The following is a 49,909-nucleotide window of genomic DNA, read 5'->3' on the forward strand; positions in this document are numbered from 1 at the left end:
AGCGTCAGCACGGGCGAGCACAACAAATCCTGCTCGTCGAGCCGCGCCAGCCAATAGGCGGTCGTGTTCGACGCAAAGCGTTCGCGGAATTTGCCCTGCAGCTCGGCCTTGTGCTCGACCTGGCCCTGGAACGTTGCGTAACGCGGATCGGCCGAGAGATCGGGCAGTTCCAGCGCCTTGCAGATATCCTGCAGCGGGTTGGCCTTGAAGGCGCCGACCAGAACGACGGCGCCGTCGGTGGTCGCAAAGCAACCGGTGAGGGGATACGATCCCCAGCTGAGGTCCTTGCCACGCTGCAGCCACATCGCGGCTTCCTGCATTTGCATGGCCAGCATCGACTCGAACAACGAGACCGCGACCTGCTGCCCTCGGCCGGTTTTCTCGCGCTGCAGAAGGGCGAGCAGGATCGCCTGCACCAGATGCATGCCGGCGGTGTAGTCGCACAGCGCCGTCGCGTAGACCGTGAGCGGCTCGTCGTCATTGCACTTGCGACGCATCACACCGGACAGCGCCTGTGCGAGAATGTCCTGGCCGCCCTTGTGGGACAACGGCCCGGCCTGGCCGAAGCCGGAGCCGAATGCGCAAATGATCCGCGGGTTGATCCTGGACAGCTGCTCGTAGCCGAAGCCCATGCGTTCCATGACGCCTGCGCGGAAGTTGTTCACCACCACGTCGGCGGTGCGGACGAGATCATAGATGATCTCTCTGCCTTCCGCCTTGCGCAGATCGAGCGCGATCGAGCGCTTGTTGCGATTGAGGCTGCGAAACACCGGATTGTCGAGACCGTCGGGATCGTCGGGAATCGAGGAACGCGACAAATCGCCGGCTCCCGGCCGTTCGATCTTGATCACGTCGGCGCCGTAATCGGCAAGCACCTGCGTCGCGCTCGGCCCCAGCATCACCTGGGTGAAATCGATGACACGCACGCCCGACAGCGGCTGCGCGGAAGAGCTATCCATTCCTGATGTTCCTATTCTGCGGCAACGGTCACGAGCGCGTTGGCGGCGGGCTGGTCGCCCGGATCGGCTCCCTGCGCCCGCAATCGCGCCTGAACCTTCCTGATATCGACACGATCGACCGCAACGTTGGCATCGATGGCGAGCGCGGCGGCCACGCCGGCCGCTTCGCCCATCGCCATGCACGGCGGAATTTCGCGCGAGGTGCGTTGCGCCGACGAGGTCGCGGAATAGTGCCGGCCGGCGACCAGCAACTGGCCGACGTTTCGCGGCAGCAGCGTGCGATACGGGTAGTAATAGTCGCGGCCGCGCGCGATGCTGTCGGCGAAATGGCGCCGATGCATTACATCGTCCTTGCTCATCACGTAGACGCCGTCGAGCAGTCGGGTCTGGCGCACGCCGATCTGCGGCGCGACGTCGACCACGAAGCACTTCTCGAAGCCCGGCAGCCTGGCGCGGACAAATTCGACCAGCGCGGCGATGCGCTCGCGCCCTTCGAAATCGGCCCGGGTCAAATCCTCGACCGTGATACCGTCGAAGCCGGTCATATGCGGGCAGTTGCACCAGACGATATCAGGCAGCGGCGTCTTCAACCACCACTTGGCCCAGGACCCACCCATGATCTTCTTGGCTTCGCGGTCGATGGCGCCGAACGCCTCCGGCTCTTCGTATTCGAAGCGTTCGGCGGCTTCGACATCGACGCCGCCGAGGCGGAACACGGTGGTCATGATGTAGGAGCCGTGGCTGAACGGCGCGCCGGCGGAGGCGGCGACATCGAGATCGCCGCTGGCGTCGATCACGGCGCTTCCCATGATGGCCTGTCGCCCGCTCTTGGTGTCGCAGATGACGCCGGTGATGCGACCGTCTTCGACAATCGCCCGCGAGAACCAGCTGTGCAGCCGCAAGTCGACCTTCGCCTCGCTGATCATCGCGTTCGCCGCGCGCTTGTAGCCGTCCGGATCGAACGCGGCAGCGTAGCAGATTGGCTGCGGCTTGGTATGGGAGTGAAAATCGAACACGCCCCACCGCGACCATTTGCGCCACAGCTCCGCGCTGGAGCGGCGTTCGGCCTCCGGCGGCACCACGCACAGACCCATATGCTCCATGCGCTCGATCATTTCGCTGCAAATCCCGCGAACACTGATCTCTTCGCCGTTGCACATGTCATCGAGTACCAGCACCATGCCGCCCGAGGCGAGGCCGCCGAGATAGGCATAGCGTTCGATCAATGTCACCGAGAGGCCGTTGCGGGCGCCGGCGACCGCTGCTGCGATGCCCGCAGGCCCGCCGCCAACCACCACGAGATCGGCGCGGCGCACGACGGGAATTTCAGCCGCAGGCTCGATGATCCGGTCAGGATTTGTCATAGGAGGCTCCTCGAAGGGCTCGGGTTCAAGCGGTCTGCGCCACGTTCCATTTCAGGAAGTGGCGCTCCAGCCAGGAGATCACAGCGAAAAACGCCGCGGAAAACGCCGAGCCGACCACGATGGTGGCGTACAGCAGCGGCGAGTCGAAATTGTAGGTCGCCTGAATGATCAGCGCGCCGATGCCCGTGGTCGCGCCGATCCACTCGCCGACGATCGCGCCGATCACCGAGGTTGCGGACGCGATCTTGAGCGCCGAAAACAGATACGGCAAAGAGCTCTTGAGCCGCAGCTTGAAGAAGATCTCGCTCGGCGTGGCCGACAGGATGCGCATCAGCTCCATCTGTTGCGAGCTGACCGAACGCAAGCCGCGTGTCATGTTGACCAGCGTCGGAAAGAAGCAAATCAGTGCGGCAATCGCCACCTTGGCTTCGAGGCCGTTGCCGAGCAGCAGCACCAGGATCGGCGCATAAGCCATCACCGGAATGGTGTGGAACATCACCGCGATCGGAAACAGCGCCTCTTCGGCGGTCCGCTGATAGACGAAAATCGTCGCGAGCAGGATCGCGGCGCTATTGCCGATCAGGAAGCCGGCGACCGCTTCGATCGCCGTCGGCAAGAGATTGCCGAGCAGCATGCCGAACTTGCCATAGAGCGTCATCGCCACCGCGGTCGGCGCGGGCGCGATAAACGGCCGGATCTTGAAAATCATCACGCCGAGCTCCCAAAGGACGAGCAGGGCAATGACTGCTGCCAGCGGGAGCAGGCGGCGTCGCCAGGCGGCGAGGCGGGCTGCGGCGGCGAAGCCGGCCTGTGCTTCGGCATCGGCGGAGGTGATTTCGCTGGCGTCGTGAGACGACAAGGCCGGCATGCTCATCAGCAAGCCTCCAGAACGGTTCGCAGGTGTGCAGCAAGCGCGATGAACTGCGGCGTCTCGCGCAAGGCGACGCGGCGCGGGCTCGGCAGATCGACGGGGACGATCTCGCGAACCCGCCCGGGACGTGCGGCCATCAGCATCACCTGCTGGCCGAGAAAGGCGGCCTCGTAGATCGAATGGGTGACGAACAGGATGGTCGCGCCGGTTTCCTCCCAGACCCGCAGCAATTCCTCGTTCAGCCGGTCGCGCTTGATTTCGTCGAGCGCACCGAACGGCTCGTCCATCAAAAGCAGCTTGGGATCGTTGATCAGCGCCCGCGCGATCGCGACACGCTGACGCATGCCGCCGGACAGCTCGTGTGGATAGGCATTCTCCCAGCCCGTGAGGCCGACCAGCGCCAGCAATTCGCGCGCGTCGCGCGCGCCGCCTCGCTTGCTCCGACCGCCGACTTCCAGCGGCAACTGCACATTCTCGAGCGCCGTACGCCAGGCCAGCAGCGAAGCGTCCTGGAAAACGAAGCCGATGTCGCGCCGCGCCCGCGCGGCGGCGGCCGTGGTGCCAAGCACCTCGACCTGGCCCGAGGTCGCCGGGATCAGATCGGAGACGACCCGGAGCAGCGTCGACTTCCCGCAGCCCGACGGGCCGAGCAGCGTCAGGAAGCCGCCGCTCGGAATGGTCAAACTCACCCGCTCCAGCGCCGTGACAACGCCGCGCTCGGTCGGGAAACGCACCGTGACATCTTGAAGGCGGACAGCCAGGCTCTCATCCCGAACCGGTGTACGGTCCAGGACGGTCGTTTGCGACATGATGCTCATGGTTTCAGCCGATCTTTCAGCCGATCTTGGGGCGGTCGTTGGCGGTCATATCCAGAATCCTGGTGGTCATGACTTGCTCGAGCTTGGGCTTGCCGGCAGCAAACTGCTTGAGCTCGTCGTGCAAATCGATTTGCTCCTGCCAGACGGCGGGATCGAAACTGCCCCAAGCGAAAGTCTTGGTCCGCTCCGTGAACTCGACGTTCAACATGATCGGGAGAGCTTCCAGTTCGTCCGCCCTCACGAGATTCGGATACTCCTGAACGAGAAGATCGACCGCCTTTTCGGGATTGGCCTTGGCGTAGGCCCAGCCACGGCCAGCGGCACGCAAGAAGCCGGCAAGCACGTCCGGCTTCGCCTTCAGGAAGTCCGTCGTCGTGTAGTAAGGCAGCGCATAGAGCCTGACGCCGTTGTCCCACAGTCGCATCGTGATAATTTCGGGCCCGAGCACCTTGAGCGCCGTCGTGTTGGTGCGCCATCCGGTGATGGCGTCGACCTGCCCGGTGAGCAGCGGCGTCATGTCGGAGCCGACGATCACTTTCTGCACCTTGTCTTCCGGGATACCGTTCCGGCGCAGCAGCGCCGTGAGCAGAACTTGCCCCGTCGCCTGTACCCCGACCTTGCGGCCGATCATGTCCTGCGGCTTGCGGATTGGCGTCTTGGGCAGCGAGAAGAAGGCGTAGGGATGCTCCTGGGCGCCGACAGCAAAGCAGGTGACCGGAATGCCCTGCGAGGCGGCCAGCATCAGCGAAGGACTCGACGAAAGCTGACCAATCTCGTACCGCCCCGAAGCCACGATCGCGACGCCATCGATATTGGGGCCGCCGGGCTGGATTGCGAAGTTGATGTTTTCCTGCTCGAAATAGCCGAGCCGTTTGGCGACCACCTCGCCGATCTGGTTGCCGCCGGTGATCCAGCCAAGTTGCATGTTGATGGTCTGCAAGCTCGCAGCCCGGCTGCGCCGACTGGTGATCGGGAACAATGCCGCGCCGACCGCGAGTGCGGCTCCGCTCCTAAGCAAGCTTCGCCGCGTCCCGATGATCCCGTTCGCCATGATCATGCCTCCCTTTGCCAGGCGCCGAAAACCTGCTCACCTCCGGCACCGGGTCACGCCCACCTCCGGGCGCAACGAAAGGCTAGTGGAGGCCGGGCGCTGTTGGGAAGGATAGAGTTTCGTGATAGGTGATGCCTTTTCGGCAGCACTCTAACCCGGGCTTGAATTGCGCCATGCACGCCGTTGTTCTGCGCTATCTGGACCAGGTCGCCAAGGTCGGCTCGATCCGCCGCGCGGCCGAACAGCTCAATGTCGCCTCGTCCGCGGTCAACCGCCAGATTCTCAAGCTCGAGGCCGAAATCGGCGTCGCGATTTTCGAGCGCCGGGGCAACGGGGTACGGCTGACACCGGCTGGAGAACAGTTGCTGCGCCACACGCGCAGCACCCTCGCCGAATGGCGTCGCACCCGGCTGGAGATCGCCTCCATTGCCGGCGATATCAGGGGCGAGGTCCGGATCACGGCGATCCCCTCACTTCTGGTGCGGGTCGTGCCCAGAGCGATCAGGACGATCGCTGCCCGCCACCCCAATATCTCGTTTCGCGTCATCGACGCCGATCCCGCCGAGCACGGCGAGGAGATGCGTGCCGCGAGGCCCGATATCGCGCTGCATTTCATCGACAAGCGCTATCGCCACTACGACATCGCGGCCCGCCTGCACACGGTGCTCGGAGCCCTCATGTGCGCCGACCACCCGCTGGCGGACCGCAAGCATGTGACTCTCACCGAGTGCGCCGCCTATCCGGTCGTCATGCTCGCCGATGCGTGGCAGCTCGACGCCGCATCGGAGGCCGAATTCATTCACAGCGGCGCCCAGTTTTCGCCGCGCATCACCTCCAACTCGCTCATCCTCATGAAAGAGACGATGAAGGCCGGGCTCGGCATCGGCTTCTTTACTCCGGCCGGCTTTGTCGACGAGATTGCCCGCGGCGAGCTGGTTCATGTGCCCCTCTCGGAAGCGGGCCTTGCGGCGAGCGAAATCGGCTTGTTCGTGCACCGGATCCGCGCCGGCGCTCATCACATCAGCGTCGTCGCCGACGAACTGAAGCGGGAATTCAATCTGCTGGAGCAGGATTTTCGCGCAATTCCGCGGCGGTAGCAGAGTCCAATGTTTCGTATTCCCATTCCAGCCTGCTCATCATCAGTCCTTCGATCAGGAGATCGCTTTGGCTCACGAGTCCCCATCTCGCCATCGCCCGGTGCCCCTGGGTGCCTACATGCCGTCGGCGGTTCGTGCTGCAACCGATAGCCCCAACCGCATACGCAAGGTCGGCGCCGTGCTGGTTGCGCAAGACGGTACCGAAATCGCGAGCTGCAACACGTTTCCACCAGGGGTGCGCGATCTCGACGAGCGCCACGAGGGCGACGGCCGCTTTGTGTGGATGGAGCACGCCGAGCGCCACGCCATCTTCAACGCCGCCAGGGCGGGGGTGGCGACGGCCGGTGCTCATATCACGTCGACGTTTTTTCCGTGCATCGATTGCGCGCGCGCCATCGTCGATGCGGGCATCGTCTGCCTCGACACGCCGGCCCCCGCCTTCGACGATCCGGTCTGGGGCGCTTCGTTCGAGCGCTCGCAGATCATCCTTGAGGAGGGCGGCGTGGAAATTCGTGTGGTCGACGCCGGCAGCGGCGCGTGAGAGGCCGCGTCATCAGGCCCGGTGTGAGGGGCATGATTGATCCTGTCGCTGCTGAATATGGTTCGTAATATTGTTGCGTTTGGCGAGCGTTGGAGAGATTGTCGCCATGAATGCGAGGATGTCGTGGAGAATGGGGGATCTTAGCGGAGTCCCGTAGAGCTTCCCTTTTGGGCACCTCGCGATGATGACATCTTACCCCTGTTTTGCCCGACGCTGCAAGTTATTTTCGCAAAAGCCGAAACGCGCGGTCCCGCCGTCCCCGGCTACTGTGCATGGGGTTGTTTTCGAGATTTGCGTTGCGCTAGATCGAGAAGCTGGTGCCGCAGCCGCAGGATGCCGTCGCGTTGGGATTGTTGACGCGGAAGGAGGCGCCGATCAGGTCATCGACGAAGTCGACCTGCGAGCCCGCCAGGAAGGGCTGCGAGGCGGAATCGACCAGCACCACCGCGTTGTCCTGCTGGATGACGAGATCGTCGTCGGTGCGGTCGCGGTCGATGTCGAACTTGTACTGGAAGCCGGAGCAGCCGCCGCCTTCGACCGAAATGCGCAGCATCGCGCCTGTGCCTTCGCCCTTGAGGATCTCCCCGATCCGGCGGGCGGCGCGGTCACTGATGGTCACGGCAGTCGTCATTGCATGTCTCCGATAGGCCCGCGGTCATACCAGGTTCACTTGCCCAATTCATTTGGTATCCCGCGTCCGACATAGTTAAGTGCCACCATACGCAGAATCAAATGGATAGGGACTAAATTCGCCGTGTCCGTCGGAATGGCAGCCCCCCGCGCGCCCTATGCCTGCGACCCCGATCGCAGCCGCGGCCGGCTGGTCGCCGAGCCGCCGAGCCGGACCCGCAGCCCGTTCCGGCGGGATTGCGACCGGGTGATCCATTCGACCGCGTTCCGGCGCCTGAAGTACAAGACCCAGGTGTTCGTGTTCCATGAGGGCGACCATTACCGGACCCGGCTGACCCATTCGCTGGAGGTGGCCCAGATCGCCCGTGCGCTGGCGCGGCAGCTCGGGCTGGACGAGGACCTCACCGAAACCCTGGCGCTCGCCCATGATCTCGGCCATCCGCCGTTCGGCCATGCCGGCGAGCGGGCGCTGGATGCCTGCCTGAAGGACTATGGCGGCTTCGACCACAATGCCCAGGCGCTCCGCGTCGTCGGCACGCTGGAGCACCGCTACCCTGAATTCGACGGGCTGAACCTGACCTGGGAATCGCTCGAGGGCATCGTCAAGCACAACGGCCCGCTGACCGATCGCAGCGGCGCGCCCATCGGCCGCTATCGCGAGCATGGCATTCCCGTCGGCATCGCCGACTACGTCAAGACCTACGACCTCGAGCTCTGGAGCTTTGCTTCGCTCGAAGCCCAGGTCGCCGCGATTGCCGACGACATCGCCTACGACGCCCACGACATCGACGACGGCCTGCGCGCCGGCCTGTTCCATCTCGACGACCTCAGGGTCATGCCGCTCACGGCCGAGATCATCGCCGAGACCTCGGCGCACTACCCCGATCTCGAAGAGGTCAGGCGCGGGGCCGAACTGGTGCGCGAGCTGATCTCGCACCTGATCGGCGCGGTGTTCGCGCAGGCGCAAAAGAACATTGCCGCTGTCCGCCCCCAGTCGGCCCAGGACGTCCGCCAGCAGGGCCGGGCGCTGATCACGTTCCCGCCCGACGTGGCTGAGGAGGAGGCTGCCATCAAGAGCTTCCTCTATGGGCACATGTACCGCCACAACCGGGTGGTGCGGGTAATGGGGGAGGCCGAACAGATCCTGTTCGACCTGTTCGCGAAGTATCTGAAATCGCCGGCCGACCTGCCGCCGGAATGGCTGGTCGGGGCAGACGCGGACGACGAGGGCGAACGGGCCCGGCGGATCGGCAATTTCATTGCCGGAATGACCGACCGTTTCGCCCTGACCGAGCACCAGCGGCTCTTTGACTCGACCCCGGATTTGCGTTAGGCGGCGGCCATGCCCGACACATCCTCAAGCCCGCATCTGTTCGCCGACGTGCTCGCACGCGTGCACGCCGCCTGCCGCGCGCTCGCGGCGGAAGCCAACTGGCCCGAGGGCATCGATCTTTCGCGCGTGGTGGTCGAGCCGCCGCGCGATGCCTCCCACGGCGATATGGCGACCAACGCTGCGATGGTGCTTGCGAAAGAGGCAAAGGCAAAGCCGCGTGACCTCGCCGAGCAGATCGCCGGGAAGCTCCGCGCTGACGCGCTGATCGCCAGGGTCGATGTCGCCGGTCCCGGCTTCATCAATCTGACCCTCAAGCCCTCTGCCTGGGCCGAGGCGCTGCGCACGGTGCTGCGCGAGGGGGCTGACTACGGCCGCGTCCGCGGCGGCTCCAAAGTCAACGTCGAATACGTTTCGGCCAATCCAACCGGACCGATGCATGTCGGCCATTGCCGCGGCGCCGTGTTCGGCGATGCGCTGGCGAGCCTGCTCCAGTTCGGCGGCCACGACGTCACCCGCGAATATTACATCAACGACGCCGGCGCCCAGGTCGACGTGCTCGCACGCTCTGCGTTTCTCCGGTACCGCGAGGCGCTCGGCGAGGACATCGGGGCGATCCCGGAAGGGCTCTATCCCGGCGACTATCTAAAGCCTGTGGGCGCTGCGCTCGCGAAGGAACACGGCGACAAGCTGCTCGCGAAGAGCGAAACCGAGTGGCTGCCGACGGTGCGGGCCAAGGCGATCGCGATGATGATGGACGAGATCAAGGACGATCTCGCCGCCCTCAACATCCGCCACGACGTGTTCTTCTCGGAGCGCTCCCTGATCGAGACGGGCAACAACAAGGTTGCCCAGACCATCGATTTCCTGAAGGCCAAGGGCGACATCTATGAGGGCCGCCTGCCGCCGCCGAAGGGCGCGCCGGTCGAGGATTGGGAAGACCGCGAGCAGTTGCTGTTCAAGGCGACCGCCTATGGCGACGACGTCGATCGGCCGCTGATCAAGTCGGACAATTCCTACACCTACTTCGCCTCCGACATCGCCTACCACAAGAACAAGTTCGACCGTGGTTTTGCGGAGATGATCGACGTCTGGGGCGCCGATCACGGCGGCTACATCAAGCGCATGCAGGCGGCGGTGAGGGCGACGACGTCGGGCAAGGGATCGCTCGACGTCAAGATCGTCCAGCTCGTGAAGTTGCTGCGCAACGGCGAGCCGGTGAAAATGTCCAAGCGGAGCGGGGACTTCGTCACCTTGCGTGAGGTGGTGGATGAAGTCGGCCAGGACGCCGTCCGCTTCATGATGCTCTACCGCAAGAACGACGCGGTGCTCGACTTCGACCTCGCCAAGGTCATGGAACAGTCGCGCGACAACCCGGTGTTCTACGTGCAGTACGGCCACGCCCGCGGCCACTCGATCTTCCGCAACGCCCGGGCGGAGCTGTTCCCGGACCTGCCAGAGGATACCGACAAGCGCATTGCCTGGCTCAGTGAGTCGGCCGTCGAACGGCTGTCCGACCCCGTCGAGCTCGATCTTCTTAAGCGCCTCGCAATTTATCCGCGGATGCTGGAAGCTGCCGCCGCGGCCCACGAGCCGCACCGTATTGCCTTTTATCTCTATGACTTAGCGAGCGAATTTCACGCACTTTGGACGAAAGGGCGGGATTTGCCCTATTTACGCTTCATTATCAATAATGATGCAGATCTTACAAAGGCGCGACTGGCCATGGTCCAGGGCGTCGTCTCTGTCCTGGCATCGGGCCTCGCCATCCTCGGCGTCCATGCTCCGGACGAGATGCGGTAGTTTGGGGCGAACTACTTAAGGGAAATATTGGGGGTACCGGCAGAAGCCGGATCGCTTAGACTTGGTTGAAAGCCTTGTGGGTCGAAAGCTGCGCCTTGGTCGAGGGGCGCGCAGCTTTCCCGAAGGGACGCATCATCACGATGGCCGATCGATATCACGACAGACCGTTTCCTTCCGATGACTATGGTCGCGGCGCCGATCAGCATGGGAAAGCGGACAGCGATCCCTTGGCCGAGCTTGCGCGCCTGATCGGGCAGACCGATCCGTTCGCAGCGCAGGGCCGTCCGGGTGCGCGGCCGGCAGCCGCACCTGCGCCGACGCAGAGCTATCAGGACGACGATTACCAGCAGGACGATTATCAGCAGGACCATGCCGAGCCCGCGCCGCCGGCTCAGTCTGGGCCGCCCTCATGGATGCGCCGCGCCAATGTGCAACCGCAGCCGGCGCCCGAGCCCGACCATCCTGTTGCCGTGAATCCGATTCATCCGCTGCATCGCTATTCGGCCCATCCAGCCGCGCCCGAGCCGCAGTTTCATCAGCCGCAGCAGTCCTATCAGGATCAGGCTTACCATGAGCAAGCCTACCGTCAGGAGCCGGCCCAGCATCAAACCTATGAAGGGCCCTACGAGCAGCCTGATCCGGCGCGCTACGACGACGCTCTCTACGGGCGGCTCGAATCGGGCGAGCAGGATTTTCAGCGCGAGCCCGCCTATCCTGATGATCCCTACGCATTCCAGAGCGACTATCCCGAGGCTGATCTCGATGAGCCCAGGAAATCGCGCGGCGGCATGATGACCGTTGCGGCGATCCTCGCACTCGCCGTGGTCGGAACTGGCGCTGCTTTCGCCTACAAGACCTATATCGGCTCGCCCCGCAGCGGCGAGCCGCCGATCATCAAGGCCGATAACACGCCGACCAAGATCGTGCCGGCACCCTCGGACTCCTCGGCCAAGGTGCCGGATCGCATGGTGAGCGGCGACGGCAGCGAGAAGATCGTGCCGCGCGAGGAAGCGCCTGTCGACGTCAATGCCAAGGCGGCCGGTCCCCGCGTGGTGTTTCCGGCGCTGAACCAGAATGCCAACCCGCCGTCGGTCGCGAGCGTGTCGCCATCGACCGTTCCGCCACCGAGCGCCGGCGTGGTCCCGAGCAACGGGACGATGCCGAACGGCGCGCCCCGCTCGGTCAAGGTCGTCGTTGTGAAGGGTGATCAAACCGACGCCACCGCGCCGCAGGCCGCTGCACCGTCGCCCGCCAAGTCGGCGGCTGCGCCGAAGCCGGTCGCCGCGCCGGCCGCCCCGCGCACCCCTCCGACGTCAGCCAACGCCAGCGCCACTCAGCCGCTGTCGCTGGCTCCGCAAGCCGCCCCGGCCGAGCCACCGCAGCGCGTGGCTGCGACCAACCCGACGCAAATCGCGCCCGCGCCCAGCGGCGGCGGCTATGTCGTGCAGGTCTCTTCGCAACAAAGCGAGGATAGCGCCGCCGCGTCCTACCGGGTGCTCCAGAGCAAATACGGCAGCGTGCTGGGCTCCCGCTCTCCGGTCATCAAGCGGGTCGACCTGACCGACAAAGGCAAGGGCATCGTCTACCGTGCCTTCGCCGGACCGTACGCCTCGGCTGATGAGGCGGTGCAGGCCTGCAACAATCTGAAATCGGCTGGCCTGCCGTCCTGCTTCGTCCAGAGGAATTAACGGCCGTTTCCTTGACCCCCTCCAGGGGCAGGGTTAATCGGCCCTATGAGCACGCGGGCCTTCATTACCGGCGTATCCGGACCGGAACTGACCGCCGCTGAGCGGGCATTTGTCCGTGCCGAAGGCTCGTGGGACTTGATTCCCTTCAGGCATGGCTTTGGGATTTCCACTCAAGCCGCGGGCCGCATTAGGGAATTGAACGCGGAACAGCTGGTTGCGGCCGGACCCGCCGGTCACAGCATTCCCGTGGATGGCGCCGCCAAGCCGGTCCATCCAATGCCGAGTTCTGCGACAATGATTGCTCAGGTGATTCGCAGCGCAATCGGGTTCCAGGGTTTGTTAATGAGTAATGACGTGCCCATGAAGACGCTGGCGGGACGCATTGGCGAGGCAAATCGCGCCATGCAGGCAGCCGGCGCGCCGCGTCACAGCAACGACAATGCGCAACTGGACGCATTGACCGCAAACACGGCATCCGCATGACCGCAGAAATTCTATCGTTTGAAACCGGCCGGCCCGCAGAGCTCGCCGAGGGCGAGCCGGCGTTGGTGGTGGACGTCGAGGGGTATGAAGGCCCGCTCGATCTGCTGCTCGCGCTGGCACGGCAGCAGAAGGTCGACCTCGCCAAGATCTCGATCCTGGCGCTGGCGGACCAGTACCTCCACTTCATCGAAGCCGCGCGAAAGATCCGCCTCGAGCTCGCCGCCGACTATCTGGTGATGGCGGCCTGGCTCGCCTACCTGAAGTCGCGCCTGCTGCTGCCGGAACCGCCGAGCGCGGAAGGTCCGAGCGCCGAGCAAATGGCAACCGCGCTTGCCAACCGTCTGCGCCGTCTCGAAGCCATCCGCGAAGCCGCCAACCGTCTGATGAACCGAGCGCAATTGCTGCGTGACGTTTTCCCGCGCGGCGAGCCCGAGCAGATCGCCGAGATCAAGCATCCGAAATACACCGCGACGCTGTACGATTTGCTCACAGCCTACGCCTCGCAGCGCCAGTCGCGCGTGCTGGCGAGCGTGCATCTGGCCAAGCGCACGGTGTGGTCGCTCGCCGAAGCGCGGGCCACGCTGGAGCGGCTGGTCGGCAGCATCACCGAGCAGGACGATTGGGGCGTGCTCGACGATTTCCTGATCCGTCATGTCGCCGATCCGACGCAGCGCGCGACGGTGTTCGCCTCGAGCTTCGCCGCCGCACTCGAGCTGGTGCGTGAGGGGCAGCTTGAGCTGAACCAGAAAGAGGCGTTTGCGCCCATCTATTTCCGAAAGGGGCGCGGGAAACCAATCGTGGACGCAGCGTCTGCGCCCGATGCCCCGGTCGGTTAAGTGCAAGAAGGAGAAGCTGCCATGGCAAGCCTGGCTGAAGTGCGGGTAGAAGAGGCCGAGCCGATGGAGAATGAGGCCCAGGCACGCCCCGAGGAATTGCGGCTGCTGGAAGCGCTGCTGTTCGCCTCGAGTGAACCACTGGACACCGCGACCCTGGCCAAGCGGATGCCCGAGGGCGTCGACGTCAAGGCTGCGCTGGAGCAGCTCCAGGCCGACTATGCCTCGCGCGGCGTCAACCTCGTGCGGGTCGCCAGCAAATGGACCTTCCGCACCGCCGGCGATCTCGCTTGGTTGATGACGCGCGAGAGCACCGAGACCAAGCGCCTGTCGCGTGCCGCGATCGAGGTGCTGGCGATCATCGCCTATCACCAGCCGGTGACGCGCGCTGAGATCGAAGAGATCCGCGGGGTGGTCACTTCCAAGGGTACGCTCGACGTGCTGCTGGAGACCGGCTGGATCAAGCCGCGCGGCCGCCGCAAGACGCCCGGCCGTCCGCTGACCTTCGGAACCACCGAGGACTTCCTGTCGCAGTTCACCCTGGAACAGCTCGGCGACCTGCCGGGTCTGGAGGAGCTGAAGGGCACAGGCCTCTTGGATTCGCGCCTGCCGACCGGATTCAGCGTACCGACGCCGTCGGATGATCCGGCGCTGCGTGAGGACGAGGATCCCTTGGAACCGGGCGAGGAGCTCGATCTGTCCCTGGCGCCGGCGGTCGAGCCGGAGACGCCGCCGGAAGGTGGCAATGAGAGCGATGAGGGGGGCGGCGAGGAGTGATCCTCCGGCCTTCTACGGGGCACCTGCGAGGGGTTAACACTAGCAAGATTACGTAGCGCCAACAGCGAATTGGCGCTGCCTTGGTGCTTGTTTTTGGGCCTTGCGAAGCCTACGTTCCGGTCAAGATCGGCCGGGTCCCGGCCATGTGCGTTTGGAGGGTTGCAGGATGGGTTCACTTAGCATTTGGCACTGGATCTTGGTGATCGCAGTGGTCCTGCTGCTGTTTGGCCGTGGCAAGATTTCGGATCTGATGGGCGACGTGGCGCAGGGCATCAAGGCCTTCAAGAAGGGCATGCAGGACGACGACAAGCCCGCCGAGAAGCAGGAGCCCTCGAAGTCCATCGAGCACAATGCCGCTCCGACCGCGGCGCGATCCGACGTTGGCAGCAAGGCCGTCTGAGCCAGGAGCACGCGAGACGCGGGAAGCGGACCCGATCCTGCGCGTGAGGGATTGGGCCGATCGTGATTTCGCGTGAACGGAAGACGTCATGTTCGACATCGGCTGGAGTGAGCTGGTTCTGATCGGGGTCGTGGCCCTGGTCGCCATTGGCCCGAAAGAGCTGCCGGGCGTTTTGCGCATGGTCGGCCAATGGATGGGCAAGGCGCGCAAGATGGCGGCCGAATTCCAGGGCCAGTTCCAGGAAGCGATGCGCGAGGCCGAGATGGCCGACCTCAAGAAGAGCTTTGACGAGGTCAAGGAAGCGGCCTCCGGCTTCACCGGCGGCGGGCTGATGACCTCGCTGCAGAAGGACGTCAGCGACGCGCTGCGCGTCGATGCGCTCGACAAGCCGGCCGAGCCGCCGACGACCGCTGCTGTCGAACCATCAGCGGCTTCAAGTGAAGCGCCGGAGACGCCGACGACGCCGGAAGCCCCATCGCCCGAAACCTTCGTGGAAGCGGAAGCACATTCTGCTGCGAATGAGCCGCTCGCCGTCACCCAGGAGGTCGAGCAGACACCGGTTGCGCAGGACGCCGCACCCGAAGCAATCAAGGACGTCAAAGCGTCATGAGCGACGCCGATATCGAGGCCAGCAAAGCTCCGCTGATGGACCACCTGATCGAGCTGCGGTCGCGGCTCATCAAGGCGCTGCTCGGCTTCGGCGTGGCCTTCATTTTCTGTTTCTTCTTCGCCAAGCAGATCTACAACGTCCTGGTCTGGCCGTTCGTTTGGGTCGCAGGCGCCGAGAACTCGAAGTTCATCTATACGGCGCTGCTGGAATATTTCATCACCCAGCTCAAGCTCGCGCTGTTCGGCGCCGGCTTCATCTCGTTCCCGATTGTTGCGACGCAGATCTACAAGTTCGTCGCGCCGGGCCTCTACAAGCACGAGAAGCAGGCCTTCCTGCCTTATCTGGTCGCGACCCCGTTCTTCTTCGTGCTGGGCGCGATGCTGGTCTATTTCGTCGTGCTGCCGATGCTGGTGCGCTTCTCGCTCGGCATGCAGCAGTTGGGGGGCGCCGAGACCGCGCAGATCCAGCTGTTGCCCAAGGTCGGCGAATATCTGTCGCTGATGATGTCGCTGATCTTCGCCTTCGGCATTGCCTTCCAGCTCCCGGTGATCCTGACGTTGCTCGGACGGATCGGCATCATCACCTCGAAAATGCTGCGCGAGAAGCGGCGCTATTTCATCGTGCTGGCTTTCATCATCGCGGCGGTGCTGACGCCGCCTGATATCCTCAGTCAGTGCTCGCTGGCGATTCCGCTGCTCGCGCTCTACGAGGGCTCGATCATCTCGGTGTCGATGGTGGAGAAGAAGGCGGCCGCCTCGCAGACGACCACGGGCACCGGCGCCTCGTCGAGCGCCAACCCGGCGGAGTAGGGCGATTGTGTCATTCCCCGCGAAAGCGGGGAATCCAGTACGCCGCGGCCCCTCGGATTATCCCTGCCGTCTCTGGAATACTGGATCGCCCGCTTTCGCGGGCGATGACAGCTGTGCTAGGGGAGGCGCGCTGACGTACAGCGTTTGCCGTTGTAGGTTTACGCGCTGATTCAGGACCGCCGCCATGCACGACATCAAATCGATCCGCGATAATCCGCAGGCCTTCGACGTCGGCCTCGCCCGGCGGGGTCTGAAGCCGTTGTCGGCGTCGCTGCTTGCGATCGACGAGAGGCGGCGGGCGGCGATCCTGGCCTCGGAGCAGGCGCAGGCGCGGCGCAATGCTGCGTCCAAGGAAATCGGCGACGCCAAGAAAGCCAAGGATGAGGCGCGCGCGGCCAAGCTGATGGCCGAGGTTGCAGAGCTCAAGACCACGATGCCGGAGCTCGAGGCCGCCGCGAAGGCTCTCGACGAGGAACTCACCAAAGAGCTGTCCGCGATTCCGAACATTCCGTTCGACGAAGTGCCCGATGGCGTGGATGAGCACGGCAACGTCCAACACCACGTGTTCGGCGCCAAGCGCAACTACGGCTTCGCGCCGAAGCTGCATGACGATCTCGGCACCGCGCTCGGCTACATGGATTTCGAGGCGGCAGCAAAACTCTCCGGCGCGCGCTTCGTCGTGCTGAAGAAGGGGCTCGCGCGGCTCGAACGCGCGATCGGCCAGTTCATGCTCGACCTGCACACCACCGAGCATGGTTACACCGAGATCAATCCGCCGTTGCTGGTGCGCAACGAGGTGATGTTCGGTACCGGGCAGTTGCCGAAATTCGAGGACGATCAGTTCTGGGCGATCAAGGGCGAGCTGCTGGCAGAACCCGATCATGAGCGGCTGAAGACCGAGCGCCTTGGCCTCATACCGACCGCCGAGGTCTCGCTCACCAACCTCGCGCGCGAGTCCATTCTCGACGAGAAGCAGCTGCCGATGCGCCTCACCGCGCTGACGCCGTGCTTCCGCGCCGAGGCGGGCGCGGCCGGGCGCGACACCCGCGGTATGATCCGCCAGCATCAGTTCACCAAGGTCGAGCTGGTCTCGATCACCACGCCCGAGACAAGCAGGGACGAGCTGGAGCGGATGCTGTCCTGCGCCGAGCAGGTGCTGCAGAAGCTCGACCTGCATTATCGCGTGATGACGCTCTGTGCAGGAGATATGGGTTTTTCGTCGCAAAAAACCTATGACATCGAAGTGTGGATGCCCGGGCAGGGCGAGGGCGGCATGTTCCGCGAAATCTCCAGCTGCTCGGTCTGCGGTGATTTCCAGGCGCGCCGCATGGATGCGCGCTCGCGCGGTCCGGACGGCAAGCCGCGCTTCGTGCACACGCTGAACGGCTCCGGCACCGCCGTTGGCCGCGCGCTGATTGCCGTGATGGAGACCTATCAGCAGGAGGACGGTTCAATCGCGGTCCCCAGCGTACTCCAGCCCTATATGGGCGGGTTGAAGGTGGTTGCGCGCGAGTAAGTGTGATTGCCCGCACGTAATGGCGGAAACGTTTGGTTGCGAAGTTCGGGCCGCCGGCTATCCTGCCGGTGACCTGCGAATGCGAAACCTCCGTCCATGGCCTTGCACCGCGATATCTTCTGGATCGGCCGACAATGGGCGGTGACGGGTGCCGGTATCCAGGCCGTCGACCAGCGCTTGCGTGGCGTGCTGGACATCGACATTGCGCGGCTTTGGGACGACGCGCTCATTCGGGAGCGCAGAGCGAAGGCCGGCGTCAATGTCGAGGATTTTGACAAGGCGCTGACGGTGGCGCGGGGGCGCTATCCGCAGATGCCGGTGGCGGAGCCGCTCATCGCGCAACTCAAGGCGCTTGGCGTCATTGAAGCAACGCCCGCCGCGACTCCGGTCGTGCCGGCAATGCAACTGCGTGCGGAGGGCAGGCTGGCGCGCTTCCTGCCTCAATGGCGGGTCCGCCGCTAATTAGCTAATTAGAACGACCCGGGCAATTGCTGCGCTGCGGCGATGAGCAGGAATCACGGGTCAGGACTGCGCCGAAGCCGGTTTGCCTGACGTGTGATAGCCGGATAAGACGGCCTGACCCCAGCTCAGGAATCGACCCCCGGCATGCGCATTCTCTGCACCAATGACGACGGCATCCACGCTCCCGGCCTCAAGGTCGTGGAGGAGATCGCCCGCGCGCTGTCCGACGATGTCTGGGTGGTGGCGCCCGAGCTCGACCAGTCCGGCGTGTCGCATTCGCTGTCGCTGAACGATCCCCTGCGCCTGCGCGAGGTCGGCGAGCGGCACTTTGCCGTGCGCGGCACCCCGACCGACTGCGTCATCATGGGCGCGCGCCATATCCTCGGCGCCAAGCTGCCCGACGTCGTGCTCTCCGGCGTCAACAAGGGGCGCAACGTTGCCGAGGACGTAGTCTATTCCGGCACCATCGCTGGCGCGCTCGAAGGCACTATTCTGGGGATCCCGTCGTTCGCGTTGTCGCAGGAATTCAGCGTCGAGACGCGCGAGCGGCCGCCGTGGGACACTGCGCGCAAATTCGGGCCCGACATCCTGCGCAAGGTGATCAAGGCCGGAATCCCCAAGGACACCGTCATCAACGTCAACTTCCCGTCATGCGCGCCGGAAGAGGTGCTCGGCATTCGCGTGACGCGGCAGGGCAAGCGCAATCTCGGCTTTCTCAGGATCGACGAGCGCAGGGACGGGCGCAACAATCCCTATTTCTGGATTGGCTTCGAACGCACAGCGATGATGGATACGCCGGCCGAAGGGACCGATCTCGCGGCGCTGCGGGAACGCTACGTTTCGGTCACCCCGCTCAGGCTCGACCGCACCAATGAAGCGTTTTCCGAAGAGCTGAGCGCGACGTTGAAGCAGGGTTAGCCGGCGCGAAGCGCGGCTTCGATGGTCTTGCCGAGCGCATCGAGCTGAAACGGCTTCTGAAGCGCGGGCCGGTCGCGATATTGCTCCGGCAGGCCCGATGAGCCGTAGCCGGTCGCGAAGATGAACGGGCAGCCCTTGGCCTTGATGACGTCGGCGACCGGCGAGATCACCTTGCCGTTGACGTTGACGTCGAGGATGGCGATGTCGAACTCGGTCGCCTGGGCGAGCCGCATCGCCTCGGTGATGTCGCCCGCTTCGGCCGCGATCTTGTAGCCGAGCTCTTCCAGCATATCCGCGACCATCATTCGGATCATGACCTCGTCCTCGACGAGGAATACAGAGCGGCCCGAGAGCCCTGTCGCGGTCATTGTCGTTGAGTCCTTGCCCATTCCCGAAAACGTTCGCAGATAACACGAATCGACGCAATGCGCGTTTCGCCTAACCGGCGCTTGAAAATGGCCGTGGCGGCTCTTCGGCTCCGCGCCAATTTATGGCCAAACCCTAAGTGCAAAGGGCTATCATGGGTTCCTCAGCAGGAACAAGATTCTGGCTCTGGACATTGGCGCGGAAACCATCGATCCGGGACCGGATGAGACGACATGAGCAGCGATGACCTCCAATCAGCCCCCGCCGGAAAAAATGATGTTTCAGCTCACGCTGAGACGTCGCGGCATCAGCGATCAGACCGTATTGCGGACCATGGAGGAGGTGCCGCGCGAACTCTTCGTCGAGGCCTCCGATCGCGAGGGCGCCTACCGTGACAGCGCGCTGCCGATTGCCTGCGGGCAGACCATCAGCCAGCCCTTTGTCGTCGCCTATATGACCGAGCAGCTTCAGCTCCAGAAAAGCCATCGCGTGCTCGAGATCGGCGCCGGCTCCGGCTACCAGGCCGCGGTGCTGTCGAAGCTGGCGCGTGAGGTCCTGACCGTCGAGCGCTATCGCAAGCTCGCTGACGCCGCACGCGCCAGGCTCGAAAAGCTCGGCTGTCACAATGTCGAGGTGATGCTCGGTGATGGCCTGAACCTTCCGCCGAACATCGGTCCGTTCGACCGCATCATCGTCACCGCCGCGGTGGAGCAGATTCCGGAGAACCTGGTCGAGCGGCTCGAGATCGGCGGCATCCTGATCGCGCCGGTCGGCCCGCATCAGGGCGTGCAGACGCTGACGCGGCTCACCCGCAGCGAGGCCGGGATCGAACGCAAGGAACTCGTGGAGGTGCGTTTCGTGCCGGCGCTGCCTGGCGTGGCGCGGGAGCTGTAAAACTCCGGATCGGCAGTGCATCCAACATCTTATTGGGAGGGTTAAGCCGTTATTTACTCGGCGCGTGTTTACTTAAAAAACCAGTTCTGTTGCGTACGAGTGAGTAACCATGTCTGTTATCGCCGAGTTGCTTTACTCGCGCCGCGTACCGCAGGTCGCGGTGCTGGCGCTTATTTCCTTGGGTTTCGCAGGGTGCAGTGCCGACATGTCGTCGCGGCTGTCCCAGTCGAACTTCTCAAATCCCTTCTCGTCCGAGCAGACCGGTTCGGTGCAGCAGGCGCCGCCGCCGCAGCGCGAGCTGCCGCAATATGCGCGGCCGCAGACCCAGCCGGGCTCTTATCAGTCCCAGGCGCTGCCGCCGCCGGCAGTCGCTGCGCCGCAATCCTATCCGGTTGCAGCGGGTGAAGGCGTCTCTGGAGGCGGCCGAGGGCTCGGCTCCTACACGCCGCCGGCGCAGCCGCGTCTCGAAGCCACCGGCACGGTGCCGCAACGCTCCGTCGTGGCCGCACAGCCGGCTGGCGGGACCAAGATCATCGTCGGCACCAGCGACACGCTCGATGTGCTCGCCAAGCGCTATCGCGTGACACCGCAGGCGATTCTTGCCGCCAACGGCTACAAGGGGCCGCGCGCACTTTCGCCGGGCCAGCAGCTCGTCATCCCGCATCCGGGTGCTGTGGCGGCTGCACCGGCGCCCGTTACGACTCCGGTTGCCGCGGCGCCCGCGATGGCGTCGAAGCCGGTTGCGGCCGTCGCCGCGCCGCCCAGCTTCCACTTCGTCAATCATGGCGACACGCTCGCCAGCGTCGCGCGCAAGAACCATATCTCCGCGGCCGAGCTTGCTCGCGCCAATGGTCTCGAGCCGTCGGCGAAGCTCAAGCTCGGCACCAAGCTGACCGTGCCGGGCGCAAAGACCGCGGCCGTTGCCGCTCCGCTTGCCCCGGCGCCGGTTGCTGCGGCTCCCGTGGCGGCTGCGTTGCAGCCGGTTGCGGCCGCACCAGTGCCTGCCACCAAGATGGCCGCTGTTGCCCAACCGGCGCAGAGCGCGCGTCTGGCGCAGGCCACCACCAGTATCGAAGAGAAGCCGGCAGCCGAGGCGCCCGCAAAGGCGGCCGAGACCACCAGCTCGCTGCCGACCTTCCGCTGGCCGGTGCGCGGCAAGGTGATCACGAGCTACGGCGCCAAGACCAACGGCAAGTCCAATGACGGCATCAATGTCGCGGTGCCCGAGGGTACGCCGGTCAAGGCGGCTGAAGACGGCGTCGTCGCCTATTCCGGCAACGAGCTGAAAGGTTACGGCAATCTGGTCCTGGTTCGGCACTCCAACGGCTACGTTACCGCATATGCCCATGCGAGTGAGCTGCTGGTGAAGCGTGGCGATAGCATCAAGCGCGGCCAGGTCATTGCCAAGTCGGGTCAATCAGGGGAGGTGGCCTCGCCGCAGCTCCACTTCGAGATCCGTAAGGGATCGAGCCCGGTTGACCCGCTTCAGTTCCTCAACGGGGCGTGAGGCCGACGTCGCCTCCCCAATAACGGTGTCGTCGCCCGGCTTGACCGGGCGACCCAGTACGCCGCGGCCTCGATCACAATCGTCTCTGGAATACTGGATCGCCCGCTTTCGCGGGCGATGACAGTTTTGAGTGTGGTGACAGCCTCAGCTATTTCGCCGCCAGCTTCACACCGAGCCGGCCCGCCAGCTCCTGCACGAATTGCCAGGCGACGCGGCCCGAGCGCGAGCCGCGCGTGGTCGACCATTCCAGCGCTTCGCGCTCCAGCGCCTCATCGTCGACCTTGATGCCGAAATGGCTGCAATAGCCGCGCACCATGGCGAGGTATTCGTCCTGGCTGCAGCGGTGGAAGCCGAGCCAGAGGCCGAAGCGATCCGACAGCGAAACCTTTTCCTCGACCGCCTCGCCCGGATTGATCGCGGTCGAACGCTCGTTCTCGATCATGTCGCGCGCCAGCAGATGGCGGCGGTTCGAGGTGGCGTAGAGGATGACGTTGTCGGGCCGGCCCTCGATGCCGCCTTCGAGCACGGCCTTGAGCGATTTGTAGGACGCATCATTGCCGTCGAAGGAGAGGTCATCGATGAATACGATGAAGTTGAAGTCGGCGTCGCGAAGCTTCTCCATCAGCATCGGCAGCGTTTCGATGTCCTCGCGATGGATCTCGATCAGCTTGAGTCTGTCGGCGGGCTTGCGGTCCGCGTTGATGCTGGCATGGGCCGCCTTCACCAGCGACGACTTGCCCATGCCGCGCGCGCCCCAGAGCAGGGCGTTGTTGGCGGGCAGGCCGTTGGCGAAGCGCTCGGTGTTCTCGATCAGGATGTCGCGCATCCGGTCGACGCCCTTGAGCAGGAACAGCTCGACACGGCTGACCCGCGGAACCGCCGCCAGGCGGCCGTCGGGGTGCCAGACATAGGCGTCCGCCCGGTCGAACGACTCGCGCTCGATCGCCGGCTTGCCCTGGGCCGCGAGATGGGCCGCAATGGTCTCCAGCGCGCGCGCGATGCGTTCCTGGGAGAGCTCAGGGGAGGCCTGAGGGGCAGCCTTTGAGACCGCATTGGGGCGTTTTGCCGCGACCAGGGCGGGCTTCAAAGCAGGGGTACGGGGGCCTTTGCCGGCCGGGCTTTTACTTGGTTTTTTGGGCATGTCCGAAGTTCCTGAGAATGCAGCCTTATCGGGCCTGACGGCGCGCCGCAAGGTAGCCAAATCGTCGGTCTGGCAGCGTTGCAATTGGGGCGGTGGTCGCTATAGTCCGCGCGAATTTGACCGAGCCGGTCGCCGTCATGGCCTGACCGGCTTCCCCCGTTTCCGCGAGGATCGTCCGAATGCTGATTACCCCTGCGTATGCCCAGGCCGCGGGCGCCGGCGACACCAACAGCATGTTGATGTCGCTGCTGCCGTTCGCCCTGATCTTCGTGATCATGTACTTCCTGATTCTGCGCCCGCAGCAGAAGAAGGTGAAGGACCACGCCGAGCTCGTGAAGAATATCCGCCGCGGCGACACCGTCGTGACCTCGGGCGGCCTCGTCGGCAAGGTCACCAAGGTGGTCGACGACGATCAGATCGAGTTCGAAATTTCCGACGGGGTGCGCGTACGCCAGATGCGCTCGATGATCTCGGGCGTGCGCGCCAAGGGCGAGCCGGCCAAGGACAGCGCGAAGGAAAGCGCCAAGGACGACGCCGGGGCGAAGTGAGCGCTTTCCTGCGAGCATCTCAATTCTCCTGATCTGACAGGTCCAGTCGATGTTGTATTTCACGCGGTGGAAGGCGCTCGGGATCATCCTGACGGCGCTGATCGTGTGCCTCTTTGCGGTCCCCAACTTCTTCCCCGAAGCGCGGGTCAAGACCTGGCCCGCCTGGGCGCAGCGGCGGCTGGTGCTGGGTCTCGATTTGCAGGGCGGCTCCTCTCTGCAGCTCGAGGTCGATTCCAACTATGTGAAGAAGGAAAAGCTCGACCAGATTCGCGACGACGTCCGTCGCGTTCTGCGCGAGGCCAAGATCGTTTACACCGGTCTCGTCACGAAGGGCGATGCCGTCGAGGTGCGCGTCAAGGACGCGGATGTTCAGACGACGCTCGCCAAGTTGCGTGAGCTTGCGCAGCCGATCGGCGGCCTCATGGGGTCGAGCGGCCAGCGCGACATTGAAGTCGCCGACGCCGGTGGCGGATTGATCCGCCTCAGCATTCCGGAGCCCGCGATGATCGAGCGTTTGCGCAAGACCATCGAGCAGTCGATCCAGATCGTCGAGAAGCGCGTCAACGAGCTCGGAACTGTCGAACCCATCATCCAGCGTCAGGGTAACGACCGCATCCTGGTGCAGGTGCCGGGTTTGCAGGATCCCACCCATTTGAAGGAGCTACTGGGCAAGACGGCGAAGATGGAATTCCGGATGGTCGATCCCTCGGTGCCGCTGGACCAGGCGCAGCAGGGCGGTTTACCTCCGGACACCGAGTTCCTGCCGGCCGCCACGCCGCCGCCGCCCGGCTACGTGGTCAAGAAGCAGGTGCTGGTTGCGGGCGGCGACCTGACGGACGCCCAGGCGACCTTCGACCAGCGCACCAATGAGCCTGTCGTCAGCTTCAAGTTCAATACCTCGGGCGCGCGCAAGTTCGCGCAGGCCACGCAGGAGAATGTCGGACTGCCTTTCGCGATCATCCTCGACAACAAGGTGATCTCGGCGCCGGTCATTCGTGAGCCGATCACCGGTGGTCAGGGCCAGATCTCCGGCAGTTTCACAGTGCAGTCGGCGAATGATCTCGCGATCCTCTTGCGTGCGGGCGCGCTACCGGCGCCGCTGACTGTCGTGGAAGAGCGCACGGTCGGTCCCGGCCTCGGCCAGGACTCGATCGAGAAGGGCGAGCTTGCGGCCTATGTCGGATCGATCATGGTGGTCGTGTTCATGCTGTTGACGTATCGGCTGTTCGGCGTGTTCGCCAACATCGCCGTCTGTATCAACGTCGCGATGATCTTCGGCCTGTTGTCGCTGCTGAGCGCCACGCTGACCCTGCCCGGCATTGCCGGCATCGTGCTCACCGTCGGCATCGCGGTCGACTCCAACGTGCTGATCTATGAGCGCATCCGCGAGGAGCTGCGCGGCGGGAGGAGCCCGATCTCGGCGATCGACGCAGGCTTCAAGCGGGCGCTCGCGACCATTCTCGATTCCAACATCACGACCTTCATTGCCGCAGCCGTGCTGTTCATGATCGGCACCGGACCGGTGCGCGGCTTCGCTGTAACGCTCGGCATCGGCATCATCACCACTGTGTTCACCGCCTTCACCATGACCCGCCTGATCGTGGCATGGTGGGTGCAGTGGAAGCGGCCGAAGACCGTGCCGATTTGATCATTCGAGGCCGGCTGTGACCACTACTCAACTCGTTCTCATCTCTCTCGGCGTCCTGATTGCCGTGCTGACCGTGGTCAGCGTGCTCGGCCTCCTGCCGTCGCTGCGCATCGTGCCAGACGATACGCATTTCGACTTCACCCAGTTCCGCCGCATCTCGTTCCCGATCTCGGCGACGCTCTCGATCATCGCCATTGTGCTGTTCTTCACCCATGGGCTGAACTTCGGCATCGACTTCAGGGGCGGCACCCTGATGGAAGTGCGGGCCAAGTCGGGCACCGCCGATCTTGCCCAGATGCGCACGACCCTTGGCAGCCTGGGCCTTGGCGAAGTCCAGCTGCAGCAATTCGGCAGCGCCGCCGACGTGCTGCTTCGCGTTGCCGAGCAGCCGGGCGGCGACAAGGCGCAGCAGGAGGCCGTGGACAAGGTTCGCGGCGCCCTCGGCGATTCCGTGGAATATCGCCGCGTCGAGGTGGTGGGCCCGCGCGTCTCCGGTGAGCTGCTGGGTTGGGGCATGGCCGGCCTGATGCTGGCGATCATTGCCATCCTGATCTATCTATGGTTCCGGTTCGAATGGCAGTTCGCGCTCGGCGCCATGATTGCCAACGTGCACGATATCGTGCTGACGATCGGCTTCATGTCGATCAGCCAGGTCGATTTCGACCTGACCAGCATCGCGGCGCTTCTGACCATTCTGGGCTATTCGCTCAACGACACCGTCGTCATCTATGACCGCATCCGTGAAATGCTGCGGCGTTACAAGAAGATGCCGATGCCGCAACTGCTGAACGAGTCCATCAATTCGACGCTGTCGCGCTCGATCATCACCCACTTGACGGTAACGCTGGCATTGCTGGCGCTGCTGCTGTTCGGCGGTCACGCCATCCACAGCTTCACGGCCGTGATGATGTTCGGCGTGGTGCTGGTCGGCACCTACACCTCGATCTTCATCGCCGCGCCGATCCTGATCTATCTCGGCGTCGGCGAGCACCGCGAAGATGCGAGAGAAGAGGCTGCGCCGGCGAAGAAAAACAAGGCATGATCCGAACCGCATGCCCTCGCATGGGTTTGCGAGGGTAGTCAGCTCATTCGGACGAAGCTCATGGCCGGCGATCCCAACGCTCCCCATTTCCCGCGCTCGGCGCCGATCGAGGCCTATGGCAAGGGTGGCTTCGCCTTCGGCGGCATGTCGCACCGGGGCTCTCTGCTGTGCCTGCCCGATGCGATCTGGGCCTGGGACGTGACCGATCCCACCAAGATTGACCGCTATTCGCTGGATCGGGTGTTTGCGGCCGCCAATGGTATCGACACGCTGCTGGTCGGCACGGGAACCGGGCTCTGGCTGCCGCCGCCGGAGCTGCGCCAGGCGCTCAAAGCGGTGAGGGTGGTGCTGGACACCATGCAGACCGGGCCGGCCGTTCGCACCTACAACATCATGATCGGCGAACGGCGCCGCGTCGCGGCCGCGCTGATAGCGGTGCCATGAGCAGCGCTGCGACGCCGCCCGACGGCTCGAGCTACTGCGCCGACCTTGTGCGCAGCCACGACTTTCCGCGCTACGTCGCGACGCTGTTCGCACCGGCTGCCGAGCGCCGCGCGCTGCTGGCGCTCTACGGCTTCAATGTCGAGATCGTCCGCGTTCGCGATCAGGTGAGCCAGCCTTTGCCCGGCGAGATCCGCTTCCACTGGTGGAGCGATTTGTTCTCGGGCCTGGTCCACGGCAGCGCCGAGGGCAATCCGGTGGCGGCGGAGCTGTTGCGCGCAATCCGCGATTTCGACCTGCCGGTCGGGCCGCTGTCACTGCTGGTCGACGAGCATCAGTTCGATCTCTACAACGATCCGATGCCGACCATGACGGCGCTCGAAGGCTATCTGGCCGCGACCTCTTCGGCCCTTTTGACCCTTGCGGCGCGGATCATGGGCGACGCTTCGGACGCGGCCGAGCATGTGGCCCGGCACGCCGGACTGGCACAGGGCATCGCCCAGGTGATCGCGAACCTGCCGCGGGACGCCTCCCATCGGCAATTGTTCCTGCCGCAGCAACTCCTGACCAGCCATGGCTGCTCCACCGAGGATGTGTTTGCGGGCAGGGAGACGCCCAATCTCCATGCCGCGCTGGACCAGCTTGTCGGAGATGCGCGCCAGCATCTGGGGACGGCGTCGTCCCTGCTGGCGCAGCTGCCGCCCTCGGCGCGGGCCGCCTTCCTGCCGCTGAGTCAGGTGCGGGCCGATCTCGATCGCCTGGCGCAGCCCGGGCGCAATCCCTTCGCCCCGCAGCGGGTCTCGCGGCTGCGCACGCTATGGACGCTCTGGCGAGCTTCACGATCCCGGGAATTTACCAAATAGAAGTTGGGTTATCGCCGCAGCCGGCCAAATGCACTATGCTGTCCCATGGCCGAATTGTCCCAAACCGCATCTCCCGATCCGAGTGGCTTTCCGGTTACGCCGGCTGACATTCAGGCCGCTGCCGCGATCATCCGCGGCGCTGTCGTCGAGACGCCCTGCAGCTACAGCCGAACGCTGAGCAATATCTGTGGCTGTGACCTCTGGCTCAAATTCGAGAACCTCCAGTTCACGTCGTCGTTCAAGGAGCGTGGTGCGCTGAACCGGCTCAACGCGCTGACGCCGGACGAGCGTGCGCGGGGGGTCATTGCCATGTCCGCGGGCAATCACGCGCAGGGCGTTGCCTATCACGCCAGGCGGCTCGGCATTCCCGCCACCATCGTGATGCCGGTGGGCACGCCGATGGTGAAAGTCGAAAACACCAGGCATCACGGCGCCGAGGTCGTCGTGACGGGCGCGACTCTGGAAGAGGCGGCTGCGTTTGCGCGCAGCCATGGCGAAGCCCGCGGCATGATCTTCGTTCACCCCTACGATGATCCGCTGGTGATTGCGGGGCAGGGCACGGTCGGGCTGGAAATAGTCAGGGCGGTGCCGGAACTCGACACGCTGGTTGTGCCGATCGGGGGTGGCGGCCTGATCAGCGGCATCGCCATAGCGGCGAAATCGCTAAGGCCGTCGCTGCGGATTCTCGGCGTCGAGGCCTGGCTCTATCCCTCGATGTACAATGCCATCCATGGCGGCAATCTGCCGGCGCGCGGCGATACGCTCGCCGAAGGCATCGCGGTCAAATCGCCAGGCAAGATCACCACCGAGATCGTCCGCGGTCTCGTCGACGACATCGCGCTCGTCAACGAAGCCGAGCTCGAGCGCGCGGTCGCGACCTTGATCTCGATCGAGAAGACGGTCGTCGAGGGTGCGGGCGCTGCCGGCCTCGCGGCGATCATGTCGGATCCTACGCGCTTTGCCGGTGAGAAGGTTGGCCTGGTCCTGAGTGGCGGCAACATCGACACCAGGCTGATCGCTTCCGTGCTGACGCGCGAGCTTGCCCGCGAGGGGCGGCTGACGCAGCTTTCGCTCGATATCCCCGACAGACCCGGCCAGCTGGCCGCGGTCGCGGCGCTGCTGGCGGAGGCCGGTGCCAACATCATCGAGGTCTCGCATCAGCGGACCTTCTCGGACCTCCCCGCCAAGGCAACGCTGTTGCAGCTCGTCATCGAGACACGCGACAGCGCCCATCTCGACGAGGTCATGGCCAAGCTCGGCGCATCCGGATTGAGCGCCCGCTGCACCTGAAGCGGGTTTGACAATTACTCCGGCAGCCCGGCGGCCCGCAGGGCCTCACCAAGCGATGCCGCCAGGGCCGGTGCGCAATTGACGCCCTGGAATTGGCGGCCATAGCGGAAGGTCGGGTGCAATTCCAACACCCGCGCCGCGGCGGCTCTCGCTTCCTGCAATCGCCCGAGCTTTGCAAGCGCCGCCGCCAGTTGCACATGGGTAATGCTGTGACGCGGGTTAGCCTGAACCGAGCGGTAGGCCGCGCGACAGGCCTCTTCATACCGACCGCGATGGAAATGCCCCATCGCCTGTGCGTCAAAGGCTGCGAAGGCCCAGGAATCAAACGGGCTGAGCCGCATGCCGCGCTCGCTCCATTCGATCGCGCGGTCGGCATCACCACCCCAGCCGAGCATCACACTACCGAGGATGTAAGTCAGCGCCGATGACGGGCTGATCGCGAGCGCGGCATCGAGTGCGGTGAATGCCGCCGCGCGATCGTGCCCGTCCATGCCGATTGAAAAGCCTGCCAGCGTAAGGGCAAGGGCGTCATCCTGCCCGTGGGCGATGGCCGATCGCGCATGCTTGATCGAGGCGGCGCGGCTTCCCTCCTGCAAACCGGCGCGGAGGAACAGGCAATGGTGGCACATCGCAGCGTTACCGTGCGCCAGCGCATAGGAGGGCTCGAGCGTGATTGCGCGCTCAAGCAGGACGAGCGCCTGCGTGACTTGCTCCGGCATGCCGGAATCGACATCCGGCTGAGCCCGCAGGACGAGATCATAGGCATCGAGACTGTCGGGCCGTTTGCGTTTGACCCGGTTGATTTCGGCGCGGCGAAGGCTCGGCGCGATGGCGCCGACGACGGACATGGCGATGTCGTCCTGAAGCGCGAAAATATCATCGGAGTGACGGTCATAGCGTTCGGCCCACACATGCATGCCGGTCGACGCATCGATCAGCTGTCCAGTGATACGCACATTGCCCCCGGTCTTCCGGATGCTGCCTTCCAGCACGTAGCGCACGCCAAGCTCGCGACCGACCTGCTTCACATCGACCGCCCGGCCCTTGTATGTGAACGTGGAATTTCGCGCGATCACGAACAGCCAGTTGATGCGGGACAGGCCGGTGATGATGTCGTCGACCATTCCATCGGCAAAATAGTCCTGCTCCGTATCGCCGCTCAGGTCCGCAAACGGCAATACCGCGATCGATGGCCTCTCAGGCAAGGTCAGCGATGGTGCGGTTGTTCGGTCCGAGGCCGACGACGTCACCGCCGGACCGACATAGCGATAGCCGCGCCGTGGCAGGGTCTCGATCCATTGCGCTTCTCCGCAGCCGTCTGCCAGCGTGCGCCGGACCGCCGCCATCTGGACGGTCAGGTTGCTGTCTTCAATGGCCTGGCCGGGCCATGCCGCCTCGATCAAAGCGTCCTTCGATACCGGCATGCCGGCTCGCTGCACCAGCAAGGCCAAAAGCTGCACTGCGCGCTGGCCGAGCGGGGTTGGCTCGGCCCCGCGGAACAGAATCCCTGCTTCGGCGTCGAGGCGGAAGGGACCAAATTCAAGGATCGCGGCCATCGCCAGAGAAGGGCACATTTCGCAGGTTTTTTGCAACGATTTCCGCGCTGCTTCGCTACTTCCCGGAACTGGCGGACCATGATGGCGCCGTTATCGCGCATTTGGCGCCCAGCCATGGAGGAGCACATGAACGCAAAGCCACTCGTCCGCCGGCCCGGCAAAACAACGGGAGTAACGCTGCGCGGTCAGCCGATGGCCTTTCTGGTGACGGGGGAGGACAGCCGCCACACCAGCATGTTCGATTGGACGATACCGGCCGGGTTCGTCACGGGCCGGCACGTTCATCGCGTGCAGGAAGAGACCTTCTACATGCTTGAAGGCGAGTGCGAATGGCACGTCGCAGACGAGGTCGTCCGGGCCACACCGGGAACTTACCTGTTCATTCCTCCAGGCGTTCCCCACAACATTACCAATGTCAGCGACAAGCCCGCGCGCGTGCTTATGACCGTGTCTCCGCCTGGGCATGAGCACTACTTCGAGGAATTGGCCAAGCTCACCGCCAGCGGAACGCCGGACGCGAAGGCCATCAGCGAGTTGCGCGCTCGCTTCGACACCGACCAGTTGTCGGCACTGACGACGAGAGCCTAGGTCTACGCCGCTGGTCTGGTGTCACACTAGCGTGGTGCCAGACCCGCCATGTGAGCGACCAACCGATCGATCTCGGCTTCCGTGTTGTAGTAATGCGGAGAAGCGCGCACGACGACCGGCAGCGCGCGGACTTCCGCGTCGATCCGTGTGCTCCACGGATCTGAGGCGCCGATGGTGATGCCGGCCGCGGCAGCGCTGTTGACGATCGCGTCTGCCTCGCAGCCGTCCATCGTGAAGCTGACGATGGCACCCGGGGTGCGGCCGAGGTCGCGAATGGTGATACCGTCGATGGCGGCGAGGCCGCTGCGAAGGCGGTCTGCCAGCAAGCGGCAGCGTCGCTCGATCGGGCCGATGCCGATCGCAAGGGCGTAGTCGACGGCCGCGCCCAGCCCGAGCCGCGCTGCATAATTGTTCTCCCAGGTCTCGAACCGACGCGCATCGTCGCGGAGCTGATAGCGGTCTCGGCAGACCCAGGGCGCCGCAAAATGGTCGATCATCGGCGGCTCAAGCTGCTGCAGCAGCTCGCGGCGAACATAGAGAAAGCCTGTGCCGCGCGGGCCGCGCAGGAATTTGCGGCCTGTGGCTGACAGCATGTCGCAGCCGATCGCTGCGACGTCGACCTGCATCTGGCCCACCGCCTGACAGGCGTCGAGCAGATAGGGAATGCCATGTGTCCGCGCGATTCTGCCGATCGCTGCGGCCGGATTGACCAGCCCGCCATTGGTCGGAACCCAGGTGATGGCGATGAGTTTTACGCGCGCGTCGATCATGCGTTCGAGCGCGTGAATATCGAGCTCGCCATTGGCATCGCTCGGCACGACGTCAATGACCGCGCCGGTCCGTTTGGCAACCTGGAGAAAGGCAACATAGTTGGCGGCGTATTCGGCCTCGGCGGTCAGGATCCGGTCGCCGGCGCGAAATTGAAGCGCATAGAATGCCATCTGCCAGGCGACAGTCGCATTCTCCATCAGCGCGATCTCGTCCCGTGCGGCGTTCAGCAAGCGTGCCACGGAACCGTAGACCGCATCGAGCCGGCCAGACTCGCGGTCGGCGGCGGCGTAACCTCCGATCTCGCTCTCGAGGTCGATATGCTGCTTCATCGCCGCGACGACGGTCGTGGGCATGAGAGCCGCGCCGGCGTTGTGGAGATAGGTGAGCCGGGAGGCGGCCGGAGTGTCGGCCCGGATTCGGTCGATGTCGATCAACTGCGCTTCTCCCTCTCGCAGGTCCCGTGGGATGGATTAGAGGCCCCTAACAAGGCAAGCAAGACTGCGCGCCGGCGAACAGCCGGCCCGGGTTCCTCTCAGATGCAGAGGCCGAGCAGCTTGACGTGGCAGTTGGCGACTTTGGGCTTGCTGGCGGGTGTGACCTCGCGCTTCACGGCCACAAGCGGCTCGCTATCCCTCTTGCCTTTGCCCTTGCTCGGCTTCGGCTCGTAATCGCCGGCGATCACCATGGCCCAATAAGTGCGCTTGCCGCTGGCATTTTTTGCGCTCGCGATGCCGACGCGGGTGGCGTTGTGGAGCAGCAGGTTCTTGCGGTGGCCGGAGGAGTCGATCCACTGTCCCAGCGTCTTCTCGAAGCTGTCGTAGCCATAGGCGATGTTCTCGGCAGCGCGTCCTGCGCCCGACGGCGCGACGCGCTTGGTGAAAGGGCCGAGGGCGTCATGGCTGAGATCGTCCTTCGCCGCCATCGCGCGCGCCTGATCCATGGCAATGCGGTCGAGCGTTGCGTCGCGTACGACGCGGCCCTCTCCGTGCTTCGCCCGGAAGCCGGAGATCTGTTCGGCCGGGGATTCTGCCGCCGTCGCCGGCGTGGCGGCCAGCAGCACCAGACCTGCAAGCAGCAGGGCAGCGCGGCGCCTTATCGTCCCCCAGCGAGTCATTGGTCCCCAAATCAGTGCAGTCCCCGGCTTCTCCACTGGCATTGTGGACGCTTCAAGGCGCCACGCCTCGCGTAGTCTAACCGGTCGGCAGGTCCGCCTCGAAGTTGAAGCGATCGCGCAGGTTCTTGCGCTGCTCCAGGATGTCCTTGAGGAAGGCGCGATCCTGGTCGTTCCTCATCATCGGCTCGATCAGGTCGAGCTGGTTCATCGCGACCAGTTGCAGGATCTCGGTGCGTGGCCTGCCACCGGCATCGCGCGGCAATGCGTGCACGACCTGAATATGCTCAGGGGGCTTTGGGCCCCTGGCAGCCGTGAGCTCGTTGCGGAGCTGGCCCTCGAGCGCGGCCTGATCGGCTTCGACGAAGGCATAAAGCCCGACGCCGGAACGGCGGTCGGCAAAAGCGACGATGGCGGTGTCGCGCACGGCGGGGTTCTTGCGGATCAGCTCTGCGATGACAGGCGCATCGTTGACGAGCCGGCGGCCGCCACCTTCACGATCGGTGAAGTTGAACAGGCCGCGGGTGATGGCGCGATAGACCTTCTTGCCAGTTGCAAGCCAGAGGCTGGCGGCGAACGATTTCTTCGCCAGCACCTTTCGCTCGCGCGGCGTCAGCGCCTCCGGCGCATAGGAACGCTTATGCTTGAGCAGATGACGGAGGTCTTCATAGGCGAGGATGCGGTAGAGCCGGCCGCGTCGCTTGAAGCACGCCGCAAGCTGGAAGTCGGTCACATAGGCGCGGCCATCGCGGCCGACCAGCCAGTTCTGTTCCTTGGCGAGATCATTGTGGCAGATGCCGGCGCGGCGCAATCGGCGCAGCACGTCCTTCGCCGAGCGGAAATAGGCGAGATCGCCATGAGGCTTTGCCAAATGCAGCGCGACGCCGTCAACGAAGCCGCGCACCAGCGCACGACGTCCGGCCCACAGCAGCTCGGGTCCGACATGAAGGCCCTTTGCGAGCGCCAGCGCGTGCTTCTCGCGTGCGAACAGATGGCGTGCCAGCGCAAACGACCACCAGGGCACCTCATCGAGCCGGCGCAGCACGGCGTCGGCCTCGCCACTGTCGCTGCGGAAACGGCCGCGCTCGACGGTCGAGAACACGTCGCGCTTGAGCAGCACGCCCTCGGTCCAGCGCGCCGACAGCACCGCGGCGTCGTCTTTCGGAAGACTCATCGAAAACTCACGCGGCTGCGGCAATGCGCAAATGATCGGCGATCCAGCGATCGAGATCGGCAAGCGCCAAAGCGCTGATGGCCTGCTTCTTGGCCACGGTCTTCTCGTTGCCTCGCAGACGCGTGCCGTCGGGCTTCTTCGTGGGCGGGCTGGCGAGTGGCGGGAACAGGCCGAAATTGATGTTCATCGGTTGGAACGAGCGCGTGCCCGGCTCGATGGTCTCGATATGGCCGCCAGTGATATGGCCGAGAAGCGACCCGAGCGCCGTCGTGGGCGGCGGGCTCGCAAGCTGCTCGCCGCGCGCGTCGGCTGCCGCATAGAGGCCGGCGATCAGGCCGACGCTGGCGGACTCCACATAGCCTTCGCAGCCCGTCATCTGGCCGGCAAAGCGCAGTCGCGGCTGCGCGCGCAGGCGCAGCTGGCTGTCGAGCAGCTTTGGCGAGTTGAGGAAGGTGTTGCGATGCAGGCCGCCGAGGCGGGCGAACTCGGCTTTCTCCAGCCCGGGAATGGTGCGGAAGATGCGCTGCTGCTCGCCGTATTTCAGCTTGGTCTGGAATCCGACGATGTTGTAGAGCGTGCCGAGCTTGTTGTCCTGGCGCAGTTGCACGATTGCGTAGGGCTTCGTCGTGGGATCGTGCGGATTGGTGAGGCCGACCGGCTTCATCGGACCGTGGCGCAGCGTCTCGGGACCGCGCTCCGCCATCACCTCGATCGGCAGGCAGCCGTCGAAATAGGGCGTATTGGTCTCCCACTCCTTGAACTCGGTCTTCTCGCCCGAGATCAGCGCGGCGACGAAGCCGTCATATTGCTCCCTGGTCATGGGGCAGTTGATGTAGTCGGCGCCGTTACCGCCGGGACCGACCTTGTCGTAGCGCGACTGGAACCACGCCACCGACATGTCGATGGATTCGCGGTGCACAATCGGCGCGATGGCGTCGAAGAAGGCGAGCGCGTTCTCGTCGGTCAATTCGCGGATGGCATCGGCCAGCGGCGCGGAGGTGAGGGGGCCCGTCGCAACGATTACGTTGCCCCAGTCGGCCGGCGGCAGGCCTTTAATTTCGCCGCGGGCGATCTCGATAAGGGGATGCTCGTTCAGAGCCTTTGTTACGGCCGCGGAGAAGCCATCGCGGTCGACGGCTAGCGCGCCGCCGGCCGGCACTTGATTGGCATCGGCTGCGCGCATGATCAGCGAATCAAGGCGCCGCATCTCGGCATGGAGAAGGCCGACCGCGTTGTTGGCGGCATCGTCCGAGCGGAACGAATTAGAGCAGACGAGCTCGGCGAGCCCGTCGGTGCGGTGCGCCTCGGTCATGCGATCGGGCCGCATCTCATGCAGCACCACGGGCACGCCAGCTTTCGCGACCTGCCAGGCGGCTTCGGAACCGGCGAGGCCGGCACCGATGACGTGCACGGGTTTGGATAGGGGTCCTGTCATGGGGCGGACAGGTAGCGCTTTTCGGCGGCCAGTGGAATCGCCGAGATCAAGTTTTCTGCCGCTGAAAACGACAACGCCCGCACGAGGCGGGCGTTATCGGTTCGTCCAGTGAAGGGCTGAACGATATCAGCCCTGATACTGACCGGCGGCAACGCGCGGGATGTCGGAGCGATCGAGGCCGATATCGGCCAGTTCGCGATCGCTGAGCTGGGACAGCTCGGCAACATTGCGCTGATAGTCCCGGAAAGCCTGGATCATGCGGATGAGCGAGAGCAGCATTGGTAGTCTCCTGTAGTTCGATTCAGCCCTTGCCCGGGCGTCATCGTTGAAATGAATATAGGTGAGAGTGATGCAGTGCGAAAGTTCCTATGTTGCGATGCAGCTAAGCGTCAGGCGCATGGCATAGGTAAGAGACGCTTAACCTCTGGGCGCTCCCGCCCAACGGTTGGGCGAAATCCCCAAGCGGAGCTGATAAATGCCCGTGAAATAACGGATTTAGTCGCCCGGCTGGCCATTTCGTTACTTGCGAAATAAGCGACGTTCCCTCATCTGCAAGGTTGTTGGTCCAGCTTGTACGCCCAAGTCCGGCATGCATGATTCGCATGAACTCTGATTTGTAGCTATGAATATAAAATCATAGTTTGAGCGCCGGGGCAACGGCGGTCGAACGCGGAAGATCCCGGGCAGGGTCGCCCCAGGTTATGTTCGTCGTTCGGGGGAGCGGGAATCGCGCGCCAAATTCGTGGCTGAACGCCAGCCTGATGGTGCAGCGCACACGCCAAGCGTGTAGAGCCTGATTACAAAGTTGTAATGAAAATCAGAAACTTCGCATGCGGCTCTGCGCCGCGCGCAACATCACGCAATTCTCGCGGGGAATTTATTGCGGCAAGTTGCCGCGTCGGCAGCAAAGTCATGTTGCGGATTCCGGCAATGTCGCCGGGTCTGTCCCAAGAAAAAGAGAAGGAAAGTAACATCATGACGAAGTTACTCGGGGTTATCGCAATTGCCGCCGTTGCATTCGCCGTCGCACCGGCTCAGGCCGCCAAGCACAGCGTGGGTGGCTGCAGCGGGGCCAATTTGGAAAAGACTGAGACCGCGATCGAGGCCATGCCCGACGGCGACAGCAAGTTCGTCGCCGAGAAGGAGATCACGGCGGCTCAGGACGCGCTGCTCAACGGCAAGATGGGTGTGTGCGGCATGCACCTGAACAAGGCGATGCAAGCCACCATGGGCAAGTAGACGGGTAGGCAGGCGCAATCCAAGAGAGGGCCGGTCGCTTACCGATCGGCCCTACGCGTTTTGATTTCGATGTATCTTAAGGAGCGTGCGCGAGCTGGGTGGCAAAATAGGCCACCGTCTTGCAGTAGACCTCACTCTTGTTCCACTGCTGCAGCACCGCGAAGTTCGGACTGCCCGGCTGCCAGTCCTTGCCCTTCTGCCAGCCATATCCGGCGAGATAGTTGGCGGTGGAGGCAAGCACGTCGGGAGCGTTGTGCAGGAGGTCACGCTTGCCGTTCCCGTCGAAATCGACCGCATATTTCAGCCAGGACGACGGCATGAACTGGGTTTGGCCAAGCTCGCCGGCCCATGCGCCCTTCATTTCGGCAGGCGTGAGATCGCCACGCTGAACGATGCGCAGCGCATCCATCAGTTCGCCGCGAAACTGCTCGGCACGGCGACAATCATAGGCCAGTGTCGCCAGTGAGCGGATGGTCGAGAACTTGCCGGTGTTGACCCCGAAATCGGTCTCCAGGCCCCAGATCGCGACCAGGATCTCGCCTGGCACGCCATAGGCCTGCTCGATCCGCGACAGCACCGATCCGTATTGCTTCATCATGTTGGAGCCGCGCGTCATCCGCGGCGGCACCATGCGGCCGGAAAACTCCTCAAAGGTCTGGGTGAAGACCTTTTGCGACTTGTCGCGGTTGATCACGCTCTGGTCCAGCGTGACACCGGCAAGTCCGGCGGTGATGGCCTGTTGCGAGATGCCCTTGGCCGCGGCCTCGGCCTTGAAATCCGCAAGCCAGGCGTCGAAATTGCCCGAGCCGCAGGCAACCGCGGCCAGCGCGGGTTCGACGGACAGGATTGTGGCTGAAAGGGCGAGGGCTGCAAGAGCGAGACGAGAAATCGTCAGGGACATCAGAGGTAATTGATTCCGTGAAGGGGCATGACCGGCGGCGCCAATTTCTGATGCAACCGCGGCCAAAGCAAGGCCTGTGACAGCACCGCTCCCGCCGGGGTGACCCGGGCGGGAGCGCTCAGATGAGATCGCCTGGCTTCAGTCCTATTCCCTGTTCCGCCACGGGAAGAGATTGGCGGGGAAATCGGCCGCCGGCTTGCGCGGGCGCTGTGGTGGGGGCGGCACTGGCCGGGCACCGGGCTCGGAGACGATGACCTTGCGATAGAGATGCCAGGTGGCGTGGCCGAGTAGGGGAATGACGACGGCGAGCCCGAGGAACGCGGGGATCGTGCCGAGCGCGAGCAACACCGCCACGATGAGGCCCCAGGCCGCCATCGGCACCGGATTCTTGGCGACGACGCGCAGCGACGTGACCATTGCCTCCAGGGCGCCGGCATGGCGGTCGAGCATCAGCGGGAATGATACCGCGCTGATGCAGAGCGCTGCGAGCGCGAACAGGAAGCCCGTGCCGCAGCCGACCACGATCAGCCACCAGCCTTGAGAGGTTGTCAGCACCCGCGTCAGGAAGTCCGAAATTCCGGTGACGCCTTCATAGCCGAACGCTGCGACATAGATCGCCTGCGCGGTCGCGACCCAGGTCACAAACAGCGCGAGCAGCAAGGTGCCGAGGCCGAGCATGGCGCCGAAGGAGGGCGAGCGCAGGACTTCCATGGCATCCCAGGCGCTTGCTTCCTCATAGCGTTCGCGGCGGCTGGAGAGCTCGTAGAGGCCGAGCGCTGCGAACGGGCCGATCAGCGCGAAGCCCGCGGCGAGCGGAAACAACAGCGGTATCACGGAATAGCCCATCGCGACGCGCGCGATCACGAGGCCCAGCACCGGATAGATCACGCAGAGGATGATGGCGTGGCTTGGGACTGCCTTGAAGTCTTCCCAGCCGCGCTTGAGTGCATCGTGCAGGTCGGAGAGTTCTATGGTTCGGATCACCGGTCCAGCCGCGTCTGCGGTCTGGCCCATCCTGGGGACATTGCCCTGATAGAGTGTGGCCATGGTCGGCTTGCTCCCTTGCCATGCAGCCGAACTCGACGCCGACTACGGCGCAAGCGGCCGCTTTTTTGGGGTTCGCGAGTCCAACCAGACGCGAATTCCGGGTGGCATCGCGAGCTGAGCGGGAAGCGTACCCCTATTTCCGAGTCCTGTCCCTCACGCCTGGGTGAGATTCGTTGCCGCAGTGCAACCGCGCTGACGTCATGGGGTCGTCATTTCGCCGCAGATAAGCTCATGCTGTTTGTGGCTCGCGGAACTTCGCGGGCGCACCAGCGTAACATCGTCTATAAGTGCCCACTCAGGGCCTTCCAACGGGATCCTTTTCGGGGAGCAGACATGAGCATTTTCGGGAAAATCATGGGCGCAATCTTCGGCAGCCATACGGCTTCCGCTGCGCCCGCAGGCGGCGCATCCGCGGGCAGCGCGCCTGCAGGAGCCGCGCCGAGCGGATCGGCGCCAGCGTCTGCACCCGCCGCCGCGCCGGCCCAAACGGTGGACGTCGCCGCGATCGTCGATGCGGCCGCCGCGGCGCATAAGGGCGAAAAGCTGGAGTGGCGCACCTCGATCGTCGACCTGATGAAGGCACTCGACGTCGATTCGAGCTTGGCCGCGCGCAAGGATCTCGCCAAGGAGCTCGGCTATACCGGCGACATGAACGACTCCGCCAGCATGAACGTCTGGCTGCACAAGCAGGTGATGTCCAAGCTCGCCGCCAATGGCGGCAAACTGCCGCCCGAAATCAAGCACTGACCGACGCGCATCGGTCGACGCCAAGCAACCAAAAAGGGCCCGCGACCTCGCGGGCTCTTTCTCGTTCAGGCCACCAGATCCGCATCCTCCGGATGCCGGTCGAGATAGTCGACGACGAAGCCGCAGCCCGCGATGACCTTCTTGCCGTCGCGGCGGATGATCTCGAGCGCGCCCTTGATCAACTCGGACGCAATGCCGCGGCCGCGCAGGGCACGCGGCGTCTCAGTGTGGGTGATGATGACTGCCGACGGCGTCAGCCGGTAATTGGCGAAGGCGAGCCCGCTGCCGACATCGAGCTCGAAGCGGCTCCTGTCCTTGTTGTCGCGTACCGATGCCGCCATGCCTGATCCTTCCGAAGCGTGCTCATTCCCCGATCTAGGCACCTGAACCCACCCTTGCCAAGGCACGACCAAGGGAGGTTGCCGCAGGGGAGATATCTGCAAAATGCGTGTCCAGCTCAGTCTGATGGCCTTGCTCGCGATGCTGGCCTTGACGGCGACGGTGCCGGCCGTTGCCGAGGGCGGTCCGGCCTGGGAATCCTGCGTGGGGTTGACCAGCACGCCGGACGAACTGGTGAAGGCCTGCTCGACGGTGATTGACAGCAACAGCGAGACCGGCCGCAGGCTCGCCGGCGCCTATTGCAACCGCGGTCATGGTCTGACCGAGAAGCGCGAGCTCGATGCGGCGCTGTCCGATCTCGATGAAGCAGTGCGCCTCGATCCCGCCCATGCCTGCGCCTATAACAATCGCGGCCGCGTCTACAGCCTCAAGCACAACTTTGACCGTGCCATCGCCGAGTACGATCAGGCTATCAAGCTCGATCCATCGATGGCGATCGCCTACAGCAATCGTGGCGAGTCCCGCTACAACAAAGGCGATCTCGACGGCGCGATCGCCGATTTCGACGCTGCGATCAAGCGCAATCCCAACTATGCCACCGCCTATGCCAATCGGGGCTACGTCTACGCCCGCAAGCACGACACAGCTCATGCGCTGGCCGACTTCAGCATGCGGATCAAGCTCGCACCCGATCTGCTCGCCTATATCGACCGCGGCAACGTCTACCGCGACAGCGAGCAACTCGACCGCGCGGCCGCCGATTATGGCGAGGCGATCCGCGTTGCGCCGACCGATGCGCGCGGCTGGCGTAATCGCGGCATGATCCGGCTCCATCTCGGCGACAACAAGGGCGGTCTCGCCGACTACGACAAGGCGCTGGAGTATGATCCGGCCGATGTGTTTTCCTGGAATAATCGTGGCCAGGCCAAGATGAGGCTCGGCGACGTCAAGGGTGCGATCGCCGACTTCCGCAAGGCGCTGGAATTGAAGCCCGGCTTGCAGACAGCGCAGGACTCGCTGAGGAGGCTTGGGGCGCTGTGACGCCCCGGTTCGGCTAGACCTTCACCAGGTCCTGATAGTCCGGATGTTTCTCGATCCACGCCTTCACGAACGGGCATTGCGGCATCAGCTTCAGCCCGGCAGCGCGGACCTGGTCGAGCGCCCCTTGCACCAGCCTCGAGCCGACGCCCTTGCCGCCGAGCTCCTTCGGCACGTCGGTGTGTTCGAACGTTATGACGTTGCCGTCGAGCTTGTAATGCTCCGTCGCGAGATAGCCTTCGACCTCAAGCTCATAGCGGTGATGGGCTTTGTTGTTGATCACGTCGCTCATCGCGTCTCCAATCAGCTCTTCAGCGAGTCCGTCAGCATCTTGCGGATCGACCAGGGCTCGCCGTCGGAGGAACCCTTGATGTCGTCGATCTTCCAGCTGCCAGCCTCTCGCACGAAATAGGCGCGGTCGCAGTTACGTTCAATCCGTCGCCTTGGCGAGCCGCGCATCTTCAGGCTGGGATTTTGCGGGGAGACAGCCCTGGCAGATGACCAGCGATCGGTTGACCTTGGCGTCCTGGTCGACAGCGCCGCCGTCGCTCTCGGGGCGGTCAGCGGTGTGCGTTGTTCGCACAGTGGAACGCGGCTGATTAGGGTCGTGGCCTGCGCCGTCCCAGGCATAGCGCGCAGGCTTGAATGCGGCGTCTGAGGCGAGGTGGGCTTGCGGGGCCACGGCGCATCCGGCAAGCGCCAACGACAGCAGGAGGAAGGCGGGCGCTTTGACCATGGTGCGGCACTCTGTACGCGAGGACTAAGCGAGGTTGCGCTGATCATGTTTAAAATTCCCTGAACGATGGGGCCGCGCCTGCGACCAAGACGTATGCGATATCTGTTCGTCCTGCTCACGATGCTCATGGCCGCGGCGCGCGCCGATGATGCCAAGCCGTTTGTTCCCGCCGACTATCCGCCTGCGGTGCAGAAGGCGCTGCGTTATGCCGATGAGGAATGCGAAAGTCAGGGCGGCGGCGCGGTGAGCTTCGCGCCCGATACGGTGCGCAAGATCGACCTGACCGGCGATGGCCGCGACGATTACATCGTCGATTTCCGCGACACCAAATGCGGCGAACGCGAGGGCATCTATTGCGGAACCGGCGGTTGCCTGCTGGATATCCTGGTGACGCGACCCGACGGCAGCGTGCGCGCCGTGTTCGACGGCTATGTCCGCAGCTATAGCATTGTGGCGCCGCCGATGAAGCGAGGTGCGGCGCGCACCGTCCGCTTCGATCTGCACGGCAGCTATTGCGGCGGTTTCGGTTCGCAGGCCTGCGTCAAGGAAAAGGCGATCACGGCGGCGCCGTTCGAGTTCAAAAAGCCGTAACGCCGGTGCGCGGCCGGCGGTCTTGCTACGCCGCGGCGGATCGCGATAAATGGGCTGCAATGAGCGGGCGGCCTCCGTGCCGTTCGCCGTCGAAGAGGAAGCCCGATGCAACCGCTCCGCATGTCTCGCCGCGTCATGAATCTCGCTTACATGCTGACGCAGAACGCGCGGCGGCATGGATCGCGGACCGGTTTTGTCTGGGGTGACAAATCCTGGACCTGGCGCGAGATCGATGCGCAGGTCTCGGCTCTCGCTGCTGCGCTCGCCGCGCGTGGCATCGCCAAGGGCGATCGCATCCTCGTCCATTCCAAGAATGGCGAGGAGATGTTTGTCTCGATGTTCGCCGCGTTCCGGCTCGGCGCGGTCTGGGTGCCCACCAATTTCCGCCTGATGCCGGATGAGGTCACCTATCTCGCGCAGGCCTCCGGCGCGAAGGCGTTCCTGTGTCATGTCGATTTCCCCGGGCATGCCGCGGCGGTCAGGGGCGGCGCGTTGGAGTTCACCTGGAGCATCGACGGCAAGGCCTCGTTCGGTGAGCGGTCCGTGGCCGACGCCATCGCGTCGCAGCCCGGCACCGTGGTCGAGAACGTCGCGGTCGAGCATGATGATCCCTGCTGGTTCTTCTTCACTTCAGGCACGACCGGCCGCTCCAAGGCCGCGGTGCTGACGCATGGCCAGATGGGTTTTGTCGTCACCAATCATCTCGCCGATCTCACTCCCGGCGTGACGGAAGCCGATGCGTCGCTGGTGGTGGCGCCGCTGTCGCACGGTGCCGGCGTGCATCAGCTGGTGCAGACCGCGCGCGGCGTCTGCACCGTGCTGCTGCCGACCGAGAAATTCGACATCGACGAGGCGTTCCGCCTGATCGAAAAGCACCGCATCGCCAATCTGTTCACGGTACCGACGATCCTCAAGATGATGGTCGAGCACCCCGCCGTCGACAAATACGATCATTCCTCGCTGCGTCACGTGATCTATGCCGGTGCGCCGATGTATCGCGAGGACCAGAAGGCAGCGCTCAAAAAGCTCGGTAAGGTCATCGTGCAGTATTTCGGCCTCGGCGAGGTCACCGGCAACATCACGGTGCTGCCGGCGGCGTTGCACGATCCCGAGGACGGCCCGCATGCGAAGATCGGCACTTGTGGCTTTGAGCGCACCGGCATGCAGGTCTCGATCCAGGACGACGAGGGCCGTGAACTCGGCGCGAACCAGAGTGGCGAGATCTGCGTGATCGGACCTGCGGTGCTCGCAGGCTACTACGACAATCCCGAAGCCAATGCGAAGGCGTTCCGCAACGGCTGGTTCCGGACCGGCGATCTCGGCCACATGGACGAGGAGGGCTTCGTCTATATCACCGGACGAGCGTCGGACATGTACATCTCCGGCGGCTCCAACATCTATCCGCGCGAGATCGAGGAGAAGATCCTGACGCATCCCGCGGTCGGCGAGGTTGCAGTGCTCGGCGTACCCGATGCGACCTGGGGCGAGGTGGGTGTCGCCGTCTGCGTTGCGCGCGAGGGTGCGAAGCCGGTCAGCGAGGCCGAGATGGCAGCGTTCCTGTCGCCGAAGGTGCCGCGCTACAAGATGCCGAAGCGCTTCTTCTTCTGGGAGGCGCTGCCGAAATCCGGCTATGGCAAGGTGCCGAAACGCATGGTGCGCGACGAGCTCGCGGCACGCGGGCTGCTCAATCTCGACACGACGAAGACGGGCTGAGCGCTGATCATGCGGAGCATCAAGCAGCCGGGTGTGCCCGTCACTGAACGTATCCAATGGGTGGAGGCGAGGGGACGCGCCTTTTCGTTCAGGCTTGAGGCGGGCCTGCCGCTGCTCGAAGCCGCGCGCCGCGGTTTTGCTGCCGAAGGATTTGCCGGCGGCGTGCTGAATTTCGGTCAGGGCGCGCTCGGACCGTTCGGCTATGTCATGCCGGCGCTGTCGAAGACGGGCGAGAATGCAGCGTTCTACAGCGATACCTATCGGCCCGCGGGCGTGACACGCACCAAGCTCGGCAGCATGACGTTGGGATCGCGCGACGGGGCGCCGTTCTTTCATTGCCACGGGCTGTGGACCGAGGCGGACGGCAGGGCGAGCGGCGGCCACATGTTGCCGGACGAGACTATCATCGCCGAGCCGTTCGAGGTGCAGGCCTTCGGCGTAGATGGCGCAATGTTCATCGCCGAGCCCGACCCCGAGACCAATTTCAAGCTGTTCGGGCCTGTCGCAGCCGCAAGCACCGGTGCGCGTACGAGCAGCCGCGCCTTTGCCCTGCGGCTGCGCCCCAACCAGGATTTTGCTGGCTGTCTCGAAGCCTTCTGCCGCGCACACGGTATCGCGCGCGCCAAAATCCACGGCGGCGTCGGTTCGACCATCGGCGCGCGCTTCACCCATGGCGGCGTGAGCGAGCCGTTTGCCACGGAGCTCGCGATCACCAACGGGACGATCGCCCCTGGCGCGTGCGGCGCGCTGGAAGCCGCGCTCGATGTCGCCCTGATCGACTACACCGGCGGCATGGCCGAGGGGCGTCTGGTTCGTGGCGACAATCCCGTGCTGATGACCATGGAGCTGGTGCTGGAGGCGCTGGAGTAGTCTCTGCGCCCAAGGGCGGTACAAGATACCTCTTTGCAATCCAATTGTTCCTGTTATGTTCTTGTCCGGGTGGAGGAGCGGAGCGGCAATGGCGCGGAAGGGCTATCGGACGATCAATCTGCCTGCGCCGTATCTGAGGCGAGTCTGGCTCGATCCGTCGCAAGTTCGCGATCGCGAGATGTATCCGTTTTGCTTGCCCATCTTTCCGGATGATTTCGAACTCAATTTCGAGGCGCCCATCACGATCATCGTTGGGGAGAACGGCACCGGGAAGTCGACGATCCTGGAGGGCATCGCAGCGCTGGCCGGCTACGACGATGCCGGTGGAGGCAAAGGATACATGCCGGTCGATCACTCCGAGGCGCGCGAGAAGATGGGCGGCCAGCTCTCCACGGCTTTGCGCGCAAGTTGGCTGCCGAAGATCACCAACGGCTGGTTTTTTCGCGCCGAGAGTTTTTTCTCGGTCGCGCGATATCTGGACAAGGCCGCGCGTGATGCTGGTCAGGTCGGTCCCGATTTCCTGTCGCACTCGCACGGCGAAGGCTTCCTCCGCTTTTTCGAAGAACGCTGCCAGCGCCAGGGCATTTTTATCTTCGACGAGCCGGAATCCGCGCTGTCGCCGGCGCGGCAGATCGAGTTTTTGAAGCTGCTGCGACGTATGGACGACTCTCGCATCTGCCAGGTCGTCATGGCGACCCATGCGCCGTTGCTGATGGCCTATCCCAATGCGCAGCTGCTGCGGCTCGGCAAATACGGACTCGAGCCTGTTACGGTGGAGCAGACGGATCATTACCGGGTGATGCGCGAGTTCTGCGCCGACCCGCGCGGCTTCGTCGAAGCGACGCTGGCGGAGTAGGCGAGTGACGCGATCTCTCAATTCGTCATTGCGAGCGCAGCGAAGCAATCTCGCCGCGGAGACAGTCTGGATTGCTTCGCTGCGCTCGCAATGACGGCTTGTGGTTGCCTGCTCAGCCCCTCAAGCGGCATCTCAAATCCCAGATGGATCCGTCGATCACCACGGGTTGGCGCGCATCTTCGCCATGGCAAGATATGTCGATTCACTGATGCCTGACGTTCCCGAGCTCGATCCCTGGAAGAGGTCGAGCACGGGCGAATAGGTCTGGCTGGCGTTCTTCGCGTCGTACATGGCCGAGAAGCGGCTGAGCAGTTTTGCAACTTTGGTGGGATCGCCAAGGTCCTTGAGATTGAGGTACTTCTCCACGATCTTGGCCTGCTGATCGATCTGCATCGAGGCCATCTGATCGGGCAGGTCAAAGGTGGTCCGGAACACCTCCGAGAGCGCCTTGTCGGCAAGAATGTCGTAGGCGGACGTGATGTGTCCCGCCATGCGCTGGAAATACAGTGCGAGGCGCACGCCCGGATTGGCATCGCCCTGCTGCTGCTCCAGGCTTTGCTCGAGATAGTTCTTCTGCGTCGCCAGGAATTGATCGCGCTTTTGCGGACCCACCATCGGAAGGCGCGCGACGTTGCCGTCCTTGTCGAAATTGAACGATGCTGCGATCTCGGCAAAGCGAGGATCACTTTCCGTGTTTGCGAAGCTCTTGGAATCATTCAGGTCGGAGGCGAAGATTTTTTTGAGATAGGTGGTGCTCACTTTCGCGGGGTCCAAACCCTTGGCGACCAGGACGAAGTCGACCAGCTTCCTGTTCGCGAGCAGATCTGAAACGCTCTTGATGCCAGCGATCGCCTGTTGATAGCTAGATGCGTCCTTCTGTGCCTGCACCTTGATCTTCGGCTGGGCCTGCGGGCTTGCAAATTTCAACTTCGCAATGACGTAGTCCTTGGCGATATCGAGGATTTCGGCTGGATCCTGGGCCGCCAGAGGGGTGGTCAGATTGCCCTTGGCGTCGAAGTTGAACGCCCGCGCGAGCTTGACGTAGCGATCGTCCTTGAGCGTATAGACATAGCTCTTGGGATCGCTGAGGTCGCTTTCGAGGACAGCCTTCACGGTCGATTGCGACACTTGTGTGGGATCGAGGCCGACGGCAGCCAACGCAAAACCATACGCGCCCGGCATGGAGACCAGCGCCTGCAGTGAAGTCACGCTGGGGATGGCTTTTCTGAATTGCCCGATCAGCACAGCTTCCTGCAGCGGGCTGGCCGCCGCATAGACCGCTGACTTGCTGTCGTCGAATCTCTTGTTGGTGCTGGCAAGGTTTGCAGCGGTCTGCGCCGGCGTCCCCGGCGGAAGCGAGCCATCGGCTGAAAAATCGAACGCGGCGGCCAGATCCATGAACCCGCCGGTCGTCGCGATCGCGTCGTTGGTGCTCGATATGCTGCTCACGGCCGACTGCAGGCGATATCTTTCGACCAGGATCTGGATTTTTAACTTGGTGACGTCAGCGCCGGGTTGCGACAGTTGCGTCGTGTAGTCGGCGATTTTCGAACTTGCGTCGGTCGCATCCGATTGCGCTTGCGCAAGCTGGGCCTTCAGGCCATCCAGCTTCGACGAAAAAGTGACATTGACGTAGCTGTTCGGATCGGACGGGTCGCTCGTCAGGACCTGCTTGATCGTGTCGCGCGACCATTTGCTCTGGTCGATCCCGAACGCGGAGGCGACATAGTTGCGGAGACGATCGTCGTTCAGGAGCTGGTCGACGCTGGTCACGGTGCCGATTTTGGCATTGTAATATTTCGCGTCGGCGGCAATTGCATCGACGTTGCTCTTCATGGCTGCGGTGTACAGCCCGATCATGTCGTCGGTCTGGCTTTCCGATTGCGCGACCTTCGTTGTGCCGCCGCCAAAGGAGAATGCTGCCGCGAATTCCCGGTACCGCTTGTCGATCAGCGTGTTGGCGAAGCTCCTGGGGTCCGAGAGATCGCTCTGCAGCACCTTCTTCATGAAGGCCTTGGCGTAGGCCATGTCTTCCAGACCATAGGCTTTCGTGACGTAGTGATACAGGCGATAGTCCTTCATCAGATCGTCGACGCTGTGCACCTTGCCGATGTTAGCTTTGTAGTAAGCAGCTTCGCGCGAGACGTCCGACTGCTGCGCCACTCGCGTGAGGGACTGCGTGAGATTGCGCGCGATATAGCTGTAGCTGAAATAGGTGGACACCATGGGCATTCCTGACGGCGAGGCTGGGCTTGTCGACGGCTTCTTGGACGTCCGTCAATCATTGCCGGGTCGCAAGGTAGAGGACTGGCCTCATGCCAGCAGGCAGAAGCATTGTTACATTTTGTTGCTGCGATTCTGGGGGACAACTTCAGGTGTCGCTTGCGTCGAAGCGCCGCATCGCGAGCGACGTTTTGGCAAGCCTCCCGCAAGCCAGCGTGCGTAAACTTCGCCAGCGCATGGCGCGTGCAATCGCGGACATGTCTTCGCCGTCTCGCGGCACGTCGTGCCCGAGCTTTGCGGTGGTCATTGCCCTCGAAAGTGCCGAGGGCGCAGGGAAGGCCGGGAGCCGGCTGGCACCCGCGGTCCACTGTGCGATAGTCTGCGCTACAAAAGGCTGCACAGCGGCATACAGGTGAAGCCAGGACATCCCGGCCTTCCCTGCGCAGTGGTTGGAACGGCTTATGTCGTGCTCTCCCCGGGGAGCGATGCACTATTGCCCCCGTCGCCTCGCGGATGGCTGATGCATGCGCCCGGTTGGGCGACACGCATCACCACGAGACTTGGCGCACAGGCTCCGGGCGCCGGGACCACACGATTTTGCCGTACGCAGGCTGCACCGGTCGTTTGCGCGACGGTCTTCGCTCACGGTTTCCCGCCCTGCGAGGACCTTCGTGCCAATGCGGCCTGCGTCCACCACATCCCGCCCGCGTGTCGTGACGATCGCGATACGCCCCTCGGACCGGGCAGGGTGGATCCTGTATGCGCCATTTCCGAATTCTAGTAAAGCGAATTATTTGCACGGCAAGCATTGACCGAGCGGTGGTGTGTTTTGCCCGTCGGGCGACGCCACGGATGGTGGGGAGAGCGTAATGCGTAGGGCGGATTAGCGAAGCGTAATCTGCCGCCTTTGGCCTGCGGATGCCAACAGAGGTGGATTACGCTTCGCTAATCCACCCTACGTTCTCGCATAAGACGTCCGCGATCTCATGCATCTGCGCGAACATGTAATCCGGTGCAAGGGCCTGCAACGCCGCCGGCGCGGCATAGCCCCAGCTGACCGCGCCGCAGGCAATGCCCACCGCGCGCGCCGCCTCGATGTCGCGGACCTCGTCGCCGATGGAAATGACATTTTTCGGAGCGACGCCGGCGCGCCGGATCACACGGCGGAATTTCGCGGCCTTGCCGAACAACGACGCCGCGCAGTCGAAATGCTGGAAGAGTGCGGCCGACGCACCGAGCTTTTGCCGGGCATTGACCTCGCTGTCCGACGTCACCAGCGCAAGCTGCACGCCGTCCTCCGCGAGCCTCCGCAGCATCGCATCGGTGCCGGCAAACAGCGAAATCTCCGCGGCCGCTTCCCCCTTCACCCGCCGGGCATAGCGCGCGATCGCCGGCAGCTTCCAAACTGGCACCTCTAACCGGCTGAGGATCTCCCGCGTCGAAGCATGCCTGAGCTCCTCGATATCCTCATCCCGCACGCGCCGAAAGCCGAAGCGGTCGGCGACGTCGTTGATGGTGCGCAGGAACCAGGGGAAGCTGTCGACGAGGGTGCCGTCGAGGTCGAAGATGGCGAGGGCGTAGGGCATGGACTATTGCGACACGCTGACAATCTCTTTGAGAGGTGCTAAGTTTGACTCAGTTGAGGACAGCCATGACGTACAAGCGGATCGAAATAGGCCAGACGGTGATGTGTAGCAAGCCTGCCGGTCGTGCCGCCCTGGTACTGGTTGAACATGTCCTTCACCAGCTTTGCATACGGATGACCATCGAAAGTCTCGTCTTCGAACATTCATGGCGGCCATTAGGCAAAGGTGCAAGCGCTATCAAAATGCATCGATCCATGGGGCTTTCGAAATGAGTTCTAGTGCGAGTTTAATCTCCCGCGTCTGGGTCGAGAAACTTTTTGGTTATCTCAATCATTCGATCTCATTCGAGAACGACGATCCTCGCGACTCAAACATTAACTTGCTCTATGGAGAGAACGGCTCAGGCAAAACTACGCTGTTGCGCTTGATTTATTGCAGCCTTTCGAAAAACGTGAACGAGGGATTGAGGGGCTATATCTCTGTTGTTCCGTTCAAGACCTTCGTCGTCGAGATGTCGCACGGCGTGAGGATAGAGCTCTCACGGGAAGCCGCCGCAACGGGGCCCTACAAGTTTTCAATATTTTCTTCGAAGCGTGAAGTTTCTGCGGATATCACCCCCGGCGAAAATTTTAAGGTGAATCACAGCACCTCTCCTGGAATGAGGGAATTGAGCGCGGCCCTTCAGGAG

The 49,909-nt window shown here is 63.9% G+C and carries 54 protein-coding genes; 31 read left to right on the forward strand and 23 right to left on the reverse strand.

The genetic code is table 11. The features are described from left to right. The 5 genes from HYH07_RS33040 to HYH07_RS33060 all read right to left on the reverse strand — a co-directional run. On the reverse strand, positions 1–959 hold a 959-nt coding region (locus HYH07_RS33040; protein ID WP_220006386.1), incomplete at its 3' end, for a CaiB/BaiF CoA-transferase family protein. Positions 960–970: 11 nt separating this feature from the next. Continuing rightward, complete coding sequence (locus tag HYH07_RS33045; protein WP_220006387.1) at positions 971–2,323, reverse strand: FAD-dependent oxidoreductase; 1,353 nt, start codon at positions 2,321–2,323, stop codon at positions 971–973. A 25-nt stretch (positions 2,324–2,348) separates the two neighbouring features. Beyond that, on the reverse strand, positions 2,349–3,197 hold the full coding sequence (locus tag HYH07_RS33050) for an ABC transporter permease (RefSeq protein WP_220006388.1): 849 nt from the start codon (positions 3,195–3,197) through the stop codon (positions 2,349–2,351). Then, positions 3,197–4,012 carry an ABC transporter ATP-binding protein gene (locus tag HYH07_RS33055; RefSeq protein ID WP_057755803.1) on the reverse strand — a complete coding sequence of 272 codons (816 nt, stop codon included), beginning with the start codon at positions 4,010–4,012 and terminating at the stop codon, positions 3,197–3,199. The genes HYH07_RS33050 and HYH07_RS33055 overlap by 1 nt, the downstream gene beginning before the upstream one ends. 16 nt (positions 4,013–4,028) lie before the next feature. Beyond that, positions 4,029–5,063, reverse strand: a complete 1,035-nt coding sequence (locus HYH07_RS33060) for an ABC transporter substrate-binding protein (RefSeq protein ID WP_220006389.1) — start codon at positions 5,061–5,063, stop codon at positions 4,029–4,031. 173 nt (positions 5,064–5,236) lie between these two features. Here HYH07_RS33060 and HYH07_RS33065 point away from each other — a divergent pair, with 173 nt between their 5' ends. Both HYH07_RS33065 and HYH07_RS33070 read left to right on the forward strand, forming a co-directional pair. Further along, complete coding sequence (locus HYH07_RS33065; protein WP_220006390.1) at positions 5,237–6,160, forward strand: LysR family transcriptional regulator; 924 nt, start codon at positions 5,237–5,239, stop codon at positions 6,158–6,160. 118 nt (positions 6,161–6,278) lie between these two features. After that, positions 6,279–6,701 (forward strand): deaminase, encoded by a 423-nt coding sequence (locus HYH07_RS33070; RefSeq protein WP_220006391.1) that lies wholly within the window; start codon positions 6,279–6,281, stop codon positions 6,699–6,701. A gap of 301 nt (positions 6,702–7,002) precedes the next feature. Here HYH07_RS33070 and erpA read toward each other — a convergent pair whose 3' ends face one another. Beyond that, positions 7,003–7,332, reverse strand: a complete 330-nt coding sequence (gene erpA / locus HYH07_RS33075; RefSeq protein WP_220006392.1) for an iron-sulfur cluster insertion protein ErpA — start codon at positions 7,330–7,332, stop codon at positions 7,003–7,005. 123 nt (positions 7,333–7,455) lie between these two features. Here erpA and HYH07_RS33080 point away from each other — a divergent pair, with 123 nt between their 5' ends. The 12 genes from HYH07_RS33080 to surE all read left to right on the forward strand — a co-directional run bounded on the left by HYH07_RS33080 (position 7,456) and on the right by surE (position 18,960). Further along, on the forward strand, positions 7,456–8,664 hold the full coding sequence (locus HYH07_RS33080; protein ID WP_220006393.1) for a deoxyguanosinetriphosphate triphosphohydrolase: 1,209 nt from the start codon (positions 7,456–7,458) through the stop codon (positions 8,662–8,664). Between the two features lie 9 nt (positions 8,665–8,673). Then, the gene (argS, locus tag HYH07_RS33085) at positions 8,674–10,464 is read left to right on the forward strand and encodes an arginine--tRNA ligase (protein WP_220006394.1); all 1,791 of its coding nucleotides are present in this window, start codon (positions 8,674–8,676) and stop codon (positions 10,462–10,464) included. A 140-nt stretch (positions 10,465–10,604) separates the two neighbouring features. Continuing rightward, complete coding sequence (locus tag HYH07_RS33090) at positions 10,605–12,152, forward strand: SPOR domain-containing protein (RefSeq protein ID WP_220006395.1); 1,548 nt, start codon at positions 10,605–10,607, stop codon at positions 12,150–12,152. A gap of 45 nt (positions 12,153–12,197) precedes the next feature. Continuing rightward, positions 12,198–12,635 (forward strand): hypothetical protein, encoded by a 438-nt coding sequence (locus HYH07_RS33095; RefSeq protein ID WP_220006396.1) that lies wholly within the window; start codon positions 12,198–12,200, stop codon positions 12,633–12,635. Continuing rightward, positions 12,632–13,471 carry a ScpA family protein gene (locus tag HYH07_RS33100; RefSeq protein ID WP_220006397.1) on the forward strand — a complete coding sequence of 280 codons (840 nt, stop codon included), beginning with the start codon at positions 12,632–12,634 and terminating at the stop codon, positions 13,469–13,471. The genes HYH07_RS33095 and HYH07_RS33100 overlap by 4 nt, the downstream gene beginning before the upstream one ends. A gap of 21 nt (positions 13,472–13,492) precedes the next feature. Continuing rightward, entirely contained in the window at positions 13,493–14,245 is a 753-nt protein-coding gene (gene scpB / locus HYH07_RS33105; RefSeq protein WP_220006398.1) for an SMC-Scp complex subunit ScpB, read from the forward strand. 166 nt (positions 14,246–14,411) lie between these two features. Continuing rightward, the gene (locus HYH07_RS33110) at positions 14,412–14,645 is read left to right on the forward strand and encodes a twin-arginine translocase TatA/TatE family subunit (RefSeq protein ID WP_027529733.1); all 234 of its coding nucleotides are present in this window, start codon (positions 14,412–14,414) and stop codon (positions 14,643–14,645) included. Positions 14,646–14,733: 88 nt separating this feature from the next. Next, positions 14,734–15,255: a Sec-independent protein translocase protein TatB gene (tatB, locus tag HYH07_RS33115; RefSeq protein ID WP_220006399.1), complete on the forward strand. Its 522-nt coding sequence runs from the start codon at positions 14,734–14,736 to the stop codon at positions 15,253–15,255. Continuing rightward, a complete protein-coding gene (tatC, locus tag HYH07_RS33120) occupies positions 15,252–16,064 on the forward strand; it encodes a twin-arginine translocase subunit TatC (protein WP_220006400.1) in 813 nt (270 codons plus the stop codon). The genes tatB and tatC overlap by 4 nt, the downstream gene beginning before the upstream one ends. A 184-nt stretch (positions 16,065–16,248) precedes the next feature. Further along, positions 16,249–17,580 carry a serine--tRNA ligase gene (gene serS / locus HYH07_RS33125; RefSeq protein WP_220006401.1) on the forward strand — a complete coding sequence of 444 codons (1,332 nt, stop codon included), beginning with the start codon at positions 16,249–16,251 and terminating at the stop codon, positions 17,578–17,580. Positions 17,581–17,676: 96 nt separating this feature from the next. Further along, positions 17,677–18,042 carry a hypothetical protein gene (locus tag HYH07_RS33130; RefSeq protein ID WP_220006402.1) on the forward strand — a complete coding sequence of 122 codons (366 nt, stop codon included), beginning with the start codon at positions 17,677–17,679 and terminating at the stop codon, positions 18,040–18,042. Positions 18,043–18,186: 144 nt separating this feature from the next. Next, positions 18,187–18,960, forward strand: coding sequence for a 5'/3'-nucleotidase SurE (gene surE, locus HYH07_RS33135; RefSeq protein ID WP_220006403.1), 774 nt, complete (start codon positions 18,187–18,189; stop codon positions 18,958–18,960). On the opposite strand, the gene HYH07_RS33140 is transcribed toward surE, so the two are convergent. Further along, positions 18,957–19,328, reverse strand: a complete 372-nt coding sequence (locus HYH07_RS33140) for a response regulator (protein WP_220006404.1) — start codon at positions 19,326–19,328, stop codon at positions 18,957–18,959. The genes surE and HYH07_RS33140 overlap by 4 nt on opposite strands. 241 nt (positions 19,329–19,569) lie before the next feature. Here HYH07_RS33140 and HYH07_RS33145 point away from each other — a divergent pair, with 241 nt between their 5' ends. Together HYH07_RS33145 and HYH07_RS33150 are read left to right on the forward strand one after the other, a co-directional pair. Beyond that, complete coding sequence (locus HYH07_RS33145; RefSeq protein ID WP_220006405.1) at positions 19,570–20,220, forward strand: protein-L-isoaspartate(D-aspartate) O-methyltransferase; 651 nt, start codon at positions 19,570–19,572, stop codon at positions 20,218–20,220. Positions 20,221–20,329: 109 nt separating this feature from the next. Then, a complete protein-coding gene (locus HYH07_RS33150) occupies positions 20,330–21,727 on the forward strand; it encodes a peptidoglycan DD-metalloendopeptidase family protein (RefSeq protein WP_220006406.1) in 1,398 nt (465 codons plus the stop codon). A gap of 148 nt (positions 21,728–21,875) precedes the next feature. Here the strand turns inward: HYH07_RS33150 and HYH07_RS33155 are convergent, their stop codons facing one another. Further along, on the reverse strand, positions 21,876–22,868 hold the full coding sequence (locus HYH07_RS33155) for an ATP-binding protein (protein WP_220006407.1): 993 nt from the start codon (positions 22,866–22,868) through the stop codon (positions 21,876–21,878). A gap of 179 nt (positions 22,869–23,047) precedes the next feature. Here HYH07_RS33155 and yajC point away from each other — a divergent pair, with 179 nt between their 5' ends. From yajC to HYH07_RS33185, 6 genes are read left to right on the forward strand one after another with little or no spacing between them, the layout of a single operon-like run. After that, complete coding sequence (yajC, locus tag HYH07_RS33160) at positions 23,048–23,416, forward strand: preprotein translocase subunit YajC (protein ID WP_057755761.1); 369 nt, start codon at positions 23,048–23,050, stop codon at positions 23,414–23,416. 49 nt (positions 23,417–23,465) lie between these two features. Then, entirely contained in the window at positions 23,466–25,064 is a 1,599-nt protein-coding gene (gene secD, locus HYH07_RS33165; protein WP_220006408.1) for a protein translocase subunit SecD, read from the forward strand. A 16-nt stretch (positions 25,065–25,080) separates the two neighbouring features. Next, positions 25,081–26,106 carry a protein translocase subunit SecF gene (secF, locus tag HYH07_RS33170; protein ID WP_220006409.1) on the forward strand — a complete coding sequence of 342 codons (1,026 nt, stop codon included), beginning with the start codon at positions 25,081–25,083 and terminating at the stop codon, positions 26,104–26,106. Between the two features lie 60 nt (positions 26,107–26,166). Then, positions 26,167–26,550, forward strand: a complete 384-nt coding sequence (locus HYH07_RS33175; protein WP_057755755.1) for an Mth938-like domain-containing protein — start codon at positions 26,167–26,169, stop codon at positions 26,548–26,550. Beyond that, on the forward strand, positions 26,547–27,410 hold the full coding sequence (locus HYH07_RS33180) for a phytoene/squalene synthase family protein (protein WP_220006410.1): 864 nt from the start codon (positions 26,547–26,549) through the stop codon (positions 27,408–27,410). Before HYH07_RS33175 ends, HYH07_RS33180 begins: the two co-directional genes overlap by 4 nt. Before the next feature lie 45 nt (positions 27,411–27,455). Then, entirely contained in the window at positions 27,456–28,700 is a 1,245-nt protein-coding gene (locus HYH07_RS33185; protein ID WP_220006411.1) for a threonine ammonia-lyase, read from the forward strand. A gap of 14 nt (positions 28,701–28,714) precedes the next feature. On the opposite strand, the gene HYH07_RS33190 is transcribed toward HYH07_RS33185, so the two are convergent. Next, complete coding sequence (locus HYH07_RS33190; RefSeq protein WP_220006412.1) at positions 28,715–30,256, reverse strand: winged helix-turn-helix domain-containing tetratricopeptide repeat protein; 1,542 nt, start codon at positions 30,254–30,256, stop codon at positions 28,715–28,717. A gap of 126 nt (positions 30,257–30,382) precedes the next feature. Here HYH07_RS33190 and HYH07_RS33195 point away from each other — a divergent pair, with 126 nt between their 5' ends. Next, positions 30,383–30,844, forward strand: a complete 462-nt coding sequence (locus HYH07_RS33195) for a cupin domain-containing protein (protein WP_220006413.1) — start codon at positions 30,383–30,385, stop codon at positions 30,842–30,844. Positions 30,845–30,870: 26 nt separating this feature from the next. On the opposite strand, the gene HYH07_RS33200 is transcribed toward HYH07_RS33195, so the two are convergent. The 5 genes from HYH07_RS33200 to HYH07_RS33220 all read right to left on the reverse strand — a co-directional run bounded on the left by HYH07_RS33200 (position 30,871) and on the right by HYH07_RS33220 (position 35,614). Beyond that, positions 30,871–32,049, reverse strand: coding sequence for an aminotransferase class V-fold PLP-dependent enzyme (locus HYH07_RS33200; protein WP_220006414.1), 1,179 nt, complete (start codon positions 32,047–32,049; stop codon positions 30,871–30,873). A gap of 98 nt (positions 32,050–32,147) precedes the next feature. After that, positions 32,148–32,729 (reverse strand): CAP domain-containing protein, encoded by a 582-nt coding sequence (locus HYH07_RS33205; protein WP_220006415.1) that lies wholly within the window; start codon positions 32,727–32,729, stop codon positions 32,148–32,150. 76 nt (positions 32,730–32,805) lie between these two features. Further along, positions 32,806–33,900, reverse strand: a complete 1,095-nt coding sequence (locus tag HYH07_RS33210; protein WP_220006416.1) for a serine/threonine protein kinase — start codon at positions 33,898–33,900, stop codon at positions 32,806–32,808. A gap of 7 nt (positions 33,901–33,907) precedes the next feature. Then, the gene (gene trmFO / locus HYH07_RS33215; protein ID WP_220006417.1) at positions 33,908–35,335 is read right to left on the reverse strand and encodes a methylenetetrahydrofolate--tRNA-(uracil(54)-C(5))-methyltransferase (FADH(2)-oxidizing) TrmFO; all 1,428 of its coding nucleotides are present in this window, start codon (positions 35,333–35,335) and stop codon (positions 33,908–33,910) included. Between the two features lie 126 nt (positions 35,336–35,461). Continuing rightward, positions 35,462–35,614 (reverse strand): DUF1127 domain-containing protein, encoded by a 153-nt coding sequence (locus HYH07_RS33220; protein WP_007590701.1) that lies wholly within the window; start codon positions 35,612–35,614, stop codon positions 35,462–35,464. A gap of 633 nt (positions 35,615–36,247) precedes the next feature. On the opposite strand from HYH07_RS33220, the gene HYH07_RS33225 reads away from it, so the two are divergent. Further along, on the forward strand, positions 36,248–36,574 hold the full coding sequence (locus HYH07_RS33225; RefSeq protein ID WP_220006434.1) for a hypothetical protein: 327 nt from the start codon (positions 36,248–36,250) through the stop codon (positions 36,572–36,574). Positions 36,575–36,650: 76 nt separating this feature from the next. Here HYH07_RS33225 and HYH07_RS33230 read toward each other — a convergent pair whose 3' ends face one another. After that, positions 36,651–37,475, reverse strand: coding sequence for a lytic murein transglycosylase (locus tag HYH07_RS33230; protein WP_220006418.1), 825 nt, complete (start codon positions 37,473–37,475; stop codon positions 36,651–36,653). Between the two features lie 144 nt (positions 37,476–37,619). Continuing rightward, positions 37,620–38,522, reverse strand: a complete 903-nt coding sequence (locus tag HYH07_RS33235) for a DUF2189 domain-containing protein (protein ID WP_220006419.1) — start codon at positions 38,520–38,522, stop codon at positions 37,620–37,622. 333 nt (positions 38,523–38,855) lie between these two features. On the opposite strand from HYH07_RS33235, the gene HYH07_RS33240 reads away from it, so the two are divergent. Then, positions 38,856–39,269: a DUF3597 domain-containing protein gene (locus HYH07_RS33240; protein ID WP_220006420.1), complete on the forward strand. Its 414-nt coding sequence runs from the start codon at positions 38,856–38,858 to the stop codon at positions 39,267–39,269. A gap of 65 nt (positions 39,270–39,334) precedes the next feature. On the opposite strand, the gene HYH07_RS33245 is transcribed toward HYH07_RS33240, so the two are convergent. Then, positions 39,335–39,610: a GNAT family N-acetyltransferase gene (locus tag HYH07_RS33245; RefSeq protein WP_220006421.1), complete on the reverse strand. Its 276-nt coding sequence runs from the start codon at positions 39,608–39,610 to the stop codon at positions 39,335–39,337. Between the two features lie 103 nt (positions 39,611–39,713). On the opposite strand from HYH07_RS33245, the gene HYH07_RS33250 reads away from it, so the two are divergent. Continuing rightward, positions 39,714–40,649, forward strand: coding sequence for a tetratricopeptide repeat protein (locus HYH07_RS33250; RefSeq protein WP_220006422.1), 936 nt, complete (start codon positions 39,714–39,716; stop codon positions 40,647–40,649). A gap of 13 nt (positions 40,650–40,662) precedes the next feature. Here the strand turns inward: HYH07_RS33250 and HYH07_RS33255 are convergent, their stop codons facing one another. Then, complete coding sequence (locus HYH07_RS33255) at positions 40,663–40,938, reverse strand: GNAT family N-acetyltransferase (protein ID WP_220006423.1); 276 nt, start codon at positions 40,936–40,938, stop codon at positions 40,663–40,665. A 138-nt stretch (positions 40,939–41,076) separates the two neighbouring features. Next, positions 41,077–41,382, reverse strand: coding sequence for a hypothetical protein (locus HYH07_RS33265; RefSeq protein ID WP_220006424.1), 306 nt, complete (start codon positions 41,380–41,382; stop codon positions 41,077–41,079). Between the two features lie 93 nt (positions 41,383–41,475). Between HYH07_RS33265 and HYH07_RS33270 the strand changes: the two genes are divergently transcribed. From HYH07_RS33270 to HYH07_RS33285, 4 genes are all read left to right on the forward strand, one after another. Then, positions 41,476–41,973 carry a hypothetical protein gene (locus HYH07_RS33270; protein WP_220006425.1) on the forward strand — a complete coding sequence of 166 codons (498 nt, stop codon included), beginning with the start codon at positions 41,476–41,478 and terminating at the stop codon, positions 41,971–41,973. A 105-nt stretch (positions 41,974–42,078) separates the two neighbouring features. Continuing rightward, the gene (locus tag HYH07_RS33275) at positions 42,079–43,686 is read left to right on the forward strand and encodes an acyl-CoA synthetase (protein WP_220006426.1); all 1,608 of its coding nucleotides are present in this window, start codon (positions 42,079–42,081) and stop codon (positions 43,684–43,686) included. Positions 43,687–43,695: 9 nt separating this feature from the next. Then, complete coding sequence (locus HYH07_RS33280; protein WP_220006427.1) at positions 43,696–44,556, forward strand: PCC domain-containing protein; 861 nt, start codon at positions 43,696–43,698, stop codon at positions 44,554–44,556. A gap of 88 nt (positions 44,557–44,644) precedes the next feature. Beyond that, on the forward strand, positions 44,645–45,412 hold the full coding sequence (locus tag HYH07_RS33285; RefSeq protein WP_220006428.1) for an AAA family ATPase: 768 nt from the start codon (positions 44,645–44,647) through the stop codon (positions 45,410–45,412). Positions 45,413–45,568: 156 nt separating this feature from the next. Here HYH07_RS33285 and HYH07_RS33290 read toward each other — a convergent pair whose 3' ends face one another. The 4 genes from HYH07_RS33290 to HYH07_RS33305 all read right to left on the reverse strand — a co-directional run bounded on the left by HYH07_RS33290 (position 45,569) and on the right by HYH07_RS33305 (position 49,424). Beyond that, positions 45,569–47,638 (reverse strand): DUF1217 domain-containing protein, encoded by a 2,070-nt coding sequence (locus HYH07_RS33290; RefSeq protein ID WP_220006429.1) that lies wholly within the window; start codon positions 47,636–47,638, stop codon positions 45,569–45,571. Between the two features lie 145 nt (positions 47,639–47,783). Beyond that, a complete protein-coding gene (locus HYH07_RS33295) occupies positions 47,784–47,942 on the reverse strand; it encodes a hypothetical protein (protein ID WP_220006430.1) in 159 nt (52 codons plus the stop codon). Between the two features lie 628 nt (positions 47,943–48,570). After that, entirely contained in the window at positions 48,571–49,221 is a 651-nt protein-coding gene (locus HYH07_RS33300) for an HAD-IA family hydrolase (protein WP_220006431.1), read from the reverse strand. Between the two features lie 38 nt (positions 49,222–49,259). Then, the gene (locus HYH07_RS33305) at positions 49,260–49,424 is read right to left on the reverse strand and encodes a hypothetical protein (protein WP_220006432.1); all 165 of its coding nucleotides are present in this window, start codon (positions 49,422–49,424) and stop codon (positions 49,260–49,262) included. Positions 49,425–49,426: 2 nt separating this feature from the next. Between HYH07_RS33305 and HYH07_RS33310 the strand changes: the two genes are divergently transcribed. After that, positions 49,427–49,909, forward strand: a 483-nt coding sequence (locus HYH07_RS33310) for an AAA family ATPase (protein ID WP_220006433.1), incomplete at its 3' end; no start/stop codon positions are given.

Origin of the sequence: Bradyrhizobium sp. BR 10261, from assembly GCF_019455395.1 — a bacterium.
GTDB lineage: Bacteria > Pseudomonadota > Alphaproteobacteria > Rhizobiales > Xanthobacteraceae > Bradyrhizobium > Bradyrhizobium manausense.

What these genes read in the sequence shown, in the direction of transcription:
- HYH07_RS33045 (WP_220006387.1), bottom strand. Translation starts at nt 2,323, where the DNA reads ATGACAAATCCTGACCGGATCATCGAGCCTGCGGCTGAAATTCCCGTC.
- HYH07_RS33050 (WP_220006388.1), bottom strand. Translation starts at nt 3,197, where the DNA reads ATGAGCATGCCGGCCTTGTCGTCTCACGACGCCAGCGAAATCACCTCC.
- HYH07_RS33055 (WP_057755803.1), bottom strand. Translation starts at nt 4,012, where the DNA reads ATGAGCATCATGTCGCAAACGACCGTCCTGGACCGTACACCGGTTCGG.
- HYH07_RS33060 (WP_220006389.1), bottom strand. Translation starts at nt 5,063, where the DNA reads ATGGCGAACGGGATCATCGGGACGCGGCGAAGCTTGCTTAGGAGCGGA.
- HYH07_RS33065 (WP_220006390.1), top strand. Translation starts at nt 5,237, where the DNA reads ATGCACGCCGTTGTTCTGCGCTATCTGGACCAGGTCGCCAAGGTCGGC.
- HYH07_RS33070 (WP_220006391.1), top strand. Translation starts at nt 6,279, where the DNA reads ATGCCGTCGGCGGTTCGTGCTGCAACCGATAGCCCCAACCGCATACGC.
- erpA (WP_220006392.1), bottom strand. Translation starts at nt 7,332, where the DNA reads ATGACGACTGCCGTGACCATCAGTGACCGCGCCGCCCGCCGGATCGGG.
- argS (WP_220006394.1), top strand. Translation starts at nt 8,674, where the DNA reads ATGCCCGACACATCCTCAAGCCCGCATCTGTTCGCCGACGTGCTCGCA.
- HYH07_RS33090 (WP_220006395.1), top strand. Translation starts at nt 10,605, where the DNA reads ATGGCCGATCGATATCACGACAGACCGTTTCCTTCCGATGACTATGGT.
- HYH07_RS33095 (WP_220006396.1), top strand. Translation starts at nt 12,198, where the DNA reads ATGAGCACGCGGGCCTTCATTACCGGCGTATCCGGACCGGAACTGACC.
- HYH07_RS33100 (WP_220006397.1), top strand. Translation starts at nt 12,632, where the DNA reads ATGACCGCAGAAATTCTATCGTTTGAAACCGGCCGGCCCGCAGAGCTC.
- scpB (WP_220006398.1), top strand. Translation starts at nt 13,493, where the DNA reads ATGGCAAGCCTGGCTGAAGTGCGGGTAGAAGAGGCCGAGCCGATGGAG.
- HYH07_RS33110 (WP_027529733.1), top strand. Translation starts at nt 14,412, where the DNA reads ATGGGTTCACTTAGCATTTGGCACTGGATCTTGGTGATCGCAGTGGTC.
- tatB (WP_220006399.1), top strand. Translation starts at nt 14,734, where the DNA reads ATGTTCGACATCGGCTGGAGTGAGCTGGTTCTGATCGGGGTCGTGGCC.
- tatC (WP_220006400.1), top strand. Translation starts at nt 15,252, where the DNA reads ATGAGCGACGCCGATATCGAGGCCAGCAAAGCTCCGCTGATGGACCAC.
- serS (WP_220006401.1), top strand. Translation starts at nt 16,249, where the DNA reads ATGCACGACATCAAATCGATCCGCGATAATCCGCAGGCCTTCGACGTC.
- HYH07_RS33130 (WP_220006402.1), top strand. Translation starts at nt 17,677, where the DNA reads ATGGCCTTGCACCGCGATATCTTCTGGATCGGCCGACAATGGGCGGTG.
- surE (WP_220006403.1), top strand. Translation starts at nt 18,187, where the DNA reads ATGCGCATTCTCTGCACCAATGACGACGGCATCCACGCTCCCGGCCTC.
- HYH07_RS33140 (WP_220006404.1), bottom strand. Translation starts at nt 19,328, where the DNA reads ATGACCGCGACAGGGCTCTCGGGCCGCTCTGTATTCCTCGTCGAGGAC.
- HYH07_RS33145 (WP_220006405.1), top strand. Translation starts at nt 19,570, where the DNA reads ATGACCTCCAATCAGCCCCCGCCGGAAAAAATGATGTTTCAGCTCACG.
- HYH07_RS33150 (WP_220006406.1), top strand. Translation starts at nt 20,330, where the DNA reads ATGTCTGTTATCGCCGAGTTGCTTTACTCGCGCCGCGTACCGCAGGTC.
- HYH07_RS33155 (WP_220006407.1), bottom strand. Translation starts at nt 22,868, where the DNA reads ATGCCCAAAAAACCAAGTAAAAGCCCGGCCGGCAAAGGCCCCCGTACC.
- yajC (WP_057755761.1), top strand. Translation starts at nt 23,048, where the DNA reads ATGCTGATTACCCCTGCGTATGCCCAGGCCGCGGGCGCCGGCGACACC.
- secD (WP_220006408.1), top strand. Translation starts at nt 23,466, where the DNA reads ATGTTGTATTTCACGCGGTGGAAGGCGCTCGGGATCATCCTGACGGCG.
- HYH07_RS33175 (WP_057755755.1), top strand. Translation starts at nt 26,167, where the DNA reads ATGGCCGGCGATCCCAACGCTCCCCATTTCCCGCGCTCGGCGCCGATC.
- HYH07_RS33180 (WP_220006410.1), top strand. Translation starts at nt 26,547, where the DNA reads ATGAGCAGCGCTGCGACGCCGCCCGACGGCTCGAGCTACTGCGCCGAC.
- HYH07_RS33185 (WP_220006411.1), top strand. Translation starts at nt 27,456, where the DNA reads ATGGCCGAATTGTCCCAAACCGCATCTCCCGATCCGAGTGGCTTTCCG.
- HYH07_RS33190 (WP_220006412.1), bottom strand. Translation starts at nt 30,256, where the DNA reads ATGGCCGCGATCCTTGAATTTGGTCCCTTCCGCCTCGACGCCGAAGCA.
- HYH07_RS33195 (WP_220006413.1), top strand. Translation starts at nt 30,383, where the DNA reads ATGAACGCAAAGCCACTCGTCCGCCGGCCCGGCAAAACAACGGGAGTA.
- HYH07_RS33205 (WP_220006415.1), bottom strand. Translation starts at nt 32,729, where the DNA reads ATGACTCGCTGGGGGACGATAAGGCGCCGCGCTGCCCTGCTGCTTGCA.
- HYH07_RS33210 (WP_220006416.1), bottom strand. Translation starts at nt 33,900, where the DNA reads ATGAGTCTTCCGAAAGACGACGCCGCGGTGCTGTCGGCGCGCTGGACC.
- trmFO (WP_220006417.1), bottom strand. Translation starts at nt 35,335, where the DNA reads ATGACAGGACCCCTATCCAAACCCGTGCACGTCATCGGTGCCGGCCTC.
- HYH07_RS33220 (WP_007590701.1), bottom strand. Translation starts at nt 35,614, where the DNA reads ATGCTGCTCTCGCTCATCCGCATGATCCAGGCTTTCCGGGACTATCAG.
- HYH07_RS33225 (WP_220006434.1), top strand. Translation starts at nt 36,248, where the DNA reads ATGTTGCGGATTCCGGCAATGTCGCCGGGTCTGTCCCAAGAAAAAGAG.
- HYH07_RS33230 (WP_220006418.1), bottom strand. Translation starts at nt 37,475, where the DNA reads ATGTCCCTGACGATTTCTCGTCTCGCTCTTGCAGCCCTCGCCCTTTCA.
- HYH07_RS33235 (WP_220006419.1), bottom strand. Translation starts at nt 38,522, where the DNA reads ATGGCCACACTCTATCAGGGCAATGTCCCCAGGATGGGCCAGACCGCA.
- HYH07_RS33240 (WP_220006420.1), top strand. Translation starts at nt 38,856, where the DNA reads ATGAGCATTTTCGGGAAAATCATGGGCGCAATCTTCGGCAGCCATACG.
- HYH07_RS33245 (WP_220006421.1), bottom strand. Translation starts at nt 39,610, where the DNA reads ATGGCGGCATCGGTACGCGACAACAAGGACAGGAGCCGCTTCGAGCTC.
- HYH07_RS33250 (WP_220006422.1), top strand. Translation starts at nt 39,714, where the DNA reads ATGCGTGTCCAGCTCAGTCTGATGGCCTTGCTCGCGATGCTGGCCTTG.
- HYH07_RS33255 (WP_220006423.1), bottom strand. Translation starts at nt 40,938, where the DNA reads ATGAGCGACGTGATCAACAACAAAGCCCATCACCGCTATGAGCTTGAG.
- HYH07_RS33265 (WP_220006424.1), bottom strand. Translation starts at nt 41,382, where the DNA reads ATGGTCAAAGCGCCCGCCTTCCTCCTGCTGTCGTTGGCGCTTGCCGGA.
- HYH07_RS33270 (WP_220006425.1), top strand. Translation starts at nt 41,476, where the DNA reads ATGCGATATCTGTTCGTCCTGCTCACGATGCTCATGGCCGCGGCGCGC.
- HYH07_RS33275 (WP_220006426.1), top strand. Translation starts at nt 42,079, where the DNA reads ATGCAACCGCTCCGCATGTCTCGCCGCGTCATGAATCTCGCTTACATG.
- HYH07_RS33280 (WP_220006427.1), top strand. Translation starts at nt 43,696, where the DNA reads ATGCGGAGCATCAAGCAGCCGGGTGTGCCCGTCACTGAACGTATCCAA.
- HYH07_RS33285 (WP_220006428.1), top strand. Translation starts at nt 44,645, where the DNA reads ATGGCGCGGAAGGGCTATCGGACGATCAATCTGCCTGCGCCGTATCTG.
- HYH07_RS33290 (WP_220006429.1), bottom strand. Translation starts at nt 47,638, where the DNA reads ATGGTGTCCACCTATTTCAGCTACAGCTATATCGCGCGCAATCTCACG.
- HYH07_RS33295 (WP_220006430.1), bottom strand. Translation starts at nt 47,942, where the DNA reads ATGACCACCGCAAAGCTCGGGCACGACGTGCCGCGAGACGGCGAAGAC.
- HYH07_RS33300 (WP_220006431.1), bottom strand. Translation starts at nt 49,221, where the DNA reads ATGCCCTACGCCCTCGCCATCTTCGACCTCGACGGCACCCTCGTCGAC.
- HYH07_RS33305 (WP_220006432.1), bottom strand. Translation starts at nt 49,424, where the DNA reads ATGTTCGAAGACGAGACTTTCGATGGTCATCCGTATGCAAAGCTGGTG.